At 47.9% G+C, this 57671-nt stretch carries 44 protein-coding genes and 1 pseudogene (2 of these 45 cut by a window edge); 22 read left to right on the top strand and 23 right to left on the bottom strand.

Annotated features, from left to right (window positions below; all coding sequences use genetic code 11):
- The 5 genes in view from IPL17_RS17890 to IPL17_RS17870 are tightly spaced (at most 2 nt apart) and all read left to right on the top strand, a layout consistent with a single transcriptional unit that may run on beyond the window.
- Window positions 1-1818 carry the 3' portion of an acetate--CoA ligase family protein gene (locus IPL17_RS17890; RefSeq protein ID WP_345308451.1) on the top strand. It extends 300 nt beyond the left edge of the window, so 1818 of the gene's 2118 nt are visible here — the last part of the coding sequence; the start codon falls outside the window, past its left edge; it ends in the stop codon at window positions 1816-1818.
- Window positions 1819-2109: a DUF1330 domain-containing protein gene (locus IPL17_RS17885; protein WP_345308450.1), complete on the top strand. Its 291-nt coding sequence runs from the start codon at window positions 1819-1821 to the stop codon at window positions 2107-2109.
- Window positions 2106-2651, top strand: coding sequence for an MOSC N-terminal beta barrel domain-containing protein (locus IPL17_RS17880; protein ID WP_345308449.1), 546 nt, complete (start codon window positions 2106-2108; stop codon window positions 2649-2651). Before IPL17_RS17885 ends, IPL17_RS17880 begins: the two co-directional genes overlap by 4 nt.
- On the top strand, window positions 2620-2904 hold the full coding sequence (locus IPL17_RS17875) for an MOSC domain-containing protein (protein WP_345308448.1): 285 nt from the start codon (window positions 2620-2622) through the stop codon (window positions 2902-2904). The genes IPL17_RS17880 and IPL17_RS17875 overlap by 32 nt, the downstream gene beginning before the upstream one ends.
- Before the next feature lie 2 nt (window positions 2905-2906).
- Complete coding sequence (locus tag IPL17_RS17870) at window positions 2907-3152, top strand: hypothetical protein (RefSeq protein WP_345308447.1); 246 nt, start codon at window positions 2907-2909, stop codon at window positions 3150-3152.
- Between the two features lie 154 nt (window positions 3153-3306).
- Here IPL17_RS17870 and IPL17_RS17865 read toward each other — a convergent pair whose 3' ends face one another.
- Window positions 3307-4272 (bottom strand): D-cysteine desulfhydrase family protein, encoded by a 966-nt coding sequence (locus tag IPL17_RS17865; protein ID WP_345308446.1) that lies wholly within the window; start codon window positions 4270-4272, stop codon window positions 3307-3309.
- A gap of 163 nt (window positions 4273-4435) precedes the next feature.
- Here IPL17_RS17865 and IPL17_RS17860 point away from each other — a divergent pair, with 163 nt between their 5' ends.
- The 4 genes from IPL17_RS17860 to IPL17_RS17845 are packed head-to-tail and all read left to right on the top strand — an operon-like array spanning window position 4436 to window position 12598.
- Window positions 4436-5821 carry a C39 family peptidase gene (locus IPL17_RS17860; RefSeq protein WP_345308445.1) on the top strand — a complete coding sequence of 462 codons (1386 nt, stop codon included), beginning with the start codon at window positions 4436-4438 and terminating at the stop codon, window positions 5819-5821.
- A gap of 7 nt (window positions 5822-5828) precedes the next feature.
- Complete coding sequence (locus IPL17_RS17855) at window positions 5829-8855, top strand: TIR domain-containing protein (RefSeq protein ID WP_345308444.1); 3027 nt, start codon at window positions 5829-5831, stop codon at window positions 8853-8855.
- Between the two features lie 21 nt (window positions 8856-8876).
- Window positions 8877-10208 (top strand): SLATT domain-containing protein, encoded by a 1332-nt coding sequence (locus IPL17_RS17850; RefSeq protein WP_345308443.1) that lies wholly within the window; start codon window positions 8877-8879, stop codon window positions 10206-10208.
- A 2-nt stretch (window positions 10209-10210) separates the two neighbouring features.
- A complete protein-coding gene (locus IPL17_RS17845) occupies window positions 10211-12598 on the top strand; it encodes a TRAFs-binding domain-containing protein (RefSeq protein WP_345308442.1) in 2388 nt (795 codons plus the stop codon).
- Window positions 12599-12735: 137 nt separating this feature from the next.
- Here the strand turns inward: IPL17_RS17845 and IPL17_RS17840 are convergent, their stop codons facing one another.
- Entirely contained in the window at window positions 12736-14184 is a 1449-nt protein-coding gene (locus IPL17_RS17840) for an acyltransferase family protein (protein ID WP_345308441.1), read from the bottom strand.
- A gap of 156 nt (window positions 14185-14340) precedes the next feature.
- A complete protein-coding gene (gene htpG / locus IPL17_RS17835) occupies window positions 14341-16215 on the bottom strand; it encodes a molecular chaperone HtpG (protein WP_345308440.1) in 1875 nt (624 codons plus the stop codon).
- Window positions 16216-16347: 132 nt separating this feature from the next.
- Between htpG and IPL17_RS17830 the strand changes: the two genes are divergently transcribed.
- From IPL17_RS17830 to IPL17_RS17820, 3 genes are all read left to right on the top strand, one after another.
- Window positions 16348-18225: an alpha-amylase family glycosyl hydrolase gene (locus tag IPL17_RS17830; RefSeq protein WP_345308439.1), complete on the top strand. Its 1878-nt coding sequence runs from the start codon at window positions 16348-16350 to the stop codon at window positions 18223-18225.
- 30 nt (window positions 18226-18255) lie between these two features.
- Window positions 18256-20961 carry a phosphoenolpyruvate carboxylase gene (gene ppc, locus IPL17_RS17825; protein ID WP_345308438.1) on the top strand — a complete coding sequence of 902 codons (2706 nt, stop codon included), beginning with the start codon at window positions 18256-18258 and terminating at the stop codon, window positions 20959-20961.
- A 150-nt stretch (window positions 20962-21111) separates the two neighbouring features.
- Window positions 21112-21603 (top strand): CoA-binding protein, encoded by a 492-nt coding sequence (locus IPL17_RS17820; RefSeq protein WP_345308437.1) that lies wholly within the window; start codon window positions 21112-21114, stop codon window positions 21601-21603.
- A 41-nt stretch (window positions 21604-21644) separates the two neighbouring features.
- Here IPL17_RS17820 and IPL17_RS17815 read toward each other — a convergent pair whose 3' ends face one another.
- The 5 genes from IPL17_RS17815 to IPL17_RS17795 form a co-directional block, all read right to left on the bottom strand.
- Window positions 21645-22211, bottom strand: a complete 567-nt coding sequence (locus tag IPL17_RS17815) for an NBR1-Ig-like domain-containing protein (RefSeq protein ID WP_345308436.1) — start codon at window positions 22209-22211, stop codon at window positions 21645-21647.
- Window positions 22212-22250: 39 nt separating this feature from the next.
- A complete protein-coding gene (gene recA / locus IPL17_RS17810) occupies window positions 22251-23369 on the bottom strand; it encodes a recombinase RecA (protein WP_345308435.1) in 1119 nt (372 codons plus the stop codon).
- A gap of 76 nt (window positions 23370-23445) precedes the next feature.
- Entirely contained in the window at window positions 23446-24522 is a 1077-nt protein-coding gene (locus IPL17_RS17805) for a M23 family metallopeptidase (RefSeq protein WP_345308434.1), read from the bottom strand.
- Window positions 24522-26348, bottom strand: coding sequence for a hypothetical protein (locus IPL17_RS17800; protein ID WP_345308433.1), 1827 nt, complete (start codon window positions 26346-26348; stop codon window positions 24522-24524). The genes IPL17_RS17805 and IPL17_RS17800 overlap by 1 nt, the downstream gene beginning before the upstream one ends.
- A 186-nt stretch (window positions 26349-26534) precedes the next feature.
- Entirely contained in the window at window positions 26535-26912 is a 378-nt protein-coding gene (locus IPL17_RS17795; protein ID WP_345308432.1) for a hypothetical protein, read from the bottom strand.
- Between the two features lie 170 nt (window positions 26913-27082).
- On the opposite strand from IPL17_RS17795, the gene IPL17_RS17790 reads away from it, so the two are divergent.
- The 7 genes from IPL17_RS17790 to IPL17_RS17760 all read left to right on the top strand — a co-directional run bounded on the left by IPL17_RS17790 (window position 27083) and on the right by IPL17_RS17760 (window position 34094).
- Window positions 27083-27496, top strand: coding sequence for a PilZ domain-containing protein (locus IPL17_RS17790; RefSeq protein ID WP_345308431.1), 414 nt, complete (start codon window positions 27083-27085; stop codon window positions 27494-27496).
- A 79-nt stretch (window positions 27497-27575) separates the two neighbouring features.
- A complete protein-coding gene (locus IPL17_RS17785; RefSeq protein ID WP_345308430.1) occupies window positions 27576-27935 on the top strand; it encodes a pentapeptide repeat-containing protein in 360 nt (119 codons plus the stop codon).
- Between the two features lie 73 nt (window positions 27936-28008).
- On the top strand, window positions 28009-28623 hold the full coding sequence (locus IPL17_RS17780; RefSeq protein ID WP_345308429.1) for an alpha/beta hydrolase: 615 nt from the start codon (window positions 28009-28011) through the stop codon (window positions 28621-28623).
- A gap of 244 nt (window positions 28624-28867) precedes the next feature.
- Window positions 28868-29716, top strand: a complete 849-nt coding sequence (locus tag IPL17_RS17775) for a site-specific integrase (RefSeq protein WP_345308428.1) — start codon at window positions 28868-28870, stop codon at window positions 29714-29716.
- The gene (locus tag IPL17_RS17770) at window positions 29707-30825 is read left to right on the top strand and encodes an IS91 family transposase (protein WP_345308427.1); all 1119 of its coding nucleotides are present in this window, start codon (window positions 29707-29709) and stop codon (window positions 30823-30825) included. Before IPL17_RS17775 ends, IPL17_RS17770 begins: the two co-directional genes overlap by 10 nt.
- A 425-nt stretch (window positions 30826-31250) precedes the next feature.
- Window positions 31251-32084 carry a hypothetical protein gene (locus IPL17_RS17765; protein WP_345308426.1) on the top strand — a complete coding sequence of 278 codons (834 nt, stop codon included), beginning with the start codon at window positions 31251-31253 and terminating at the stop codon, window positions 32082-32084.
- Between the two features lie 501 nt (window positions 32085-32585).
- A complete protein-coding gene (locus IPL17_RS17760) occupies window positions 32586-34094 on the top strand; it encodes a zinc ribbon domain-containing protein (protein ID WP_345308425.1) in 1509 nt (502 codons plus the stop codon).
- A 238-nt stretch (window positions 34095-34332) separates the two neighbouring features.
- Here the strand turns inward: IPL17_RS17760 and serC are convergent, their stop codons facing one another.
- The gene (gene serC / locus IPL17_RS17755) at window positions 34333-35424 is read right to left on the bottom strand and encodes a 3-phosphoserine/phosphohydroxythreonine transaminase (protein ID WP_345308424.1); all 1092 of its coding nucleotides are present in this window, start codon (window positions 35422-35424) and stop codon (window positions 34333-34335) included.
- A 268-nt stretch (window positions 35425-35692) separates the two neighbouring features.
- On the opposite strand from serC, the gene IPL17_RS17750 reads away from it, so the two are divergent.
- A complete protein-coding gene (locus IPL17_RS17750; protein WP_345308423.1) occupies window positions 35693-36592 on the top strand; it encodes a hydroxyacid dehydrogenase in 900 nt (299 codons plus the stop codon).
- A gap of 73 nt (window positions 36593-36665) precedes the next feature.
- Window positions 36666-37981, top strand: a pseudogene (locus tag IPL17_RS17745) (DUF1015 domain-containing protein).
- A gap of 47 nt (window positions 37982-38028) precedes the next feature.
- On the opposite strand, the gene IPL17_RS17740 reads toward IPL17_RS17745, so the two are convergent.
- On the bottom strand, window positions 38029-38715 hold the full coding sequence (locus tag IPL17_RS17740) for an RluA family pseudouridine synthase (RefSeq protein WP_345308422.1): 687 nt from the start codon (window positions 38713-38715) through the stop codon (window positions 38029-38031).
- Window positions 38716-38821: 106 nt separating this feature from the next.
- Here IPL17_RS17740 and IPL17_RS17735 point away from each other — a divergent pair, with 106 nt between their 5' ends.
- Window positions 38822-39568 (top strand): MerR family transcriptional regulator, encoded by a 747-nt coding sequence (locus tag IPL17_RS17735; RefSeq protein ID WP_345308421.1) that lies wholly within the window; start codon window positions 38822-38824, stop codon window positions 39566-39568.
- 119 nt (window positions 39569-39687) lie between these two features.
- Here IPL17_RS17735 and IPL17_RS17730 read toward each other — a convergent pair whose 3' ends face one another.
- From IPL17_RS17730 to IPL17_RS17670, 13 genes are all read right to left on the bottom strand, one after another.
- On the bottom strand, window positions 39688-40530 hold the full coding sequence (locus IPL17_RS17730; RefSeq protein WP_345308420.1) for a CheR family methyltransferase: 843 nt from the start codon (window positions 40528-40530) through the stop codon (window positions 39688-39690).
- Entirely contained in the window at window positions 40527-41627 is a 1101-nt protein-coding gene (locus IPL17_RS17725) for a chemotaxis response regulator protein-glutamate methylesterase (protein ID WP_345308419.1), read from the bottom strand. The genes IPL17_RS17730 and IPL17_RS17725 overlap by 4 nt, the downstream gene beginning before the upstream one ends.
- Window positions 41599-42066, bottom strand: a complete 468-nt coding sequence (locus IPL17_RS17720; protein ID WP_345308418.1) for a chemotaxis protein CheW — start codon at window positions 42064-42066, stop codon at window positions 41599-41601. Before IPL17_RS17720 ends, IPL17_RS17725 begins: the two co-directional genes overlap by 29 nt.
- A gap of 47 nt (window positions 42067-42113) precedes the next feature.
- Entirely contained in the window at window positions 42114-43790 is a 1677-nt protein-coding gene (locus IPL17_RS17715; protein ID WP_345308417.1) for a methyl-accepting chemotaxis protein, read from the bottom strand.
- Between the two features lie 70 nt (window positions 43791-43860).
- On the bottom strand, window positions 43861-46338 hold the full coding sequence (locus IPL17_RS17710) for a methyl-accepting chemotaxis protein (RefSeq protein ID WP_345308416.1): 2478 nt from the start codon (window positions 46336-46338) through the stop codon (window positions 43861-43863).
- A gap of 67 nt (window positions 46339-46405) precedes the next feature.
- Complete coding sequence (locus IPL17_RS17705; protein WP_345308415.1) at window positions 46406-47905, bottom strand: globin-coupled sensor protein; 1500 nt, start codon at window positions 47903-47905, stop codon at window positions 46406-46408.
- Between the two features lie 39 nt (window positions 47906-47944).
- Complete coding sequence (locus IPL17_RS17700) at window positions 47945-51109, bottom strand: chemotaxis protein CheW (protein ID WP_345308414.1); 3165 nt, start codon at window positions 51107-51109, stop codon at window positions 47945-47947.
- Window positions 51110-51131: 22 nt separating this feature from the next.
- Entirely contained in the window at window positions 51132-51449 is a 318-nt protein-coding gene (locus IPL17_RS17695) for an STAS domain-containing protein (protein WP_345308413.1), read from the bottom strand.
- 43 nt (window positions 51450-51492) lie between these two features.
- A complete protein-coding gene (locus tag IPL17_RS17690) occupies window positions 51493-51900 on the bottom strand; it encodes an ATP-binding protein (protein WP_345308412.1) in 408 nt (135 codons plus the stop codon).
- Between the two features lie 2 nt (window positions 51901-51902).
- A complete protein-coding gene (locus IPL17_RS17685) occupies window positions 51903-53024 on the bottom strand; it encodes a fused response regulator/phosphatase (RefSeq protein ID WP_345308411.1) in 1122 nt (373 codons plus the stop codon).
- Between the two features lie 3 nt (window positions 53025-53027).
- Window positions 53028-53423 carry a response regulator gene (locus IPL17_RS17680; protein WP_345308410.1) on the bottom strand — a complete coding sequence of 132 codons (396 nt, stop codon included), beginning with the start codon at window positions 53421-53423 and terminating at the stop codon, window positions 53028-53030.
- A gap of 12 nt (window positions 53424-53435) precedes the next feature.
- Window positions 53436-56651, bottom strand: a complete 3216-nt coding sequence (locus IPL17_RS17675; protein WP_345308409.1) for an ATP-binding protein — start codon at window positions 56649-56651, stop codon at window positions 53436-53438.
- A 474-nt stretch (window positions 56652-57125) separates the two neighbouring features.
- Window positions 57126-57671, bottom strand: partial view of an ABC-2 family transporter protein gene (locus IPL17_RS17670; RefSeq protein WP_345308408.1) — the 3' portion only. The gene runs 240 nt beyond the window's last position; 546 of the gene's 786 nt are visible here — the last part of the coding sequence; the start codon falls outside the window, past its right edge; it ends in the stop codon at window positions 57126-57128.

The raw sequence follows: 57671 nt of genomic DNA, 5'->3' as shown, positions 1-57671 counted from the left end.
TCAGGTTTTCGCGAAGTAGGCGCGGAGGGCGCTGCGCTTGAACAACAATGCGTGGATATTGCGCGCAAACACGGCGTGCGCTTGCTGGGTCCCAATTGCATCGGCACGCTCGATACGCATCTTCCGCTTGATACAACTTTTCTCCAGCCGCCCATGCCTCTGCAGGGCGGCATTGGTTTCATTTCACACTCTGGCGCATTTGCCGCCGCCATCATTGATTGGGCCCGCGAACAGGGCTTCGGCTTTTCGCAGATCGTCAGCCTCGGCAATCAGGCCGATGTCAACGAGACGGATGTGCTGCCCGAAGTTGCAAAGGATGAACACACGCGCGTCATCGTGCTTTACATGGAAAGCGTTTCAGATGGACAAAAATTTGTTCAAGCCGCCAGTGAAGTCACAAAACATAAACCTGTCATTGCGCTGAAAGTCGGAAGATTTGAAGCGGGACAAAAAGCCGCGGCGTCGCATACGGGTGCGCTGGCTGGCTCCGAAGCGGCATTCGACGCGGCGTTTGCGAAGGCTGGCGTTCTGCGCGCCGACACCGCCGAGCAAATGTTTGACTGGGCGCGGGCGTTGGAGAATTGTCCATTGCCGCGCGGAAAGCGCATGGCGATATTAACCAACGCAGGCGGACCTGGCGTGATCGCCGCCGATTCACTCGAAACGAACGGCCTGCTTCTGTCTCAATTGACAGAAGCAACGCTGGAGGCTTTGTCTTCCTATCTCCCCTCCTCGGCCAGTGTCCACAACCCCGTGGACATGCTCGCCTCCGCATCGCCTGATGCATACGCAACTTGTTTGAAACTTTTATTGCAGGATGAAAATGTGGATGGCGTGCTGGTGATCCTCCCTCCGCCACCGATGTTCAAGACAGAAGATGTGGCGGAAAAAATTATCCAAACTCTGGAGTCATACACTCTGGAGTCGGCCAGCTTGCTGTCCGAAAAGCCCGAAGCAAGCTTCAGGACTCCAGAGTCAAAACCTGTTGTGATCGCGTTGATGGGTTCCAACTTGGTTGAAGAAGCTAGAAAAAAATTCCAACATTCAAACGTCCCTACCTATCCATTCCCCGAACGTGCGGCATCGGCATTGGGAGCGCTTGCCAAACAAAAAGAATTTCTTGACCGTAGACCGCAGGCCTGGGACAAGAATGAACGCCTCAGCGTCCCACTGTCCCTGTCCACCGATGATCTTGGCTCACAGCCTTACGGCATTACAACAACTCCCATCAAACTTGCGCGCAACGAAAACGAAGCAGTCATAATCGCAACTGAACTTGGCTTTCCTGTTGTGATGAAGATCGCGTCACCTGATATTTTGCATAAGTCAGATATTGGCGGCGTGTTGCTGAATATCAACTCTGAGGAAGAGGCACAGAGTGGCTACACGCTTCTGCTTGAGCGAGCGAGAAAATCCATGCCCAATGCAAGGATTGAAGGCGTGCATGTCCAGAAACAAATCCCTGAGGGACAGGAAGTCATCATCGGCGCGGTGCGAGATCCGCTGTTTGGGGCGTTGATGATGTTTGGTTCAGGCGGCATCGAGGTGGAAGGACTCAAGGATGTGGCATTTGCCCTAGCACCGCTGAATCAAGCCGAGGCGCGGGAAATGATCCGCAAGACCTGGGCTGGGAGAAAGTTAAAAGGCTTCCGCAGCATCCCGCCCGTTGACGAGGAATCTGTCATCGATGTTTTAATCAAATTATCTTTGCTGGCTTATGAACATCCCGAAGTGGAAGAGATCGAGATCAACCCGCTGCGCGTTTTGCAAAAAGGCGCGGTGGCGGTGGATGTGAGAATGAAAATCAAAGGAGAATAAATGAGCGCTTATGTGATCGTTGATATTGATGTACACGACCCTGTTGGTTATGAAGAATACAAAAAACTTGCGCCTGCCGCAGTGGCTTTATACGGCGGCAAATATGTCGCGCGCGGCGGACATACCGAAGCGCTTGAAGGCGATTGGTCACCGAGCCGTTTGGTGATCTTGCAATTTGAAAGCGTGGAGCAGGCCAAGAAATGGTTGAACTCTGACGAGTACAGCGAAGCCAGAAAAATGCGTCACGCGACCGCGAAGTCGAACATGGTTGTGATCGAAGGGACGGTATGACCACAATATCAAACCTCACCTATTATCCGATCAAAGCCTGCCGTGGGTTTGATTTGTTCGAAGCATGCGTTGAACGCATGGGGCTTGCAGATGACCGCCGCATGATGGTGGTTACACCCGCAGGCGAATTTCTGACTCAGCGTGAATACCCAAGGCTTGCGCTCGTCACACCCGCGTTGAAAAATGATTCAGTCACACTCTCCGCGCCGAATTTTGATTCGATCCAATTCGCGGTTCAAAAATCAGGCACGCCAACGCCCGTTGACATTTGGGGAAGCAAAGGAGTTCACGCCATCGATCAAGGCGAAGAAAGCGCGCAGTGGTTTTCCGATTGGCTCGGTGTCTCCGTTCGCCTTGTACATGTAGCTGATGGATATAAAAGAAAATTGAATCCAGATTACGCCGTCAGCGCAGAAGACCACACTGGATTTGCTGATGGCTACCCGATCCTGATCATCTCTGAGGAATCGCTTCTGGACCTAAACTCGAAGCTTGGTTCCTACTTTGCCGATGAATCGCTTCCGCCCGAACATTGTCGTTAAAGGCTGTGAGCCTTTCGCAGAAGACACATGGAAGCGCATCCGCATCGGCGACGTGGAAATGGCGCTCGTCAAGCCCTGTCCGCGCTGTGTGGTGACAACCATTGACAAGGAAACTCTGGAGAAAAGCAAGGAGCCGCTCAAGACATTGGCAGCTTATCGCAACCAGGAAGACGGCGCGATGTTCGGCATGAATGTCATTCCGTTGAATGAAGGGGATATAAAAGTTGGGATGAGTGTGGAGATTTTGGAATAACAATGGAACGAACCATCATCGATATTCTCGGCTGGGCAGGCACGATTTTATATCTCATTGCATACGGATTGATCTCCGCTAAAAAAGTGGAAGGCGACTCATGGTGGTATCAAGGCTTGAACATCGTCGCAGGAACGTTTTTGATCATCAACACTTTTTATCTGCGCGCGTATCCGTCCGCAGGGTTGAATATCGCCTGGGTTGGAATTGCATTTCTAACTTTGGGCCGTAAAGTTTGGAAGAAATAATCATGTCGTTGCGAGGGCGCTCTTGTTCTTAGCCCGAAGCAATCTTCAGTTTATGATGAGATTGCTCACCGCACTGGCGTACGGCGCAAGTGTCGTCGGGAAGAGCACCCTCCTCGCAACGACATGACTTTTATAATTGGCATTTATTTTTTTGCTAAACAATGTCCTGCGAATACTTATCCGCAAACAACGCGGGCTGACCGCCCGTATGCCAGAATAAAACAGTTTCATCCTTCTTGAAGAATCCCTTGCGGATCAAGTCGATCATTCCAGCGGCGGCGCGGCCTGTGTAGACGGGGTCAAGCAGAAGTCCTTCGTTGCTGGCGAATAACTTAATCGCTTCGCGCTCCCCTGCTCCAAAGACTCCATAACCTGCCTGACAATAATTTTCAGTCGCAAGCACATCATTGGGAGCGAAGTTGATTCTCTCTCCAAGTTTTTCACTGGCTTGTGAAGCCAATTCAGAGACATGCGCCTTGAGTTCTATCTCTGGCTCATCAATGCTGATGCCCAACACTCTACCTTTGAAATTAAACAAACGCTGTCCCAACACAAGTCCCGCGTGTGTGCCGCCTGAGGATGTTCCGAAGACGATCCAATCCACGTTTATATTTTGCGTCATAAATTCTTCCATCGCAAAGGCGTATCCCATTGCGCCCGTTGGACTTGATCCGCCATAGGGAACGAGATAAGGTTTCTTGCCAGCAGCGACGGCATTATCAAAAGTCTCCTGCAAGATACGGTCACGGTCTTTGCGGTCAGACACTGTGATTATTTCCGCGCCGAAGAGTTGGTCAAGCAGAAAATTGGCGGAAGGTTGTGCGGGTCTGTCACCAGTCAACACGAGCGTACAGTCAAAGCCAAAGCGAGCCGCAGCGGCAACCGTTTGACGGCAGTGATTCGATTGGATCGCGCCCGCAGAGATCAACATCTTCGCGCCTTGCTCCTGCGCTTCCGCAACGAGGAATTCCAGCTTGCGGGTTTTGTTCCCGCCGAAAGCAAGTCCTGTTTGATCGTCACGCTTTACGAGTAAGCGCGGTCCACCCAAAGCGGCGGTCAGACGCGGCAGTTCTTCGATCGGGGTTGGCAGGTGTGCAAAATTAAGGCGTGGAATGTTCATACTTTTCTCCGCAATTATTTTTGACATTATTTTATCGCTTTTGCATCCCGCGTAACGATCGAAAACAGGTTGTTTTGGAAAGACCATTTTCTTGTAGAATATTAATGGAGTAAAATTGTCGCCAATTAGATATTCTTAATGTGGCAACTGCAGGAGGCATGCTATGTTCGTTACTAAGAATCTTTACCAGAACGACGAAATGTGGAAGAAAACCCCTCTTGGAAATTCAGGCGAAACAATCGGCGGGTGGGGCTGTCTGCTAACGTCTGTAACAATGATGCTTAACGGGATCGGTTATAACGAAACTCCTGTAACGGTCAACGAAAAAATGAAAAAAGCGGGCGGTTTCCAGGGAGCGTTCTTTATTCCAAGCGTCCTTCCTTATATCTGGCCAAATTGCGCCTATCGCGACATGCAGCCGTGCGAAACATCACCCGCCCCCATCGCTCAAATTGACGCGGCGCTAGCTGCAGGGAAACCTGTCATCCTGCAAGTGGATTGGAATAAGCAGGTCGGCATTCAAACCCATTTTGTGTTGGTAAAAGAAAAGAAGGGGAATGATTATATTATCTACGATCCATACAAATATGGCGGCGACGGTCCCGATAAGGATGTTTTACTGACCTCACGTTATAAATTTAATGGTGCGAAACTGGAGTCTGAGATCAGCGCGGTATTGTGGTTCGACTGCTACAGCAATACACTGCCCGAGCCGCCCAAAGTAACAAAGGTGGATGTTCCAGCAGAAAAATTCATTATCTATTCAACTGTGGACGATGTAGCTTTGCGCGCAGAACCATCGGTCACCGGGTATTTATGGAAGCGCATGTTACTTGGAACAGAACTGGTCAGCCTCGAAGAAAAATCCCAAGCCAGATCCAAAGTCGGTGTGCAGGGACAATGGCTGCAGGTTCAAGATCCGAGCGGCGTGCAGGGTTATATCGCTGCATGGTTTGTTTCTGAGAATAAGGAAAAGCCTGCTCCGGCCACAGCCTCGACTTCAACACCCGCTCCTGCGCCTGCACCCAGGCCTGGTACGGCTCCCACCGCGCCCAAGCCTGCGCCTGTCCCCCCCGGCGCGATCGCCCTCATTCCCACCGAAGAAATATCCTTCCGTTCCAAACCTGTCGTCTCCCCCGATACTTTAATTCGACGTATTCCTGTGACTGAGCAACTGATCAGCATCGAACCCTCCAAGCAGGTCATCGCAAAGGTGGGCGTGAAGAATCAATGGGTCAAAGTCCGAGATGCTAAAAAGAAAGAAGGCTATGTCGCCGCATGGTATGTCAAGTATGCGGGCGGCTCAACCGCAAGCACCGCACCAGTTAGCGCCGGAACAGGGAAAGTAAAGACCACTGTCGAAGCTGTCTCCCTGAGAAAAGAGCCGATCGTAAGCGATGCAACCCTCATTAAGCGAGTTCCGCTCAATTATGAATTCATCATCACGGAACCCGGCGGCGAATCCAAGATCGGCGCGAACGACAAGTGGATCAAAGTCAAGGATGCAACGCATGAAGGATATGTTGCCGCCTGGTTCGTCGCGCGCTAAAAATATAATGACAGAAGAAATCAGCAAGCAACGTAAGACCAGAATATTTATTTCGTATTCTCGCAAAGACAAGCTCTTTGTGCGCAAGTTGAATGACGCGATAGATGCGGTTGGTATTGACGCGTGGGTGGATTGGGAGGGAATTCCTCTCAGCTCCGACTGGATGAAAGAGATCACCGCCGCCATTGAAGCAGGAGACGCTTTCGTTTTCGTCATCAGCCCGGATTCCCTTCGATCCAAAATATGTATGCAGGAATTGGAACTGGGAATAACGAGTAATAAAAAGATCATCCCCGTTGTGTACCGCGAACCTGAAAAGAAACAAAAGATACACCCAAAATTGGCATCCACCAACTGGGTATATCTGCGCGCCAGAAAAGATGATTTCAGCGCGACCATCCCAAAACTGGTCGAAAGCATACAAACAGATCTGGGCTGGGTGCAGCAGCATACCCGCATCCTGCAACGCGCTTCAGAATGGGTGCAAAAGAATCGCAACAAAAGTTATCTTCTACAAGGTTCAGACCTGGAAGACGGCGAACGCTGGATGACAGAATCAACAAAAAGCGAGACGCGCGTGGTTGTTCCTTTGCAGGCGGAATATATCAGCACGAGCCGCAAGGTCGCGACGCAACGCCAGAGAAACCTCACCAGCGGCATCGGATTCGTTCTGGTACTCAGCATGATCCTTGGGATGTTCGCGATCCGCCAATGGTATCAGGCGGAAGTAAATGCTGATCTCGCGGAGGCAAATGCCGGCCTTGCCAGAAACAGCGCGGCAACAGCGATCGCCAATGGGCATATTGCGGCAACCCAACAAGCCATTGCTGAACGTAACGCAGAAGTCATTCTCGAAAAAGACAACGAAACCAAAGCGCAGCGCAGTGCAGCCCAGGCGGCTATTTACCAGGAACGCGCATCCGAATTGGACACAAGCACTTTGCTGGCGCTGGAATCATGGACACGCGCAAAAACCAATGATGCTGAAAACGTTCTGCGCCACAACATAGCGGCCATGCCGCAGCCTGTGGCACGCATCAAGCAAGGTGGAAGGATCGGGAATCTTTTCCCCAGCGTAGACGGAAAATATTTCGTCACCGCCAGCGATGATCAAACCGCCTGCCTATGGAGCATGGAAGGGGATCAAATATATTGTGTAAAACATCAAGGAGCCATCACCGATGCCCTCCTGAGTCCAAACAGCGAGCTGCTTGTTACGGCAGGAGAAGACGGTTTTGTGAGTCTCTGGAAGGCAAATGATGGGACTCCAATTAAATCCTTTGATTTCAAATCGACTGTATGGGATATCGATATCAGCGCGGATGGAAAATTCCTGGCTGCCGGGCGTGCGGATGAAAAAATATCACTGATCGATCTAAAAACTTTAAGAGAGCAATTAAATTTCAACTTAAGCGCCGGTGAAATCTACGCGGTAGCTTTTAGCCCGGACGGCAAATATCTGGCGATGGGAACCCAAAAGGGACTGGTGACAGTCTGGCGCGTGCTGACTGAACTTTCCTATCCGGCTGCGTTGCATGAATCAGATATATTTGCCCTGGAATTTAGCGCGGACGGAAATTGGCTGGTCTCTGTCGGAGCAGACAGCACTGCGCGCGTATCGCGGACAGCGTTTGGGAACACAAAATATGTTTTATCCCACAATGACTGGGTTGAAGATGTTGCCTTCGGCCCGGATAATTCCTGGTTCGTGACTGCCTCAGACGACAACCAGGCACGGGTCTGGGATACAGCCACCGGCCGCGAAAAGTTCCGCATGAGTCATGCTGATTATGTACTTCGGGTTGACGTCAGCCCGAACGGTCAGTGGATCGCCACAACAAGCTTCGATAAAACAGCGCGTATTTGGGAAGCGACCACCGGGGCTTTAATGCAGGAAATTGCCCTGGATGCGGCGGGTACAGCCGTATCTTTTTCATACGATAATGCACGTGTGATCGTTGGCGACCGTGATGGAAACGTCGGCGTTTGGGATATTTCAAGTTTGAATGCGCGCAATGGTTATATTGAATTCCCTGAAATTATTCACAAAGCAAAGTTCAGCTATACAGGTGAATGGGTAATTTTCAATACCGATGATAAAAATATCTGGCTCATCCCCACCGACCAGCTCACGACACTCCACGATGGTACGCAGGGAACAAAGATCCTTTCGTTTAATAATCTCACGAATCAAACCAAGGTAAGCCCCAATTCAAAATGGATCGCCATCACAGAAACCTATGCCAGCAGGGCTGTTCTATACAACATTGAAACAAAGGTGCTTCATACGCTGCCGCACCCAGCGGATATCAGCGGGATAGGCTTCAGCGCGGACAGCAAGCGCTTTGCAACCACCAGCGAAAAAGGTAAAAGCGTATTTGTCTGGGATGTCGACAGCGGAGAATTAGTCAAGGAAATTCAGTTCGATAAAGTGGCATTCACGATCGCATTCAACCCGCAGGATGCCACACTGGCGATCGGCTTTGCAGACAAGATCATGATCTGGGATATTGACGGCGGAAAAGAAATCGCCACCCTCCTACAGATCGGCGATATCAAATCTCTAAACTTTAGCAAGGAAGGCCGCTGGCTGGCGACCACAAGCTCGGCAGGCGGAATTTCCATGTGGAATATGAGCAATGGTATTCCCAGCGTCCCCACCTACAATTTTCTACAGGACGGAAGCATTACTTCACTTGATTTCAACCATACCCAGCAGTACCTCGCCTCGGGCGGCTCGAACGGATACGCCTACATCTGGGATCTATCCAATGGACAGGAAGTTGCGAGGTTACCGCACAATAGTTCAGTCAAAGGCGTTTCATTTTCTCCAGTCAGCGATCAACTTCTAACCGTATCAAAAAAGACAGTAAATGTCTGGGATCTCGCGCAAATCGAATTCACCAATAGGGAAAATATTTCCGAACTGGCGTGTTCAAAACTGACAGAAAATTTCTCTCCCAGCACCTGGATATTCTTCTTCCATGAGGAAAAGTATCAACTGATCTGCCCAAATTTACCGCAAGGCCAATAAGAATAAAGAGGAATCATAACCATGGAAACTACACCTCAACAAGTTCCCCCCATCCTGGAAGTAGCGTGGAAAGAATACGGGCAGCTCGACACCGTCGCCGGATCACGCTCATTAGCGCATACAAACCTGAGGAAATGGATCGCAATATTTGGCGTATTGGCGGTCTTGTTTGCAATTCTTTCTGAAAAATACCCCGCCAATTTCCCGGCCATCGGCGCACTGATCTTAAAATTTTTCTTGATCTCTGCGCCTATTACGGCATCTGCGCTGGCAGCCTATGCCAATAAATTCTTCGCCGCCGGAGATTGGCTGATCACCCGCGCAGGCTCTGAGGAAATATTAAAAGAAATTTACCTCTACCGTACCATCCTTAAGAACTCAAACACACGCCGCGCATATCTGGAAAAAAGATTGAATGAAATTCAACGGACCGTTTTCCGCGGAATGAACGGCGAATTGATCATGGAAAACTATACCGGGATCATTCCTCCGCCTCCCCGCTTTAACCCCGAGAATCCCAACTGCGACCCGGGCTTTAATGACCTGAGCGGGGATGAATATTTCAAATTTCGTCTTCTAGATCAGTTAAACTGGCATGTAAGAAAGGTAAACCAAAGACAGAAAGATCGAATCCGTCTGCAGGTACTGATTCTCAGCTCCGGGGTCGCTGGCGCGATATTGGCGGCGCTCGGCGGAGAGTTGACTTTATGGGTGGCTTTGACAGCCTCTTTAACCACAACATTTATCGGCTGGCAGGAATTACGAAACCTTGATCTGATTGTACGGAATTACAGCCATGTGATCGTGGAATTAAGAATTATCTCGGATCATTGGCAAACCCTGGAAGAAAGCGAACGCACACAATCAGAGTTTTATAAAATGGTGCGTTCCACAGAAGATATGCTTTGGAGCCGCAATGTTGAATATATCAAAGCCATGCAGGAAGCTCTTAAAGAGTCCAACCTTGAGGAGGAAGCCGGCTTGATCAACCGCGTAATACAGGAACAACGCGACTCGGATCAACGCCTCAAGGCTGAAATGGTGGAAGCAATTGTTGAACAAACAAAAGTATCGCTTGAAGAATCTGAAGAAACCATTACCGAGGCTTTCAAGGAAGCATTAGGCACTCTCGCCGAAGAAGCCTCCTCAGAACTGGTGCAGTCAGAACTCGCATCCATGCAAACGGCGATCCACGAAGCAATGGAAACTATTACAGAACGGATGGGTTTGTCCTCCTCGCTAAAGACAATCGAAACAGAATTCGAAGGAGTAGAAATCGGGGGCAATACTCCCATGAGTGTACTTAATGACCTCATTTCCCGTTATCCGAAAACACCAGATGTAAAGGGATAATCATGACTGAAACAAATGCGATTCCCCCAAAAGACGGTTCAATAGATACGAGTAAACCCGCTGAAACAGCACAGGCTCCTGTCGAAACCGCAAAATTTGCTGAAAAGGTAAGCGCCGCCGTCCCTGTGGTTTCCGTGAGGCAGCAAACTATAGCCGCAGTTGAAGCAGCAGTCGAAGCCGTAGTTAATGAAAAAATAGATGAGGTGTACCGCTCATCGCGGATCGAAACCCGTCCACATGCCTTCGTCATCATGCCGTTTGGGAAAAAGAAAGGACCGGATGATCTGGTTTTCGATTTCAACGCCATTTATAAAACTTTGATCAAGCCCGCGCTGGAAATGGCAGGCTTTGAGCCGTTCCGCGCAGATGAAGAAACCGCATCAGGCGATATCCTGACAGATATGTTCCAGGAACTCCTGCTTGCCGACCTATGTTTATGCGACCTGAGTATTGACAATGCCAATGTTTTTTATGAATTAGGGATTCGCCACGCATTTCGTAAAAGAGGCGTAGTACATATTCAAGCTGGTCGCGCGTATATGCCTTTTGATATTTTCAATGTCCGCACACTGCCTTATCATGTAACCAAGGAGGGTGTACCGGATCCTAATTATAAAAAAGCTGACATTCAAGCGATCGCCCGCCTGGCAAAAGATACCTGGACATCTGACCGTGACGCAATCCATAGCCCTATCTTCAATTTATTAACTGGCTTAAAAGAACCAGAACGAAAAATGCTCAGAACAGCCTCAGCGACAGGCTTTTGGCGGGAATTCAAAGAATGGATGGAAAAGGTCACAATAGCGCGCCGCCAGAAACGGATCGGAGATATCCTTTTACTGACAGAGGAGATTGGGAATCCGCTCATTAAAGAGGATGCGATTGGTGAGGCCGGCAAGGCGCTCGCGGATATGGGAAGATATGAACTTGCGCTCGTTCAATACCGAAAAGGATTGGAAGTGAATGCGGAAAACATAGCTTTCCGCCGCGAAGAGGCGTTCCATTTAAACCGAATTGGCAAGATCGATGAAGCCATCGTTAAGTTGGAAAAATTCCTGTCAGATTTCCCAAAAGACAGCGAAGCCACATCATATCTCGGACGCATTTACAAGGAAATGTGGGTCGAATCCTGGGAGAAGATCAGCGATAAGACCAAGCGTATAAAAACCGCTTTTGATTCTTATCATTGGCTGATCAAGGCAGTCAATATCTATATGAAAGGCTTCCAAATCGATCTTGACAACTTCTATCCCGGGGTTAATGCATACACCCTTTCATACCTCGCGATCTACCTCGCAGATAAATTTGATAATAAAAAAGATCCAGATCCTGCCATCGAACAGATCCGCGAATACATGCCTGAACTGCGCGGCGCTCTCCTTTTTGGACTCGAAGCCAAAATTCAACGCGAATCAGTCGATTACTGGACTCTCATCTCACTGGCGGAATTAAGAGTGCTCACCGCAGACAACCCATCCAGTGTCACGCGTGCCTGCCGCACTGCACTCACTGCTTCAGCGCGAAATATCAATTACCTAACAAGGACCTTAAACCAATTAAACATTCTTAAAGCGATCGGGGTGCGTGAAGAATTTGTGCAGGCAGCCATGTCCACGCTTCAAGAAGAGATCGATCGTATGAACGACGATGATAACGCGTTATCAATGAGAAAAGCCTCAGCCACTGGAGAAGATAATGACGGACAAGTGTTCCTCTTCACCGGTTATATGATCGATTTTCCAAGCAAGGAACAAAAGACCTTCCCTGCCGACAAGGAGGCTGAACTTCGCACTGAGATCCGTAAGAAGCTGGAAAAATATAATGCTAGTCCAAACGACCTGGCCTTTGTTGGCGGGCTTTCCGCAGGCAGCGAGATCATCTTTGCGGAAGTCTGTGCTGAAAAGGGAATCCACGTCGAAGCCCACCTGCCCCTGCCGGAATCTGCTTATATACGGGAATTCGTCTCGCCTGGCGGCGAAGCCTGGGTGGAGCGATTCTATAAGATCCGCAGCGACCCGCATGTGGATGAAATGTACCAGATGGAAAATGTCGGCGTTCATAAGGATGGGGATGATCCTTATGAACGCAACAATCGCTGGACGTTATACTCGTCTCTGCTGCGCGGCATAGACAAGGTCCGTTTGATCGCAGTCTGGAACGGACAAGGCGGCACCAGATCCAAAGATCGGGATGCCCGTCTGGTGCGCCACATGATCGACTTGATGCGCAACACAGGCGGTTCCATTGAGCAGATCAACCCTGCAAAATATGCCCATAAATTTATTGACGGAGCATTTGACGGGTTGCCAGACCTAAGCAAACCAGCGCCAGCGCCCTTACCTAAAACGCCAAAAGCGCGCCAGTCAGACAAAAGCAGGAAGAAGACGTAAGCTTGCTGCTGATCTTTCAGTTGAAAATCCCAAAGGTATGCAAAACCTTTGGGATTTTCTTTTTGTCTGCATACATTTTGAAACTGGACACTGATATTTGTTCTCTTTTTCAGCCTTAATCCATGTTCGCCCATATCTTATATGAATTTTGTACGAGATATTAAACGTGCATTAATATATTGGATCAACGGACGGGATAAATAAATGGAAACAAATACGAGTATGCTGATCAATAGCAGGATCGACCTCGGAAAACTCTCCACCCAGCCTGATATCCATGCAAAGTAGATAAACATCGTGAGTGATACGCCGCCCGCTAGAATCGCCAGACTGAGCGAACGCCAGGAATGATTTGTGTAAAAATGAAAAACGATCATAAAAACAAAAAACAATACAATTCCAACACGGAGGGTTAAATTCTGAGTGCGAATGTAGCCATCAATTTCATTACCGACTCGAATTAGAAAACTTAACTTTACCATGATGAAGATCAGAGAAATATCCACCATCATAAAAAGGAGCGCAAGCGGGTAGGTTCGCAGCCAATCTCTTGAAGGACGCTCAATATACTTATAAACTAGAATACATAAAATGATTGAAGCAGGCACGTAAATAATGACCATAACACCATTCGCCAATGCACTTCCCGTCAGTTCAAGATAACGCTCAAATAACCAGCGGAAAGGGACATGTAAAATGTACAGGGCATAACTCGACTCTCCCAACAAAACAAGCCAGGGATGCCTCAAGCCATGCGAAAGATAAGTTGCATCCATCGCGAGTGCCAATACGATGATCAGGAAGAACGGGGCCAACAGACCTTCATCCAAAGAAAAACTTTGTGGAAATGACGGCAGGAATCCGCGCAAAGAAAGGATAAGCAGAATAAAAACCAACGAACTCCAAAAAAGAATTTGATTCTTGAATTGATTTATTTTTTGTTCAGAATTCACAACGTACCAGATCCCGCCAGCCACGCCTAATAAAAATGCGTTCAGATGGAAGATTGGAAAATATGCCAATAAGTATTTTTTCTCTGGCATGAAGCCGATCATCAAAGTCGAATGGATCACCTGACTGACTCCCCAAAAGACCAGCGAAATCCAAATCACCCGCTTTACAGGTTGGCGCGCCAAAAAAATTATTAAGAAAGGAAAGAGCATATAAAAGAAAGTTTCGACTGACAACGACCAAGCTGCAATATTAAAGGTTTGAGCATACCTGGGAAACCAGGCTTGGTATAAAAAAATATTTGCCAATACCTTGTCAGGTTTAATTTTTGACAGGATCTCAATATAGTAAAGACATGTCAAAATGAAAGAGAATATGTACACTGGGTAGATTCGAGAAAATCGGGCCAGCCAATATTTTGAGAAAATAAAAGGCTTGCCGGGTCGATAATAAACAAGAGCCATCACAAACCCCGACAATACATAAAAATAGCTTACTGCGGCTGGCCCTGCAGTAAGCATCGGTAAAAACTTAAAAATATCCAAATTTCGCGCACTATGAAATAAAACCACTGAAAGCGCGGCAATGAAACGGGTGGTGGTTAATTGATCAAGTTTTTTTGTTTCTTGAAGCATCCCCCGATTTTACCTTATCCATTAAAAATCCCTCTCAACTGCAATTCGTACCAGGCGTTATGAAGAATCAATGCGCCCCCAAATCTGAGAGCGCATTGATCACCAGGCGTATTTCATACCGCCAATGAAGATATCGATTTACTTAAGAATTAAACACTACTTCGTATTCTTTACAAGCGCCGCCTCGATGATCTGCTGCACCCGTGAAGCGATGCTCGATGGGTCTGGATGCAAGCCTTCCACCAGCAGAGCGCTGTCAAATATCTGCTCAATGATAATGTTTTGCAGATCTGAACCTGCATCCAACTTAAGCAGGTTCTTTAGAACAGCATGCGATGGATTCAACTCAAGCACCTTCTTGGGAACCTCAAATTCCTTGCCAAGATATCGATACACACGCTGCAGATCCGCATTGACCGTATTATCAGCATCTGCCAAACGAGCCACTGATTGATAAAGGCGGTTACTTGCACGGACATCGGTTACACGATCACCCAGAATCTGCTTGAAATAGTCTACAAGCGTATTAAAATCCGTATCAGGGATTTTTTCTTCTTCGGCTTGTTCCTTCGGCTTTTGGGTCGTATCCACATCCGCCTGGGATACGTTCTTCAATTCAAATTCTTTATATTTGTGAAGACCCATCAGCATAAATGAGTCCATCGGATCGGTCAACAACAAGACTTCCGTCCCCTGTGAATGGAAGTAATCCAAATGCGGACTGCGTAAAACAGATTTTGGATCCTCGCCTACGATATAGTAGATCACCTTTTGCCCATCCTTCATGCGCGCAACATACTCTTCGAGTGAAGACCATGCTTCGGGAGCCAAATTCGTCTTGAAACGCAATAATGGATTAATCATGTCGGCATCCATTGGAGTGGCCGCAATCCCTTGTTTCAAATACGCGCCAAATTCCTGCCAGAAAGTGTGATATTTTTCGACATTATTTTTCGCAAGACCTTCCAATTCCTTGATCACCTGATTTGTCAGAACCTTCTTCAGCTTCGGCATCAACCCACTCGACTGAACAGTTTCACGCGATACGTTGAGCGGCAGGTCTTCCGAATCAACCACGCCTTGTACAAAGCGCAAATATTCGGGCAACAGATCCTTGTTGTATTCATCTATCAATATATTACGTGAATACAACTTCAAGCCGTCTTCTTTTCGCAGAGAAAACATTCCTCGTTCTGCCTTGCTAGGAATATACAATAACGCATACAACTGCACTGGCGCGTCTGTGGAAACATGTATATGGCTCAACGCGTCTTCAAAGTCCAATGTGGTCTGGCGATAAAATTCCTTATATTGCTCTTCGGTCACCTCCTGCTTGGATGTCCGCCAAAGCGAAGTCTGTTTATTGACCGCATCCTTGCTATCGCCCACATAAATCGGAAAGCCAATGTAATCCGAATGTTTGTGGATTGTATTCTTCAAGCGGAATTCTTCTGCGAATTCAAGAGCATCCTCTTTGAGCTTGATCTCGATGCGCGTCCCCCTCTCACTCATATCTGCTCCACCGATCTGATAGCTGTCGTCACCCGTGGCATACCAGGTGACAGCCTCTGCCTGCGGATCAAATGAATGCGATGTGACCCGCACCCACTCAGCCACCATGAACACGGAATAAAAACCTACGCCAAATTGACCAATGACTTGGGTAAGATCAACCTTCTGGTCCTTGGTCGCGTCCAGGAATTTCCTCGCGCCTGACTGGGCGATCGTGCCAAGGTTCTCGATGACTTCATTTTTTGTCATACCAATACCCGTGTCTTGAATGGTGATCGTGCGGGCATCTTTATCAACATGTATGTGAATCTTTAACTCGGCAGTTGGATCCAGAACATTTTTGTTAGTAACCATCTCAAAACGCAACCTATTTAACGCATCTGAAGCATTCGAGAGCAGCTCGCGTAAAAATACTTCACGATCCTTGTACAACGAATGGATCAGGATGTTTAGCAACTGCTTTGTCTCTGCCTTAAATGTAAATTCCTGCATATTTGAGGTCGAAGTTCCGTCGGTCATGAATTAACTCCTGTATGGAAAATATTGGTCAAGCATAACAGCATTTTTCGAAATTTTATATCGCCTATGTCAATATGCCAGTAAGAGTTTTGTTAGAAAAATATCAGCAGGTTCATTGGTAGAATAGGCCACATGAACTCCTTCTACCTTTCGTCAATCCACCACGATGGATCTAAACGATATGTGATCTCCCCATCAGGCATCAATTTGCAGTTGGGCGATGAAGTCACAATACGTCTGCGCGCCGCAAAGGGTGCGCCCATTGAACGCATTCTGCTCCGCACCTGCCCAGACGGTGAGCAGTTTTTTTCTGAAATGCAGATCGACGATACGCAGGAATCACCCGTATGCAACTGGTGGCAGGCAAAACTGCGCTCGACCATGCCAGTGACTGCCTATCGTTTTTTGCTATTCACCACGGATGGGATCTGGTGGTACAACGGCTCAGGTCTCCATCGACATGTGCCTACTGATGCGGAAGACTTCCGCTTATTGGCTGATTACGCCGCACCTGCCTGGGTGCAGGACAGTGTCTTTTACCAGATATTCCCTGACCGGTTTTCAGATGGGGACCCGTCCAATAATGTCAAAGAAGGTGAGTTTGAATATCAGGGCGTAAAATCACAAGCACGGAAATGGGGCGAATCTCAAAGCAGCTGGCCCGAAGCCATGGTTGAGTTTTACGGAGGTGATCTGACAGGCGTGGAACAACGTCTCGACTATCTAACAGACCTCGGCGTAAATGCCATTTATTTCAACCCGATCTTCACCGCATTAAGCAATCACCGTTACGATGTCGTGGATTATTTCAATGTGGATCCGCACTTGGGCGGTGATTCTGCTTTAATCTCGTTACGGCAGCGGATGAAAGAACGCGGGATGCGCTTTATTTTGGATATTGTCCCCAACCACAGCGGAGTAGAGCATCCATGGTTTAAGTCTGCTATTGAAGACTCCAACTCCCCCACAGCCGAATACTTCAATTTTCATTCACATCCTGATGAATATGAATCCTGGCTTGGCGTACGTAGTCTGCCAAAACTTAATTATCGCAGTCAAAATTTACGCGAGCTGGTCTACGCTGGTGCAAATTCAATTTTCCGTTATTGGTTAAAAGAACCATTTGCGGCGGACGGTTGGCGCGTGGATGTTGCCAATATGCTTGCCCGCCACGGAAAAGATCAATTGGAATCTGAAGTTTGGACAGGTATTCGGCGGGCAGTGAAGGAAGAAAATCCAAGCGCTTATTTGCTCGGTGAAAATTTCTTCGACAGCAGTTCACAACTACAAGGAGACCATCTCGACGCAAGCATGAATTATTTCGGTTTTTCAAACCCGATCGGATTCTGGCTCAATCGCTTCGAGGTCAATCAACATGCCACGCCTCACAATGTAAGATCATCAGTTCCTTGGCCCACGCAGGCATTGGTAGATTCATGGCAGGCAAGCCGCGCAGCGATCCCATGGCAGATCGCACGCCAGCAGTTTAACCTGCTAGGCTCGCACGATACTCCGCGCATCTTGAACATTCTTGATCAAGACCCGGCCCGCAATCGTCTGGCGGTTGCCTTCCTGTTAACTTATGTCGGCGTGCCATGTATTTATTATGGTGACGAAATCGGTATGAGCGGAAAAGACGGTCTCGAAGCTCGTAACTGCATGATTTGGGACTCAACTCAATGGAATATCGATTTGCGGATCTTTTATCAAACCTTGATCAAACTACGTAGAACATCACCCGCGTTAATTGACGGCGGTTTCCAGACCTTGCTCATTGAAAAAAATGTATTAGCATACATGCGCGATTCAGACGATGAGCAGATCATTGTGATCGGCAATCGTGGTCCCGAAGAATATCCTGCTGGAGTATTACCTGTTGATCTGGGTGCGATCCCAGACGGCAGGGTATTTCAGGAATTATTCAGCAAACAAACCAGCATAGTAGTAAACGGAAACTTACCACTCCCGTCATTACCCGCTGGTGTTCAAATTTGGCGATCTGCCGCGTAACCCGCAGTTTTTTCGATATACTTCCCACTCATGGAACTTTCCGCATCCATTCACTTACTCGGCGACATCCTTGGCAATATCATCAGCGAACTCGAATCGCCAGAGTTGTTTGGCATTGAAGAACGCATCCGCGCAGCCGCGAAAGATCGTCGGGGCGGAAATGCAGATGCGCGCCATCAGCTCACGGTTGAGGTTGAAGCGCTTGACACCGATTCGGCACGCGCTGTTTCAGCCGCATTCACCACTTACTTCGACCTGATCAATCTTGCAGAAGAAAATCACCGTGTACATCAACTACGTGAAAAAGAAACTTCACTTCACCCAAAGCCGCAAGATGAATCAGTTGGCGCTGCCATCGAAACTTTAAAGAATAATTCCGTATCTACCGAACAAATGCAAAGGCTGCTTAATGATCTCTCCATTGAACTAGTACTCACCGCTCATCCGACCGAAGCTCGCCGCCGAACTGTCGTATCAAAACTTCAGAGAATCGGGCATTTGCTGGATAGACTTTCAGGTAATCGCATTTCAACACGCGAATACAAAAAAATCCGCGAAGGCATGTACGCCGAGGTTGTCTCCTTATGGTTGACAGACCGCCACCGCAGCACACGTCCCGCAGCAACCGATGAAGTCCGCACTGGATTGTATTTTGTTGAGTCTGTTTTTTGGGATACTCTCCCGGAGATCTATGCTGACCTTAATCAGGCCCTCGCCTCACACTACCCCAATGTTGTCCCGCCTTCGAGTTGGCTTCATCTTGCCTCCTGGATGGGCGGAGATCGTGACGGCAACCCAAATGTGACTCACAAAATCACTGCCGAAACATTACGCCTGCACCGCGGACTCGCAGTGGAGAATCATCGACGGATCCTGCAAGACCTTGCACGCCGCCTTAGCTTAAGTAATCGCCGCCTGCCGCCATCTCCAGAAATCAGCGCCTGGATCGAATCCCGCCGCCCGCTGCCCCCGCATGTCAAATTCATTGAAGAACGCTACGCCGCGGAACCTTACCGTTTGGTTCTCTCTCTGCTTTCCGCCGACCTGGCCGATGCCTCACAGGATGAAATGACTACGCGCCTGCTGGAGCGGACTCCGCATCAGGCGCGAATTAACTTACAACATTTGCTGAACCCGGTTGAGTTAATTTCCAACAATCTGCCTGAAGCGCTTGCGCTTGATAAAATACAAAAGGTTCTTAACCAACTGCACATCTTTGGCTTGCATACAATGCGTCTGGACATCCGCGAAGAGTCAACCCGTTTTAACTCCACGGTTGATGAAATTCTGCGCGCGCTAAAGATCACCACCGACTTTATGGGTATGACCGAAGAGGCAAGGCTTAAACTTCTGGCACAACTCTTATCTTCACCTGCGCCTGAGCTTTCATCAAACCCCGGAGCGACCCCTGCCTCAGCTGAAACATGGGCATTGTTCCAATTGATCAAAAGAGTGCGCGACGTCTATGGCAGAGAACTCCTAGGTCCCGTGGTTATCTCCATGTGCCGTTATGGATCGGATGTATTATGTGTTCTGCTTCTGGCGCGCTGGACGGGCTGCGACAATAATTTACAAATCGTGCCACTCTTTGAGACCATCGAGGATCTAAAGACAGCCCCCTCCATACTCGAGGAGCTTTTCACCCTCCCCCTTTATCGCGAACACCTTGTTTCATGCATGAACGCGCAGATGGTCATGATCGGTTATTCAGACAGCAACAAAGACGGCGGATACGTCATGGCAAATTGGGCGCTGTATCAAGGACAGGAAAATATCACACAAGTCGCACAAAAGCACAATATATCCTTGACCATTTTTCACGGACGCGGCGGAACGATCGCACGCGGAGGCGGACCCGCGAATCGCGCCATCCGCGCCCAGCCGCCAGGCAGTATCAATGGGCGCTTCCGATTGACCGAGCAAGGGGAAACGATCGCGGCTCGTTACTCTAATCCAGAGCTCGCCCATCGTCACCTTGAACAGATCGTTAATGCGGTTTTACTGGCTTCCTCTCCAGCAAAACTAGAAGTTGCGATTCCGCCATCGTGGCGCAAAGTAATGGATCAAATGGCGGAAATTTCACGTTCCAATTATCGCCAGCTGGTATACGGAACGCCGGGTTTTATTGATTTTTGGCGTTACGCAACCCCCCTGGATGAGATCAAAAGAATGCACATCGGCTCACGTCCAGCCGCGCGGACTCAGAGCGGCGAAGTCTCTAAGATCCGCGCCATTCCGTGGGTATTTTCATGGATGCAAAGCCGGTTCAATTTGCCAGGCTGGTTTGGTTTGGGGACAGCCCTACATTCCATAAAAGATAATGGTCTTCTGCGCGATATGTATCAGAATTGGGCGTTTTTCAAAACCATGCTGGACAACACTGAAATGTCCCTGATCAAAGCCGATATGGAGATCGCATCACTGTATGTTGAGCTTGTTCCAGACAAGGATTTAGCTGGCACAATTTTCAACTCCATCCAAAACGAATATGCTCTGACCAAGACCGCCGTCCTTTCGATCAGCGGTCACACAAATCTGTTGGACGCGGAACCGATCACACAAAACGCGGTCCAATTGCGCAACCCTTATATTGATCCATTGAATTACATTCAAGTGGAAATGCTAAGAAGGGTGCGCGCTTTGACAGATCCTGAAAGTGCCGAGGCCGATGCTTTGCGAGAGGTTATAGGCTTAACAATCAATGGCATCGCTGCGGGGCTGCGGAATACAGGTTAAATGCAGCCATATGCAAAAAGTGATTTTCATCATCTATGGTTCAAAAAGGTTTATATGTATAATCACTGAACACTGGTGGGTTTGACCAAACTTCAGTTCAATTTGATCGAAGCCACATGGCTTCGATTTTATTTTTTTAGGAGAAATCTCATGGCAAAAATCGATAACCTTGTACAAAACTTTCTCGCGCAAAAGAAGATCGCCGTGGTTGGTGTTTCAGATAAACGCGATACAGGCTGTAATTTGGCGTATACCAAATTCAAGGATAGTGGATATCAGGTCTTCGCGGTCAACCCGCGTATTTCCACGTTTAACGAGGCACCTTGCTACGCAGATCTGAAATCCATTCCCGAACCACCCGATGCCGTCTTCATCCTTGCCAACCCAAAGGTCACGGAAGAGATCGTGCAGCAATGTGTGGATTTGGGGATCAAGCATGTCTGGATGCATTGTATGATGGGAACAAAACCTGGTCTCGCTGCTGGAATGACGAGCGTTTCGCAGTCGGCAGTTGAGATGTGCGCAATCAATGGCATCGAGGTCATCCCCGGATCCTGCCCGAACCAATTCTTGAATCCGGACGGCGGTCACAAATTTATGCTGGGGATGTGGAAGTTGTTTGGATTTATGAAAGTTAAGTGAATTATTCAGGAATATTAATTTTGGTCGTGCCTATCAAACCTCTAGGGAGAAATATTGATCCGAAGAAATACCGGGTCTCCAAAGGCGATTCCATCCGGGCCGTAAGCCTGCCACGCGCTTTCAAAAGTTCCTGCAACTGTGGGCGCTGTGAAAACGATCTGCAACATGGCCTGAGTCCCAGCCCGTGCCGGGAACAGGGGCAATTCACTTGAAACGCCAAATGTCTCCCCGCCGATCCATTTGAGGCGATAGGATGAATCCCAATTGCAGGTTCCACTGTTGGAGACAAGCCATTGTTTGTCCATGGCAGCACCAGCTACAACGGTTGTATCATCCGGGATCGTAATGTCTTCAATAAATGTCAGGTTACTTGTGCAAGGTCCTGTCAATGTGGGTGTCAATGTTGCCGTTGGTATTGCTGTAAATATCACTGGTATGGCTGTATCTGTTGGGATTATCTGAGTGGGAAGAACCTGCGTCGGCGGGCGGAAAGATGTCGGAGTGGCCTGAGGCGAACATGCCTGGGCTAAGATCAAACTCAATGAAACCAAAAGCAGGTAAGGGCGAGGCAGGAAGCGAAGCATGTCCTGATTAAACCATAAAGTCACAGATTTCTCTGTGACTTTATTATTCTTTAAATGTCAGGCTTACAATTCTTCTTCCGCAGCGCCAACGCTCATATCATTACTGCCTTCGCCGCCAATATCGAGCGGAAGAGCAATCTCGCCGCTAAGAGCTTTCTGACGGATAATACCCTCAATCTCATTCATCATATCGAGGTTATTGCGCAAATAATCCTTTGCATTCTCGCGTCCCTGTCCAATGCGGATGTCGCCATAGGAGAAGAAAGCACCGCGTTTCGTGAGTACCTCGAATTTGGTTGCGAGATCAAGCACATCGCCGGCTTTTGAGATACCTTCGTTGAACATAATGTCAAACTCGGCAGTGCGGAACGGCGGCGCAACCTTGTTCTTGACCACTTTAACACGTGTACGATTACCGATCACTTCCTCACCAACTTTGATGGATTGAATGCGGCGCACATCGAGACGCACCGAAGCATAGAACTTAAGCGCCTGTCCACCCGTTGTGGTTTCAGGGTTACCAAACATCACACCGATCTTCTGGCGCAATTGGTTGGTAAAGATAACCGAGGTTTTTGTTTGATTGATCGCGCCTGAAAGTTTGCGCAAAGCCTGTGACATCAAACGAGCCTGCACACCCATTGTCGCATCGCCCATATCGCCTTCGATTTCAGAGCGTGGAACGAGTGCGGCGACCGAGTCGACCACGACCACATCCACAGCACCGGAACGCACAAGGGTTTCTGCGATCTCAAGCGCTTGTTCACCGGTATCAGGCTGTGAGACAAGCAGGTTGTCAATATCTACGCCAAGTTTTGCGGCATAGGAAGGATCGAGCGCGTGTTCCATGTCAATAAAAGCCGCTGTACCGCCGAGTCTCTGGGCTTCGGCAACAATATGCTGACAAAGCGTGGTCTTACCTGATGACTCAGGTCCATAGATCTCGATCACGCGTCCACGCGGAATACCACCGACACCAAGAGCTATATCAAGCGAGAGCGAGCCGGTAGGGATAATTTCTGTAACCATGCCATGCGCTTCGCCAAGGCGCATAATGGAACCGTCACCATATCTTTTTAAGATATCGCCAACAGCTTTGTCCAGTACGGCGCGTTTGGCTGTATCTACATTTTGAGTTTGTGCTGGTGTTTCTGTTGCGCGAGTGGATGATTTACGTGCCATGTTTAGTTCTCCAATAATTTTTGATTGTGTCTTTACGGTTATGTGTTGCGAGAGTATAGCACATATGTTCAGTCCGTCAAGGGACAAGCGAAGGCGTGGCTGATATGTCTATCGGTAAAAAACCAGGTTCAGGGGCGGGAGGACGGGTGAGATCAAATCCATTCTCTCCCTGAAAAGTGAAGTAGCTCACCTGTCCCGGAAAGATCTCGATCCATGTCTGCATCGCCTCATCATTGTATTCGAGAGTTATTTTATAAACGCCGGCAGGCAGGTCACTTAGAACCAGGTTCTCCTGATAATACGGGTCGGAATTAACCGCGCCAACGCCATAGGTCCGCACAGTGCGAACGGGCAATTCATAAGGCATTGGACTGACCTCAACTTTCAAACGGGTCAATAATTTCTGCTTTTCATCCATCAACCGCCCGACCAGCACCCCCCAACCCTGCGGAGGAGCAGTCCACAATTCCGGGTTGAACGTATTGTAAAAGGTGTTCTTCCCTACACGAACCTCAAAATGTAAGTGCGGCCCCGTAGTAATGCCGGTCTCCCCCACCAACCCGATCACATCTCCAGACTCTACATGTTGACCTGGCACCGCGATAATCTCGCTCATATGTGCATAGATCGTATACAGGGTTTTGTCGTTATATCCAAAATCATGTTTAATGACCACTGCCTGACCATACGGGTCATCCTGATCGCCTGGTGCTTCAGTATACAAACCCCAATCTGCCGAGACAACCACTCCGGAGCCAACCGCCAGAATGGGGGTATTCAATTCCGCGTCAATATCCACGCCAGTGTGCACAATATCCGGCGAGAAGAAAATACCGCCATAACGATAATCCGCAAGCGGCCAGTTGACATTATCCGCGGCGATGGGACGCGAAAAATAAAAGTGGTCGTACGGCGACAACGCCCAAGGAATCGGATAAAGCGGAGGCCGCCACCCCGAGACTGGCTCCGCGCCCGGTGTTGGCAAATTGAACTGGAACGGGACCGGCGAAGGAGTCAGCGCCGCGTCAAACATGACCTGAGGTATGCCTGCCGCACCGTTAACAACCGGCGTTGGGGTCGCCTGATCTACTCTCGGAGCGCAAGCAGAGAGTAGAAAAATTAATATAACAATAAATGAAAATTTGAATTTCATTACGGAATAACTGTGGGCGGAGTGGGTGAAAGTGTTGGTGTGCCAGTGGGTATTTTCGTACTGGTCGGAGTAGGTGATAGCGAAGGTGTCAATGTAATGCGTGGAGTGCGCGTGGGGCGCTTTGTTGGAGTCAGTGTAGCGGTATTGGTCGGCGTCAGGGATGGTGGCAGAACACGGGTTGGGGTAATTAGAGCTTCGACAGGATACAGTTCCTGCATTGCGGAGTACCAGGTCAGGCCATGGGTCAAAGCAAATTCAGAGAAGCGCGCGCCGCCATAATAAGTACGCCAATTGGGAAGCGCGGACAGACGTTCCCAGCCATATGTGGCAGCCAAAGCTGTGATATCCACCCAATACCCGGTCGGTACAGGCGCGTACTCACCGCCTTGCTCATATGTACGTGGATCCAATTCATAGCGCGCGCTCAAGTTCCAAGGGGCATTGTGGATCGGCTCACCGAGCGAGCCGTCCTGTACTGTAGTCCTGATATAAATACGCCAATAAGTTTGCGCGCCAACATCTTCACGCAAAGCAACCATCCAGCCCGCATTCGCCATCAGGGAATTGATCGTAAAGGCACGGCCGGTGTACAGCCAATCTTCCTCGAGACCGGGGTCAAGATCTGTCGTCAGCGGAACAAATGCATTTTCAAGACTGGCAAGAGCATCCCAGCCAGTATCAAGGATGACGCGGCTGCGTAACATATTGAAAGATTCATCGACAAGATCATGTAGCTGTGGATAGGGCGCTTGTACATCTGAAATGGGAACAACATACCAGCGCTGATTCGGAACCTCAGTCCCTGTGCTGACAACTGGCTGCCATAAGGCTACAGTAGTAACTACCGCGGCTTTTTCAAATGAGGCTGGCAGTGATTTAGGAAAATCAGCGAAGCCCCAGGCAAGTCCGCGCACACGTCCGATCAAAGGCGTGGGGGAAAGCAATAATTTCCCTTGAATATCATACGAGGTCAGGTATTGCTGGTTGGCTGAACTTATAACGGCGATGATCTGATCAGCGGTTTCATTCCACGCACCCCAGATACCGTCGCCTACCCAATGCGCAGTGCGGGCCGGGTCATTGGCATTCCAGATATACAGTCCGCTAAAACCAACATTTTGGGAAATAGACGCCCACAGTAGTTGTGAGCCGTCAAAATTCCAGATGGGATAATTTTCAGAAGCGAAAGGCGTATTGCTTAAGTTTTGGTAACGATCCTCTCCTGCAAGATCGAGATTCGCCAGCCAGACATCACTGTCACCGCCGCGCGAAGAGATGAACGCGATATGCCTGCCATCAGGCGCCCAAACCGGCGAATGGTCTGAAGCCGGGTCTTGTGTGACCGAAATGACCGCTTGTGTGCGGTCATTGACTGACACAACTGAGACCTCAAGATTTTCATTGCTATAGGTTTCAAAAACAAGCCACTGCCCATCCGGTGACCATGACGGCGCAGAGTCGTATTCATGCGAATCAGTGATTTGCTTTACTTCGCCGTTTTGCAGCTCCATCACATACAGATCCCAAAAACCGTTGCGGTCGGATGCAAAGGCGATCTGTTTTCGATCCGGGCTGAGGGCGGGAGCAACGTCATTCCACTCGCCTGTGGTGATACGAGTGAGCGGCAATTCCTGCGGCGGATTGCTTTGGACAAATAGATGAGAATAGCCATTCTCTTCAATCGAGAGAAATACAAGATTACCTTCGCCGCTATATTTAATTATGGATGGTGTGGAAGTGAAAATCGGTTCAAGCGTAACCGTTGAGTCTTTTAGTATTTCAGAGGTTCCGCGCGGCGCGCAGCCAAAAAGCAGGAGGCTGACCACCAGAATAATTATGTCTTTTCGAAGAAAGCTTTTGCTCTTAGCGGCAGCGCTTTCTCCGCACCCAAGGGCAGGTGAGCAATCCCTGGTTATTTGGAGACCGCCCAGGCAGAGAACAAGAGCGCCTCGCAGTGACATTTTCAAATGAAGGATCGAGGAATCAAAATTAAAACGCATGGAAAATATCAATTAACCTGAATCAACTTCGAGGTCAGGTGAAGACCTCGGCGCTTCCACATCAAATGAATATTGAAGTGGATCGGTGGATGGGCCGTCAGGATAATACAACCGCGCATTAAGTGTATATGGATTTTTTAGTTCGCCGCGAATATGCATGGTAAATTCAAGTTTCCAGCTCATTGGTTCGACTATGCTTGTAGATGCCGCTTCATCGCCATTTGAATCATTGAGAAGGACTTCGATATAAGGGCGTTTTTGAAAGGGTGTAATCTCAATATTAACGCGCAAACGGCGTCCATCGGGATATGCCTGTGCTAAAAGTGAATTGATCTTTGTCTCTTCGGGCACAGCTCGAGTGAGGTTATCTTCAGGGAAGAAAAATTCCATCTGGTTATTATAACCATAAATGAGGACGCCAACCTTTGTGCCAGATTAGCATTAATTACAAATTCATTGGGTTTTACAGGCTGTCCAAATTAACTTGCGATGCCTGGTGTTGTTGTATTGAAGTCAATGCAGGCGTATAATTTATTCATCATCGTCAAAAGGAGCGTTCCATGGATGAACAAAGAAAAGAAACGCGTAAAAAATTAATGGCATTCACTCCCGTTTACGATTCAAACCAGAACACTTTGCTTGGATATGTTGAAGATCTTACTCTATCGGGAATTTTAGTGATCGGCGAAAATCAGGTGGAAGCCAATAATGAGCGGAACTTGAGAATTGATTTTCCCATCGTTCTGCCTGATGCGATGTCTGCTCAAATTACGCTCCCTGCCCGCGTAGTATGGTGCCGGCCGGATAAGAGCCCGCAATATTTCAATATCGGTTTTGAGTTTATAGAAGTTAAGCCTGAACATGAAAAGATCTTTCGTGCGATCTTAAAAAAGTACCAGTTTCGGCATGATTTTTCAGGGGCGCTTACTTTTTGGGATTCACAACCAGGCAAACCTGACTCTTCGGCACACTAAGACAAAAGACAAACCGTCGCGTATGCTAAAATATTGAGACAATCCACCAACAAGTTAACTATAAGCAACAGGAGACAAAATGCCCGATCTTTCTCGTAAAGAAGTGATTCAAATCCTGGCAACCACCCATCAAGCCCGGCTGGCAGGCGTTGACCTATCCGGGTTGGACTTGAGCGGTTTGAACTTTGCAGGCGCAGATCTGATCCGCGCGAATCTATCCGGGGCTGACCTGACAAATGCATACATGCGCCATGCTCAATTGGAAGCCGCCAATTTGGAAGGCACGGTCCTGATCAACGCGAATCTAAAGGAAGCGAACCTAAAAGAGTGCAAGATCAAGGGAGCCAACTTGAGTGGAACCAACCTGACAGATGCCAATCTGTATGGGGTCGAACTTGACCCAAAACAAAAAAGCCAAGCCAAAGGGTTGATGGCGTAATTCGAGTTACTCCAATCTCTGATCGTAATGAGCCTGAATTCAAAGATAAGGAATGCGGCTGAGTCGAGTTTAAATGGATGCAATCCTTATTCATGGAATGGGGCGTACACCAGCCGCAATGTCCATTTTGGCGGTGCGGCTGGCGGCATCCAATATTCGGCCTCATCTTTTTGGATATTCAGTTACTTTTGAAAAGTGGGAACAATGCATTCAACGCTATAAAGAATTTATAGAAAAGCGCGTTAAAACAAATAACTTTATTATTGTGGGGCATTCGCTTGGGACCGTTTTGACGCGGGCCGTTTTACCCAAATTAACGCACAAACCATCCTACTGTTTTTTTCTGGCTCCCCCAACCCAGGTCTGCAAGGCTGCGCGCAATTTTTATCGTTATCGCCCGATCCGACTCTTTATGAGTGAAATTGGGCAAGTCCTTACGGATGAACAATTCATGCAAACATTACCTTTGCCAAATGTGCCGACGAAAATTTATGCAGGAATCGCAGGTCCACGCGGACGCTACTCTCCTTTCGGCGAAGAACTCAACGATGGGCTGTTAACTGTTCAGGAAACTTTTTTACCGAACGTTCCCATGCAAACAGTCCCAGCACTTCATACCTTTATTATGAATTCAAATGTGGTCACTCAGGATATTGTGAAGATTGCGAGAGCAGGTTCAAGCTCTTAAGACCTTTGAGTTCTTAACAGTTTTATCGACTTGTTTGCGTTGAGACGGGCGTATAATTTGCAAATGATCTGTTATACGGAATCAGTCCGCATAACACCCGCACGGGGTAAATTAAGGAAAACCTTCGTATAAATACTAGTTGAACTAAGCGCTTCGCGCAGACTCCCATAGATCATCTAACTGAATAAAGATATTCACGCTATATTTTCTTTTTGAAATCAAAATCAAAAAAGGAGATGTAGCCATGAGTGCGTTAAGACAAAAGATGATCGAGGATATGCAGTTGAGGGGGTTGGCACTACGAACGCAGGAGGCTTATATAAACGCTGTGTTTCAATTGAGCAAGCGTTTGAAAAAGTCGCCCGATCAAATTAATGAAGAGGAACTTCGGGATTACTTTCTATACCTGAAGAATGAGAAACGAGTGGCGGATAGTACTTTCTCAATCGCATTATGCGCGATCAAGTTCTTCTATGAACGCACACTGGGAAAAGAATGGCATATCCTACAGCTCACTCGTCCTGATAGAAAAAAGAAACTGCCTGTTGTTTTCAGCATGGATGAAGTAAAGCGGGTACTCGATTGCGTCCATCGTTTTCAATATCAAGTTTGCCTGAAGACGATCTATGCCTGCGGATTACGCTTGCTGGAAGGGACCTGCTTGCGTGTGAAAGATATTGACAGCGATCGCAAGATGCTGCATGTGGTTCAGGGGAAAGGCAGCAAAGATCGCTACGTGCCATTGCCCGACCATACCCTCAGACTATTACGTCATCTTTGGGCTACCCACCGTAATCCCGAATGGATGTTTCCTGCCCGAAACGGGCTGGCTGCTTTTGATGAGAGCGTGATCCAAAAAGCGTTTCAGGCTGCACTGCACGAAAGCGGCATAAACAAAGCTGCTTCAGTCCATACCTTGCGTCATTCGTATGCTACACATTTATTGGAAGCGGGTGTTGACCTGCGGATCATTCAGGTCTATCTCGGTCACGCCTCTCCTGCCACCACCGCCATTTACACTCACCTCACTTCTGTGACCGAAACACAGATCAATCAACGTATCAATCAGATCCATGCTGATCTATGGGGTTAGAACTCGCTGATCTCTTTCGAGAATATGGTGCTGCTTATCGAAACAAATATGCTGACAAGATCCTGCCCTCTCATCGTCAGGCGATGGCAGCGATCGAGCATTGCCGCACCGACCGTTTGGGCGGACAGGTCTATGGCTGTCCGAACTGTCAGGAGTTTCAATACAGTTATCACTCCTGCCGCAACCGCCATTGTCCCAAATGTCAGCATGAGCTCACTCAGAATTGGCTGGAGGTGCAACAGGATTTGCTCCTACCCGTCCCCTATTTCTTTCTGACCTTCACGCTGCCTTCTGAGTTGCGTACTCTGGTGCGTTCGCATCAGAAGAACTTGTACTCCCTGCTCTTTCAGGCTTCGGCTGATGCCACACAAAAGCTCGCGCGTGATCCGCGTTATATCGGCGGGCAGATCGGTTTGGTCGGTGTCCTGCACACCTGGACCCGCAACTTGATCTTTCATCCGCATGTGCACTATCTCGCTCCCGCTGGTGGCTTGCATTCTGATGGACAAACCTGGCTGCCTGCGCGTCAGGGATTCTTCCTGCCTGTCCGCGCTCTCTCCAAATTGTTTCGAGCTGCCTTCAGACGCGGTCTGCAGAAATTGAAACTCTTTGAGCTTGTTCCCTCCAAGGTCTGGACGCAGGAGTGGGTCGTGAATTGCAAGCCTGTTGCAGATGGTCAGGCGGCCCTCAAGTATCTTGCTCCTTATATTCATCGCGTCGCCATCAGCAATCGCCGTTTGCTGGCTTTTGACAACCGCGGTTCCATGGAAACTTCCCAGGTCACCTTTCAGTACCGCGCTTCCGATACTGGTCAACTCAAAAAATGTTCGCTTTCGATTGAGCAGTTTTTCCAGCGTTTCCTTCAGCATGTTCTCCCGCATGCTTTTGTGAAGGTCCGCTATTATGGTTTCTTCGGCGCTGCGGTCCGACGCAAATTGGCTGACTTGCAGAAGCGGCTTGGCAAGCCTGTTCCTGATCTGGTTGTTGAGTCAGCATCCGCTGCTTCTCATGCAGAGCCTGACCCTCCTTCTAAAATCCTCTGTCCTGCCTGCGGGCTGCCCATGACTTTCCAGAGAAATTTATCTCCACAACAATGCCGTTCGCCCTAGGTTCTTTTTTTGCTTCCTTACTTCCACTTCAGGCAGTTGCCGTTTTTTGCATCTGTCCGTTTTCTGTTCCCATTAATCTCTTTTGTGATCAATTTTCCTTTTCATTTTTCTTTTACAGGGTTCCGTTTCTCATGTAAAATACTTTCCAGATCATTCTTTATTGGTGGGATTTAGGTCTTTTGCCAGTTCCACTTGGCTTCTTTTTCCAAATACGGCTTAGTTCAACTAGGACAGATGCGGCGGCGCACGCTCTCTTCCTTTTAGCTTCGCCCCCCTTCCGCCGCATCAATCCTTAATTCGTTGGGCGTTTCCTTGCAAAAGATTGAAATCATAATTTCAAGGTAAGATTTTTTATTCCCTGCGAAAACGACAATCTACTCTGCAATACCATTTACATCTCTGGCACAATAAAAGGAAACAGGTTCATGGGTGAGCAAATTCAAAAATATATCCCTTGTGACAGTTGTCATGGTACGGGGAAAAAATATCTTAATCTTTTTGGACAATGCAATATATGTGAGGGAACGGGAAAAAGAATAAATTACCCCTACATAACTTCCTTGTGCCATGAAATTTACTTGGATAACCTTGTGAATTTGTCTCGCTGTTTGACACTTGCCCAAGAAGCGGAACGGTTATTACCTAACGAGAATGAAGCACAACCCGATTCTTATCAATTCAAACAGGCTTGGGCTGAAGTTTATTATTGGAAAGGTTGTGTGTTGATGGAGTTGCAGCAGTACGCAGAAGCTTTATCTTCTATAAAAATATCAGATACGTATTTTGACAAAAGTGATATCAGGTATTCGTTTCTTCAACAATCTTTGAATAAACTTGCTGCGCAAACAGTTAAGCCCGCTGCCGTAAAAGATAACGACTCTATATTGGATAAAGTAAAAAAAACATCCACTCATATTGGGCAAACTCTCCGAGAGACAGATTGGGCAGGTAAAGGTACTTCTGCTTTAGACCAAGCGGGAAAAGCTGTTAAAAAAGTTGCATCCTCTGCGGCTAGTCAAGCAGGTCAGTTTTTGGTTGAAAATAAAGATACAGTTCGTAAGGCAGGTCAGGCAGTTATTGAAAAAACATTAGCAACAGGTAAATCTGTAGAGGCAGTCGGTCAAATGGCTCTGCAAACAAAGGCTAAAGCAGATAGTGCTACAAAAACTTTGAAAATTTCTATGGTAATCATTTCGGTATCGGTTGTAGTATGTTCCATTAGTGTAATAGCATGGGTAATTTATCAATTTATCAGGTAATTTTTCTGGAACATTTTAAGAAAATGCTGTGTTATTTTTTCTCAATAAACGAGTCTTACACAACAAAAAAAACGCCCAACAAAGCATGCGCCCAACATTTTGGAGAAAAGGAGAGAAAAGGAGAAAAAATGGAAATATGCCTCGGAGTTATAGGCACAGCCTCGCTGGTTGGATTGTTTAAATTGTTTAATTATCGTTTTAAATCCTCGCGATGGAGAGGATCGAGAAAATGGTTATGGATAAATATAATAACTAAATCGCAGAAATGATTTTCGTCCGTAGGCATAGGATAAGACATTTGAGTTCTTGGCAGTTTTATCGACTCGTTTGTGTTGAGACGAGCGTATAATTTGCAAATAATCTGTTAAACGGAATCAGTCCGCATAACACCCGCACGGGGGTAAATTAAGGAAAATCTCCGTATAAACACTAGTCAGGTGCCGTCTTAGTTCACAACGGCTGTTATTGTACAAATCATTTAAAAATCAACGGGAAAAAATTATGGAAAAACCAAAAACCACTACCCCAGAAGATGAAGTTCTCAAGGATCAAGTTTCTTCCGAACTTGAGGCAGCCAAACAACTGGCGAAATCGTTAAATTTTGATGAAGTCAAGAGCGGTGAATGGTTTATTGGCCTTTTGCGGAAGGTGATTCAATCCTATGACCGCAACGCCAGAGCAACATATTTTCAGAAAAAGTATCCGGGGCTACCACCTGATGATATTGCCGATATTTTAACTACGGTAACTGTTCGATATGCGACTATCGCCGGAGCCGTTGCCGGCGCAGCATCAACGGCGAATCAGATTGCAGCGTTAAGTTCTGCGGGTATGACAGCGGCTTTATTTGTTGGTACCATTGGAGCAGAGATGCTTTATCTGTCTCAAATCCAAATGCGCCTTGTTCTGGACCTTTCCGTTGTCTATGACCTCCAACTTGACCCGGAAGACCCTGAAGATGTTTTAATGATTTTTGGCTATGCACTGGGAGTAGCCCCGACCGAAATGCTTGGTAAGGGACTGCAAATAGCAGCGGGAGCAGGGGCTAAAGAAACTGTAAAAAAATACATTAGCAAAGGAACTCTTAAAGCTATTCAAGATTTTGCGCGCCGGCTTGGTTTCAATATTTTACAGCGTACTATTCTTAAGTATGCCATTCCTATCGCTTCGGCGGCAATAGGAAGCAGTTATAACTACGCCACGACGAAATCGGTGGGCAGAATTGCCAAAGTGCATCTCAAGAACAGAGGTAAAGTAACGGATGAATTACGTGTTTTGGTATCACGTCAACACACTTACGATTTAGCTTTTCCCGCCGCAGTGATGTATGTTGCCCAAGTTGATGGTCAATTTTCCGAAAAGGAAAAAGAATTGTACAAAGCGATGCTGTCTCGCATGTCCTTTGATGAACATACTCAGGCGGAATTTCAAAAGCTGACTGCCAATGAGGACAATATTCTTGAGGCTATTGCTAAAATTGAAGATAAAGAAGTACGGCGCAGTTTGATGGAAACATTGGTCTTGATGAGTATTTATGATGGTGAATTGGCTGAAAAAGAACGTGAGTTTTTAGGGACTGTAGCGGAACTGTTAAATGTGCCTTTGGATATTGCTGAGGTTGAACAACGAACTCAAGATTATCAGATCGTTGTACAAAAGAATATTTTTGAAAAAACAGCGGGGGTTGCCGGTGGGGCAGCGGTTAAAGCCGCCGGTGTCGCTGGACAGGTGGCCAGTAGTGTCAAAGATACCGCTGCCGGAGCAAGCGAGAAAGTTAAAGGCGTATTTGGCAAAGTCTTCAGCCACAAGAAAGAGGATGAAAGAAAAACCGTCATTTCAGAAAAGTCAACCATAACTTGCTCAAAGTGTGGCAAAGAGGCTCCGTCTGAGTATCAATTTTGTCCTAGCTGCGGGCAACCAACGGCTACCGAAAAAAGCTGTATATCTTGCAGTAAACTAATCCCGATTGATTTTAATTTTTGCCCACATTGCGGCACAACGCAGGCTTGACCAGAATACCTGATTGCATCGTTTGTAGGTTTTGCATTCGTAAAACGCGCCCAAACAAAACGTGCAACCGAAGTGTACGAATCACCAAAGAGTCGGTATCTCATTTAAAGAGATTGATACGTCCATAGTCAAATGGCCGATGGAATAAAAAAAAAAGACCTCCGAGTTCTCAAGAACTCGGAGGTCTTCTGATTACTACCCACTACTCACTACACCCACTACCCACTGTTCACTTCCCCTACCCGTTCTTCTTCTGAAACTCCTGCATGAACTTGACCAATTCCTGCGCGCCTTCAACGGTCATCGCATTATAGATCGAAGCGCGCATGCCGCCGACAGAACGATGTCCCTTAAGACCGATCAGGTTATTCTTCTTGGCTTCCTTGGCAAAGGTATCTTCCAATTCTTCACTCGGCAGGCGGAAAGGAATGTTCATCAGGGAGCGGGCTTCGGGCTTGGCGTGTCCGCGATAGAAACCGCCGCTTTGATCAATGGCATTGTAGATCAAACCTGCTTTGGTGCGATTGGTCTTTTCAATGGCGGCGAGTCCGCCCTGTTTCTTGGCCCACTGGAAGACAAGCCCCACCATGTAAATCGCCCAGCTCGGAGGTGTATTGTGCAATGATCCGCTGTTCGCCAGGATCTTGTAATCCAGCATGACAGGTAAATTGGCGGGCGTGCGTTCGATCATGTCATCGCGTTCAATCACGATCGTCACGCCGGATGGACCGGCATTCTTCTGCGCGCCGGCATAGATCAAAGCGTACTTCGACACATCGATCGGGCGGCTGATGAAATCAGAGGAAGCATCGCAAACCAACGGCACACCGGCGGGCGGAGTCGGCTCGTCAAAAAATTCCACGCCGTGAATGGTCTCATTGGAGGTGTAATGCAGATACGCAGCATTAGGATCGAGGTCAAGTGTTGCGGGGATACCCTTGAATCCATCGGCTTCGGTGTTGGCGGCAGTACGGGTCGCACCGAGTTTCTGCGCTTCCTTAATGGCGGTCTTGCTCCATGTGCCTGTCACGATATAGTCGGCAGATGCGCCGGCTGCACGCAGGTTCATGGGGATCATCGTAAATTGCAAATGCGCGCCGCCCTGCAGGAACATCACCTTATAGTTGGCTGGGATGGCGAGCAGTTCACGCAAGTCCGCTTCGGCGGTTTGGATCACGGATTCAAATTCCTTTGAGCGGTGGCTGATTTCCATCACGGACATGCCCGTGCCTTTGAAATCCAGCATTTCTGCCTGCGCCTGCTGCAAAACTTCGAGAGGCAGAGCGCCAGGACCGGGATTAAAATTGTACGCACGTTTGAGATCAGACATTTTTGGATTCTCCTATTAGAATGATTTACGGTTCATTCTGACCATTGAACTGGTTCGGTTTCAAGTCGATTTCCTTTTCATTATATCTGGTTGTCTGACAAATTATCAAGAACAATTGACATGATTCTGCCCTGATAGATGTCGTTGACAAAGCATTTCCTCATTGTTAGAATGATTTTGTGATCAGATCAGCCCCTTCAAACAGGAATCAGCCGGAACACCGGTTCGGTTCCTGTTATTAATTTCCACCCCAACAAGGAGAATTCCCATGAAAGTTTTGATTTGCGATAAGACCGAAAAAGAATATATCGAACAGATGCGCGCCGCAGGCTTGACCGTGGACGTGCGTGATGACATCACCCCTGAAGAACTCCCGAATGTTCTGCCCGCCTATGACGGCATGGTGGTCCGCTCGCGTACCAAGGTGCGTCAGGCGCTGATTGATGTCTGCCCCAACTTGAAAGTCATCGTGCGCGGCGGCGCTGGTCTCGATACCATTGACCATGAGTATGCCAAGTCCAAGGGCATCGCGGTCATGAACACGCCGCTGGCAAACTCCGCTTCGGTGGCTGAACTGGCGATCGGATACATGCTGATGATGGCTCGTTCCCTCTATCGGGCGACCGCTTCTGTCAAAGCTGAAAAATGGGACAAGAAGAGTTTCGACGGCGACGAGATCGGCGGCAAGACACTCGGTCTGATCGGCGTGGGAAACATCGGCAAGGAAGTTGCCAAGCGCGCAACCGTGATGGGCATGACCGTCGTCGCGTATGATCCCTATGTAAAAGAGATCGCAGGCATCAAATTAGTCACACTGGATGAATTGCTTGCCCAGGCAGATTACATCAGCCTGCACCTGCCAAAGACCAAAGAATCCTCCGGCATGATCGGCGCGGAACAATTCGCGAAGATGAAAAAAGGCGTGCGTATTGTCAACTGCGCGCGCGGTGGTATTATTGACGAAAATGCGTTATATGAAGCATTGACCAATGGCACAGTCGCCGGCGCGGCATTGGACGTCTTCTCTGAAGAACCACCGACCGATTGGAAACTGCTCAAGCTGGATAATGTCATTGGCTCGCCGCACATCGGGGCTGCCACCAAGGAAGCGCAAGCGCGGGTCGGGGCGGAAGTTGCCGACAAATTGATCGCATTCTCGAAGAATTAAAACCATCACACATCATAAGATTGCTTCGGGAAAACCACCCCTTGCAACGATATTTAATTTATTTGGAGGCGACATGAAAATTTTCAGCGACATTGGCATTCAAATCCCACAGATTTTTATGCCCAGAGGCGGAGTGGATCTAAAAAAGTGGGCAGTGATCGCCTGTGACCAGTTCACCTCCGAACCGGAATATTGGCAAGAGGTTGAACGTATTGTCGGAGACGCGCCCTCCTCCCTTAATTTGGTTTTTCCCGAAGTATATCTTGACAAGCCCGGCGAGGAAGAACGGATCAAAAATATCCAGGCCAATATGCGCAAGTACATGGAAAAAGGCATTCTCCAAACCCAGGAAGGCTTCATTTATGTTGAACGGAAAATTGGAAGCAAAGTCCGCAAAGGGCTAATCCTCTGCCTTGACCTCGAACGCTACAATTACAACAAAGGCTCACAGAGTCTCATCCGCGCAACCGAGGGAACCATCGTGGAACGTCTTCCTCCGCGCATCAAGATCCGTCAGGGAGCTTCCATGGAACTCCCGCACATCCTTGTATTGATCGACGACCCGAAACGCACGGTCATAGAACCGATCAGCGCGATCAAGAACAAGCAAGATAAGATCTATGATTTTGATCTCATGCTCGACAGCGGTCATCTTACCGGGTATAAGATCCTTCCCGAATATGAAGAACAGATCATTGAAGCCTTGCGCGGACTGATCGAGCCTAGAACCTTTGCAGCAAAATATGGAGTCAAACCTGACCTGCCTCCCTTGTTGTTTGCCATGGGCGACGGCAATCACTCCCTGGCAACTGCGAAAGCGATATGGGAAAAGATGAAACCCCAAGTTGGCATCGCCCACCCTTCACGCTATGCGCTGGTCGAAATTGAAAATGTCCACGATGAAGGGCTGGAATTTGAACCTATCCACCGGGTACTATTCAACATCAAGAAAGATCTGTTTGCGGAACTTAAGAATGTATTCGGGGAGAACCTCACTTATACTGAGGTTGCGAATGGCGAGGAAATGACCAAAAGGTAGATTCCGCTTCAGGACCAAATCAATTAATCGGTCTGGTAGGCGGCGGAAAACAATTCGGCGTGATCGAGATCGCCCACCCAACCTCCAATCTGGCGGTTGGGACCATTCAACCCTTCCTCGACGCGTTCTTGAAAGATGAAGGCGCAGAAAAAATTGATTATGTTCACGGGGAAGATGTGGTTGAACGCCTGGCATTACAGCCCGGGAACGCGGGTATCTACCTGGCTGGCATGCATAAATCTGAGTTATTCAAAACGGTAATTCTGGACGGCGCACTGCCGAGAAAAACTTTCTCAATGGGCGAAGCCCGTGAAAAACGCTTCTACATGGAAGCCAGAAAAATTTCATAAACGATGGAAACGAAAAGTCCCGCAGATCAAAGCGGGACTTTTTTAATTTAAAGATTTAAACGCGCGATTGCTTTCTTAAAATCAGCGGGATAAGGTGCTGTAAATGAAACGCGTTCATTGGAAACTGGATGCGTAAAGGTTAAAGAGTGCGCGTGCAAAGCCGGACGCGCGATAATATCTGTATCAGGCGCGCTATAAAGCGTATCACCCAATAGTGGGTACCCCAACGCATACGCATGGACTCTGATCTGATGCGTGCGCCCAGTCATCGGGCGCGCTTCAACCAGCGCCATTCCTTTAATATCATCCAGCAATGAAAGATCATCCGAGATGGCATTATTCCAATTAAGCACTCTGAATTTGGTCTCAGCGCGGACTCCCTTTTTGTTGTCCACCATGGTCCGATGCTTATGCCCCACGTTGACCCGCAGCGGAAATTTTGTGATGCGTTCCTTCCAAGGCGGAGCGCCAACTGTAATAGCGCGATAGACCTTTTCAACTTCATGCTTTTCAAATTGGATGTTCAACGCACGATGAGCTTCTGCATTGAGCGCAAAGAGCAACACGCCGCTGGTGTATTTATCAAGGCGGTGCACCACCCAGATCTTTCCATGCTCCTCTTCAAGTAATTTTACAATATAGGGCGCGTCGGGTTCCCAGCCTTCAGGCAAGACGGAAAGCCCGGCAGGTTTATTGATGATGAGTATGTGTTCGTCTTTGTAGATAATATCCATAACAAGGATTATAAACCCCAGACTTCGGAAATATTAAAGATCTCCAAAGTCTCACTTAACCTTAAACCCTTGACATTAACGTTACGTAAGGGTTTATATTAATGCCATGTTCACAGTAAAGCAGCTTTCCAAAATGGCAGGCGTCACGCCACGGACTTTGCATCATTACGATGACATCGGCCTCCTCAAGCCATCCCGCGTTGGTGATAATGGCTATCGCTACTACGGGGAGGAGTCGCTGTTGAAGTTACAGCAGATCCTGTTCTATCGTGAGTTGGATTTTCCACTCGATGACATAAAAAAGATCATGGGACGCCATGATTTTGATGTGTTGAACGCGTTACAAAATCACAAGGATGCGCTGCTAAAGCAGGTCGCGCGGATGAACCACCTGCTTACGACTGTAGACAATACCATTCAACATCTAAAAGGAGAAAAAAATATGGACCCAAAAGGTTTATTCGAAGGCTTTAGCGAAGAAGAGCAGCAGAAATATGCCCTGGAAGCAGAAAAAATATATGATCCCGAGACTGTGCGCGAATCAAACCGCAAGTGGAAGGGATATTCCGCGGGTAAGAAAGAAGCCATCATGGCGGAAGGCAGGCAGGTCTACGAAGATATGATTGCCGCCATGCCAAAAGGCATATCCAGTGCTGAAGTTCAAGCAATCGTCGAACGTTGGCGCAAACACATGGACTACTTCTGGACACCGGATCTCGACCAACTGCTCGGTCTCGCCAATGGCTACAACGATGATCCGCGATTCAAAGCCAACTTCGACAAGATGCACCCACAATTAGCAGAGTTCATGCGAGAAGCAGTAAAGGTGTATGTTGAAAAAAGGAAAAATTAAAAAACCGAAGCCAGTAACCCAATCGCTGGCTTCTGTTTTTTCTCGCCCAAATGATCTGCTCCCCATCCATATAATTCAGTTTTACTTGCTCTCCAAACTTTCGCGAGAGTCCAGATAATTCATTTCCTCAAACGATAATACACGCTCCTTTGATAGCGCATGGGTTCGAATTGCGGGCATAACCCGGTCAGCGATTCTGTACTGCCAATGATCAAAGCGCCATCTGGATCCAAAGCATTCCCAAGTTTTGAAAACAATTTCACCTTATCCGCTTCTGTAAAGTAGATCGCTACGTTGCGGCAGAAAATAATATCAAAACGACCCAGCGAAGAAAAGTCCTCCATCAAATTCAATTTCTTAAAGGAAGCGATTCCTCGAAGTTCGTCCCTGATCTTCCAGCCTTTTTCCACGGGAACAAAATTTCGTTGAAGCTTTTCAGCCGCCAATCCGCGTTCAACTTCCATTCGCGAAAAAACACCGTAGGAGGCGCGTGCCACGGCCTGATCCGATATATCAGTACCCAAAAGTTGAATATTGTAATTGAGGAGGTTTCCAAGGGTTTCCTGCAGCACAATGGCGGTTGTGTAAACCTCCTGCCCGGATGAACAAGCCGCGCTCCAGATACGCAGCGAGATCGGCCCCCTGGAGGAGCTGTTTTTTCTCCGCCGGTCAATCAGTTCGGGCAATAGTTTAAATTGGAGCAAGTCAAAAGGCGCACTATCCCGGAAAAACGAAGTCTCCCCGGTAGTGACCGCATCCACAATTTTTCTGGGAATGGTCTTGGTTGAATCAGATCGCGCTTTCAAATAGAATTCTGAAAAACTTCCACAGGAATTCTCCTGTAACAGGGGTGCCAAACGGTTCTCCAAAAGATAACCCTTGGTCTCATCAAGATGTACCCCGCACAGGGAATAAATATATAGTGATAGCGTGCGCGCTTCTTCAGGCAGAATTTTGATCACAAGATTGCACTCTTTACTGAACGGCTGATCTCTTCAGCGATATGATCCAACGGAGTAATTACATCCACAACACCCGCCTTCACGGCTTCTCCGGGCATGCCAAAGACAACACAGGAGGCTTCATCCTGGGCAATGATATGGCAGTTCTTGCGTTTTAATAGACGAAGCCCCAGCACGCCGTCACTCCCCATGCCGGTCATGATAACAGCTGTGGTATTGCCATTAAATGTATTCGCAACAGAGCGGAACAAATAGTCAACAGATGGACGGCAATTATTTTCAAGGGGATCATCCGTGATGCTTAAACTAATTTCTCCCTTTGAGCCCGGTACAATTTTCATATGGCGCCCGCCCGGAGCGATATAAACTGTCGCCGGACGAATGATTTCCCTGTCTTCGGCTTCCTTGACCGCCATCTTGCATTTTTCCGATAGACTGGCAGCCATTGATTTTGTAAATAACGGCGGCATGTGCTGAACAATCAATATAGGAACAGGAAAATTGAGGGGCAGCGCCGGCAGCATTTTTGCCAGCGCATTAGGGCCGCCAGTCGAAACACCGATCAACACCAGATCCGCTTTTTTTAAGATGGGCTGACGTTCAGCACGCGTCGGCTGCGGAGAAGAGACAGTTGCGGACCTAGCGGCCGGAGCACCGGTTGTAGAGGTTTGTTTTAGAATGGAGCGAATTTCCCAGCGGCGGCGATAAGCGTTCACGATCGGGGCAAGGTGTTTGCTGATTGCAATCAGATTGGACTGCGGGTCTCCGCCGCTTGGTTTTGTGATGAAATCAAACGCGCCCCGCTCCAACGCCCGAATGGTTAGATCGCCGCCTTTGAGGGTTAACGCGCTGACAACCACCACGCCGCATTCAATGCCGCGACTCTTCAAGGCGTTCAGCACCTCCAAGCCGTCCATCTCAGGCATTTCGATATCCAGTGTAATCAGGTCAGGTGAAAGAGTCGCTATCCTTTCGAGAGCGATTTTTCCATTTGGAGCAGTACCCACCACTTCCACGTCAGGAAGAAGCGCGAGAGCGTCCGTGATTACCCGTCGGAACAGGGAAGTATCATCTACGACCAGAACTCGCAGTTTCATCTTCCTCCACGCTCAACAGTGAATTGACATCCAGGATGGCGATCGGGCGAATTTCGCTTTGGCAAATTCCTTTGAGAAATTTTTGCTGGGTAAGACTCATGTTTGCAGGCAACGGAGCCAGATTATCCATATCAGCGGGAATCACATCTGAGGCTTCGTCGACCAGCAAACCGATATTTTCACCATGGGACGAAACGATAAAAATATCCCGGGCTGACCGGGCATCCAATTGGTCAATCTCGAGCCTGCGCTGCAGGTCCACCACAGTGACAATCTGACCGCGCAGGTTGATGATGCCGGCAATATAATCACTGGCATGATGCACCGGTGTGAGGTTGTGCAATTGAACGACTTCCTGAACATTCATCGCGTTGACACCCATGAGCGTACCTCCGATATAAAAGGTGGATACGAGGGTGGGTTCTTCTTGAAGCGGCATTTCAGCCTCCTACGCTGGCATAATAAATAATCATGATCAACTCAAGGTCAGACCTTGAAGGCCTGAACCATATTGCGCAGTTGTTCAGCCAGTTTTGACAATTCACTGGCGCTTTCCTGTACCTGATGGCTTCCGCGGGCAATATCATTTCCAGCTACATTAACCGCTGCAATATCCTGCGCTACAGATTGGGCTACGGTTGAAGTTTGGGATACACGATCATTGGCCTCATCCACCCCCCTGGTCGCCTGCGAGATATTCCCGGCGATATCCTTGGTTACAACAGACTGCTCCTCAATGGCTGTGGCAATGGTGGTGACAATATCGCTTATATCATGAATGACCTTCATAACTTTTTCAATATCATCAACAGTGTTCGCGGTTGAATTTTGAATTCCGGAAATCTTGACTTTAATATCCTCGGTGGCCGCCGCGGTCTGTTTTGCAAGTTCCTTGATCTCCGTCGCGACCACTGCAAAACCTTTGCCCGCAGCACCGGCACGGGCGGCTTCGATGGTTGCGTTCAACGCAAGCAGATTGGTCTGGTTCGAAATGGATGTGATCGTCTCGGTCACCTTGCCAATATCCTGGGCAGATTGACCAAGCGAGCGCACCGCGGCTGAAATTTGGTCGGCCTGAGATACAGCCTCACCCGTAATGCGGCGAGCCTTTTCTGAATTTCCCGCGATCTCACCGATCGTGGCGGTCATTTCTTCCGTGGCAGTGGCAACGCTGCGCAAATTCGTAACAGCCTGCTCGATTCCAGCGGCCACTGAAAATGTATTTGCGCTCATTTCTTCAGCAGCGGAGGCGACACCATTCGACCTGGCCGATGCTTCGGATGCAGAGGAGGTCATTTGCGAAGAAACAGCAGACAGCTCCGTGGAAGCGGAAGCGATCGTGCCAACGCCGTCACGAACCTGACCGATGGAATTCTTTAAGCTGCCAAGCAGAACTGAAATTGACTTTCCAATATCTCCCATTTCATCTGCTCGATCAATGAGCTCCCGCGCGGGAAGAATGGAAAAATCACCCATGGACATATCCTTTAGATAAGATAAAGATACCTGAATGGGTTTGGTAATGCTGGCTGTGATCGTTGCCACCATGAAAATCGCCACGAATAGTGCTGCTACAGCGAAAATGATCAAGACCACACCCATCCTACTTGTAAGGTCCTGGGCAGATTTTTCTACAACAACCATTTCACCGTCCACAGAATTGATCAGGTCATCAAGCGCCTGCTCCATGACAGGCAGGCGTTCCAAACCTTCACGCAGATAGAGCTGTCTGGCATCTTCAGCCTGTCCTGAGTTAAGCAGGTCAAGCACTCTATTATTAATCTCACCATTGACTGCTAATACATCATCGAGCGCCTTTATGAGGACCACCTCTTCCTCCGTATCTGAATTAGCTTTAAACCAATCCAAAGCTTCGAGATAAGCGGCACGGTGTTCTGCGAGGTCCGCCAGCATGGCGGCCTGTCCGGAAGGAGTATTTTCAAGAAGCGCCAGAGACAAGTGCAAGTACACACCATCCAAATTCTCGTCAACGGTATGAACATGGTCAATTTGCTCGATCTGAAAAAGGACATTTTCCAATCCAGCATTGATCGAATTAATACTCCAAACTCCGATCACAGTTGCCGCGATCATCATTAAAATCACAACTCCAAAACCAACCAAAAGCCTTCTACCGATCTTCATGTTATTTAGGATTTTCATTTTCTTTCTCCTTTGAGGCCAATTCACGAGCAACTAATTTCAACGACCCTTGCTGGAAATTGCCAGGCTATTAAACGATCCTTTTTAATTGTTCAAAACTATTGACGATATTCAACGAGAGTGATTTCAATTGATCGAGGCTGCCTTGCGCCCGGCCTGCTCCGTGACTCTTGAAAACCTCGACATACTCCCTCAACAACTCATGAAATTTCATGTGCGGGGTCTCGATCTCAATGAATTCACGTTGATGAGCAAATCTTCCCCTGCCAACCCCGTAATACCAGCGCCCGAGCGAGCAGCTCGTATGAGTGGGGATATCTTTGACATTAATAGCCATTCCGCCCTGCTGCATATCCTCCGCCTTCTTGACCCAGTTCAAGTGGGCTTGTTTGAAAGTATCGATCTCAGCGATCAAGTCATCCTTGCCGGTTTCATAAAGCCTAAACTGCTTGCAGATCTCCTGAAGCGACTGGGACATATTCACCAGTGTAGTGACCGAAGCGGCAAGTTCATTTGCCGATCTTGGGCCGGTATTTACCTCGGCCACGCCGCTCAATTCAGCGATCTCTTGCGCAATGCTGCTCGTTACAATCGCAGTCTCAGCTACTCTTGTACTGGCGTCCCGAACCCCATTGGATGCTTGAGCAATATTTCCAGCGATATCCTGTGTGACCGTTGTCTGTTCGCGGATCGCCGCGGCAATACTCATGACGATCTCATTGACATCACGTATGACCTGCACGATCTTATCAATATCGGCAACCGCCCCGGCAGTTGATCCTTGAATGGTATTGATCTTTTCCTTGATCACGTTGGTCGCTTCTGAAGTTTGCTTGGCAAGTTCCTTGATCTCACTGGCGACAACCGCGAATCCCTTGCCGGCTGCGCCCGCGCGGGCGGCTTCGATAGTGGCATTGAGCGCCAGCAAATTTGTCTGGGAAGAGATGCGGGTGATCGTTTCCGTTACCTTCCCAATTTCCTGGGCAGACTGACCAAGGTCACGCATGACCAGGGAAAACTGATCCACCTGCTCGGCAGCCCGTTCTGTGGTCGCATGCGCTTTTTCAGAATTTTTTGCAATTTCACCCGCTGTGGCGGTCATTTCTTCCACTGCCACGGCAACGGCGTGTAAATTGGTATTTGCCTGCTCCACACCTGCCGCTACAGAGGTTGTATTGGCGCTCAATTCTTCGGCTGCGGCAGCAACAATGTTTGTCTTTGAGCCAAGCTGCCCGGAAATATTACTCAAGGAAGCGCCGTTCTGCGCCACCTGTCCGATGGAATCGCGCAGGTTGACGATCATTTTAGAGAAAAATCTGCCCATCGCATCTCTTTCAGAGATGGGTGTCACATCCTCCCGCAGATCATTTTGCGCCATATTCTCAAATACTCTGGCCATATTTTGCAGGTATGCGATCATGGCTCGGAAAGATTCTGCCATTTGCCCCATCTCATCTTGTGAGTGATATTCAAGATTGTGGCTGACATCGCCCTGAGAAATACTCGTGGCAACTTCCTTCACATCCCCCATCGCCTTAATGACTGAGAAATAAAAGCCAGCGAACAACCACAATGCCAGCAGTACAGGGATACCCGCCAGAACAAACGCCAGAATTCTTCCATTGGTCAGTTTACCAAGATGGGCGGCAAGCAGATCATCGGTTGCTTTATCCAGCTCAACCGCAACCAAAAGTTGAGCGTCAATAGCTTTTGTAGCAGTGTCAAAATATTCCTTCGATGTGATGGTGACAGTTTCCGCACTAATGACCTGAGTGTCTACCAATTCTTGAAAGGCTTCCTCTTGAGTTTGGGCATCCTTGGTGTACTTTGCAAGCCGCGCATTAAGTGCAGGGTTGTAATCAAAAGCTTGCTGTACATCTTGACTCGCCTGGGCAGAATTTGAATCAGCGAGTCGAGTTAACACTTGAAGATTAACCCGCTCCTTATCGGTGATGACCCCATCCACAAGACTGCCCGATCCGATCGCCCGAATTTGCCCCAAAATTTCAGCGGTTTGCGGGTAGGATTTTACGGTCGATATCATAAGAAAATAAATATCTGTATTTGAATCCAAAGACAAGTTGGATTTATCCGCTATGTAAACGCGGAACGCAAGGATCTTGGCAATCAGCGTAGTGTGGCGGTCAAAGCTTTCAGCAGCAGTAAGATTTTCCACTTCATTTTGCAGGGTTTGCCATTCACTTTTAAGCGCTTGCCAGCGTTCAGCGGTTTTAAATTCGGATCCATAAAATTGATTCACCGCGTCGACAGCCGCAAAGTCTTCTTTAATGGAAGCCTGCTTTTGCGCCATGATATCTTTGAACGACTTATCCCCAGACAAAAAGGTATTTGCGGCACCACGATGCTGCTGTACGTGCTGGAGCAAACTCAGCGTGGGACGCAGGTACTCAACACCCTTACGCTCCTGACGAGTAAAGTCAATGCCTGTCCCCAACTGAGACGCCAGCTGGTAGGTAAGAATGGCAATCGGAATAAGGAAAACCGCCGTCAGCAACAGCATCTTTCCTGAATAAGTAAGCCGATTCATTATCGTGATTGCGGATTGAAATATCCTTTTTTGCATAAATATTTTCCTTAATTCCTAATTTTGATAACTAATTATTTTTGCTGATTTCATCCAATCTAAACTGACTGCAGACCTCTTGAAGCGATCGAGCCATGTTCTTCAATGTCGTAACGGATATTGCAATTTCATTCAATGAGCCTGCATCCACTTCAGCCGTCCCGCTTAATTCGGCGATCTCTTTGGCGATGCTTCTGGTGACGATGGATGTTTCCGACACTCGGGTATTCACATCGCGGACCTCGAAGGATGCCTGTCCGATATTACTGGCGATATCCTGTGTGACCGTTGTCTGTTCGCGAATCGCGGCAGCAATGCCCATGACGATCTCATTGACATCCCGGATGATCTGCACAATCCTTTCGATATCCGCAACCGCTCCGGCTGTTGAGCCTTGAATAGTATTGATCTTTTCCTTGATAATATTCGTGGCTTCTGCGGTTTGTTTGGCTAATTCCTTGATCTCACTGGCGACAACCGCGAACCCCTTACCGGCCACACCCGCCCGGGCTGCCTCGATCGTTGCATTAAGTGCCAGCAGATTGGTCTGGGATGAGATACTCGTGATCGTCTCTGTCACCTTTCCAATTTCCTGCGCAGACTGACCCAGCCTGTTCATCACCACTGAAAATTGATCCACCTGAACAGCAGCCTGTTCTGTGGTGGTATGTGCTTTTTCTGAATTTTTAGCAATTTCGCCGGTGGTGGCGGTCATTTCTTCGACAGCTACAGCCACAGCATGCAAACTGCTATTGGCTTTTTCCATCCCATCCGCAACAGAGGCTGTGTTCGCGCTCAGTTCTTCCGCGGCAGCGGCAACAATATTCGTCTTTGACGAAAGCTGCTCGGAAAACGAAGTAATGGAATTGGAGCTGTCTGACACTGTGCTTAGGACTCCGCGCAGAGTGTCTTTTAGCGGCTGATAATATTCAGACAGATCGTGAGAAGCAACGGTCACAGGGATGGAGGCCAGATCCATGCTGACCGATTGCAAGTAATCATAGAAGAAAGCATCAGCCACCGCCTGCATATCGTAGTTGAATACGGCAAAAATTGCCCGTTCAGCCTTGGTACGGAAACCCGGTCGGAAGAAGAAATATCTAACAAGATACTTGTGAGTCAGATCTTTGTAGAGGCTGTAACTCCCCAGGTACCATTTGAGTGGAAGGTTGATCTTGTTGTGCACCTTTCCCACTTGCAGGCGTTTTTCAAAGTAATCAACTCCATATTGCCCAGCGGCGGCTTCCTGAAAGATCTGCAGAAAATACCCTGCTTGCGCTTTTTCCAGCCGCTGGCGTAATTGAGGCATCGGAATGTTCTTTCCCTTGGCGTAGGATTCAAAGAACTCCAAAGAGGGCGCAAACGCAAACTGATGGTCGTAGAATTCCTTGGCGATGACATCCGCCACGCGCGCCGCCCAACCGGCAAGCTTCCGTAAAACTTGGACATCTTCCGGGCCGAAGCTCATGAATTCTTTCCTGAGATTTAAGTTCGTGTCATTGATACGGTATTCTTTGGCAAGCTGCTGCATGGGTATTTTTCCTTATATCTTTAGTTAAGCACGGCGAAATTAATCCCGGCTTGCATTTGTATGAAGTAAATTTCTAATGCCTTCCAAAAGCAGATCGTGATCAAGTTTGACTTGATACTCATTGACCCCAGCTTCCATTCCACGTGCGATATTTTCCTCGCTGGCGAGTGAGGTCAGGGCAATGATGGGCAGTTTATTAAAGCGCGGGTCGGCGCGGATCGCACGTGCCAATCCCAGCCCGTCCATGCGCGGCATTTCCACATCGGTAAGCACCAGATTTACCTTGTCGGCATTGGCCTCAAGAAATTCATAGGCCTCCTGACCGTCCACTGCTGTGATGACAACAAATCCATCTGCCTCAAGATAACGCCTTACCCGCCCGCGGAAGAAATCAGAATCCTCCGCCAACAGAATGACGCTACCGCCGCCTGTCGTCGTAGTACGCTGTTCTTCGATCTTTTCAGTTTCCTGAACCCATTCCGGATGAATGGTCTTAACAATTTCAAGAATATCCAGAATAAGAGTGGTCTGATTTTCAATGATCGCCGACCCGAAAATCCCTTGCTGACGCAGGGTCTTCTGATCTATCGTCGCAGTCGTTTCCATTACATCAACGGGCATGGCGGCAAGCAGCCCTACTTCATGACCCATTACATTAAAGATCACCACAACCTTCTCTTGTTCCAGTTGCAGCTCGGCGACCTGCGCGGTATCTTTAAGGGTTACCAAAGGCAGTGAGGCGTTGCGGTATTGCATCGTTCTTCGTCCGCCGGCCCATTCAATTTGTTTGTTCTCAACCTGAAGTACACGCACGACCAGTTCCATGGGTATCGCGCAATGCTCATCAGGCGCGTTCAGGAAAGTAAGCAAGGAATGTCTATCTTTAGACTCCTCGCGAATGGTCTCCGCATTCAAATCCATGGCGCGGCGGCTGCCTGCCATGGAAACAAGACCCGTTTTCACAGCAATTCCTGAAGCATCCAGGATCAGCGCCACGTTGCCATCTCCCAAAATTGTGGCTCCTGCATATTCGCGCAATCCCTTAAAGTGGCGTCCAAGCGGTTTAACCACAATTTCAACGGTATCGTGAAGCTCATCGACAACCAGACCATATTGCATGGCCCCGGTTGTGATGACCACAATATTAAGACTGCTGGACGCATGGAATCGACGATCTGTGCCTGTTCGCTTATATAAGTTACTTGCGAGCACAGCTCTTTCCAGAATTGGCTCGGAACTATCAATTGTGTAACGCGGAGAGCGGCGATCTGCCAATCTGGCGCGCTGGTCAGGTGTAAGAACGCGCGCCTCCGGATCTTCGAGTCTTTTTTCGATGCCCAACACATCACTCAAACGCACCAGGGGAATCAGCGCGCCTCTCAACATTAACACTTCTGAATTTCCAACCACCTCAATCCGTTTCTGGATCTGTTCAGCAGATATATGGATCAGCTCACTGACATGCACCTGCGGAATGGCAAAACGTTCTTCATTCACAGAAAGTAATAAGGAAGGAATGATCGCCAACGTCAAAGGCAAACGGATAATAATATTGGTCCCCTTACCCGGGACAGAATCGATCTCCACCTTGCCGCCCAGCTTATCCAAATTGGTTTTGACCACATCCATCCCCACTCCGCGGCCAGATACATCACTTATCTTGTCAGCTGTCGACAAGCCCGGCAGAAATATGAGCGCGGTCATTTCCTTGGCAGACATGCCCTTCAACTGATCCTGTGAAATCAATCCCTTGGCCAGCGCTGAAGCAGCTACTTTTGCAGGATCAATCCCCTTGCCATCATCATGGATCTCGACCACAACCTGCCCGGCTTCGTGATAGGCTCTCAAATTGATCGTGCCAAACGCCGGCTTGCCCGCACGTATGCGCACTTCAGCGTTCTCGATGCCATGATCAACAGCATTGCGGACCATGTGAGTCATCGGCTCGCTTAAGCCTTCGATGATGGTTTTATCCATCTCCACTTCGCGACCCGAAATATCAAGCCGGATTTCCTTGCCAAGATCTTTTGAAAGATCACGGACCACACGCGGAAATTTATTAAAAATATTACTGACCGGCTGCATCCTCGTCAGCATAATATTTTCCTGAAGCTCAGAGGTCACCAGGTTAATACGCTGGGCACCAATTTGCATGGTGTGCTGATCGCCGCTTGCCATGGCATCCAATAATTGATTACGGCTGAGGACAAGCTCACCGGCTAAATTCATTAAAGATTCGAGAACGCTCACTTCCACCCGTAAAGTAGATTCCATCCCAGCGGAAGAGACTCCAGTATCAGAGACTGCATTCAACACTACTGGCTGGGATACGGACTGTGCTGAATTCACGGCAGATTCAGGAATGCCCGGTTCTGAATGAATAATTTCGGGCGGTCTTTCAAAGCTGACAACCGGCGCGGCAACTGGAAGCGGGTCAACCTGTGGAGAGTAGATCACATGCACCTGGTTGGCCGGCAGATCAAAGATCACATCGGCCATCTGCGGCGGAAGTTCAGTGGAAAACAACACCACGAACGGCAGGCGATCGGACGGTTCGTCATCAAGAGTACCCGCCACTTCCAATTCAAATACAGCTTCAAGGATCGAGCCTGAATTGCTCAATAGATACAATACATCCGATGAACGCTTGCCCTTCCTTTGAATATCATCAATCAAGTCATATTCCAGCAGGTACAAATAATGACGACCATCTTTTGCACGATTGAAATCAAATTCCGGGATATTAATGACAGTCTTCACCCCAGGCGCGGTCACCTTCACAGTTCGTATAAGCGATTCTTTTTCAGCAGGCGCAAGGTTGGCCGACACCATTCCCGCCAATGCGACCAAAATCTCGGTGGTGTCAGCCTGTTCGCTGGTTTGATAATTATTAAGCAGGTCGCGCAGGCGATCAAAAGCCATTAACAAAACATTGATCACATCCGGTGCAGGCGCCATCTCTCCTGAGCGAATCATGTCCAATGCATTTTCTGTGCGATGAGCCAGTTCCTGTATTCTATGTAAATTAAAGAATCCCGCACCGCCCTTAATCGAATGAGCCGCACGAAAGACCTTATTGACCAGGTTATCATCAACATTGTTTCCCGCAGATTCGATCTGCAACAGATCGTTCTCAATATCTGCAAGGTGTTCCCGCGACTCAGCGAGGTATTCCTTTATGAAAGAATCATCCAAATCAAGCATAAGTGTCACATCCTTACCGGTGCTACCCTAATCGAGGGTCACCGGACACGCTAAAGTGTTTATCCAGTCTGAATGCTTTTAATAGTTCGAACAAATCCTGAGATACGTTTTTGATGGCAAGTTTGCCATTCAGGCGCACGAGAGAGTTATGGGTGGCAACCAGCAAACCAATGCCGGTCGAATCGATCACCCGTGTATTGGTCATATCAATGACCAGGTCTCGGACTCCCTCCGCAATCAAATTCTTTAGATCGACGCGGATCAAAGGTGCGCTGGACGCCGTTATATCCCCTTCGGGCTTATAGAATCGGATAATTGGGTCTTGTTGTTCTGGCTGCATCTTTACCTTCCTTTATATTTTCCTGAAATGATTCAAACTCTGATCAGTCATTTATTGAACGGGTTAGGATTACCTGATTACCGATCTCATTGAACTCAACCTGGTCTGCATAAAGCTGGTAAAGTTTCAACCCGCGCCCATCCTCTTTATTATCGGCTACCATATCCTTTTGAAGAGTGCCCCGCCAATTAAAACCAGTTCCTTCATCCCTGACCTTCAACTGCAAAATATTCTCATCGCAAAGTAGTTCAGCATATATTTTTTTGGCAGGATCCATCTGGCTGCCATGAATAATGGCATTATTTAATGCCTCCCGCGCAAGAAGCTCGAGTGAAAAAATATGCCTGGATAAGTTCAACTCCGTCATCCATGCAGAAATGTCCGTGCAAATATGGTCTGCATTTTCCAGGCTGGCATACATGGCCCACGTTTTTATTTGACCTTGGGACATATCTATACTTCCACTCCCAAAAGCAAAAGGTCGTCACCAGGATCTTCATTGGATGTACAAATATCCTGAACAGCCTCTTCCACCATTTCAGCCAAAGGCAGCTTATGTCGGGAAACGAGCGCTTCTACCAGATGACTCATCCCTTCCTTACGTGAAACGACGTTCCCATGATAATTTTCGATCAAACCGTCGCTAAAGAAAAACAAGCGATCTCCTTTAGCCACTTTAACTTCCACGCTTTCAAAGTAAGGGGCCTCGAATGCACCAAGCAGGTCGCCCTTGGCAGAAATTAAATTAGCAGCCCCATTTACGTCCAGATGCAATAAAGGCGGATGCCCTGCGTCAACCACGGTAAGCCGTTCAGAACGACGATTCAATCTCACACAACAAGCGCTTATCAACACACCTTCATTCAAGACCGGCTGGAGAACGCTATTGAGTAATGTCATAATTTCCGAAGGTGTATAAAGAGAATTAAAGTTTTGGCGCAATAACACTTTCAGGGCAGATGTAACAAAGGCAGCCCCTAGATCATGTCCGCAAATGTCTGCACTAAAGAATCCATCAATGCCGTCTCCCAATGGAACGACATCATAAAAATCCCCACCGGCCGCATGCAGCGGCCGGTAATACACTGCAAAATGCGCGTCCGGTATTTCTTCAGGTTGGACCAAAATCGCCTGTTGCGCGCTCGTTAATTGAGATAGTTGGTACTTTTGCTGTTCGATCAAGGCCTTGAAAGCCTGGCGAATACGTAGATGAATTCGCAGCCGCGCAAGTACTTCCTCGGTTTCGAAAGGTTTGGTAATGTAATCCACGCCGCCACCATTCAACCCCGAAATACGGCTGCTCTTATCATTCGCACTTGACAGGAAAATAACCGGGATCGAAGTCGTGAGCGAATCCATCTTTATCTTCGCGCAGGTTTCAAAACCATTTTCGCCCGGCATTAATACATCCAATAGAATGATATCCGGCTGGAACTCCCTTGCCCGCTGAATCCCTTCCGAACCATCAGAGGCGGCAATCGTATGATAGCCTTCCTTTTTAAGGATGGATGACAACATCAGCCGGTCAATCGGCGAGTCATCAATTACCAGGACTTGATATGTTTCTCTATCCATTTTTTAGCTGATCAGGCCAAACGAGCGGATCAGTTCCAGGAGTTTGCTTCGATCGATCGGCTTGACAAGATACCCATCGCAAAATTCATTGACGGCTTTGATCTTATTATCAATATCACTCAATGCCGTGGTCATGATGATCTTGACACCATCTCCAAGCATAATTCCCCTATTTTCTTCAATGGTTCTGATTTCTTTTAGTGCGGTCTGCCCATCCATTTCCGGCATCATAATATCGAGACAAACCAATTGATAAGGTTCGCTGGAGTTGATTGCAATCGAAAAGGCGGTAATCGCTTCCTTTCCATTGATCGCCACATGGCTCTCTCCATGAGGCAGCAAAAAGTTTTGCATCAATAATCTACTGGCGAAGTCATCTTCCACGATTAAACTTTTCATTGTATTTCTCCTTTATTTATAGTCGATCAAAAGTCCTGTCTTTTTGATCGCTTCTTCAAACAATACGAATTCTGATACGATAGACGGCAACAAGGCAGTCACCCCATCCAGATTCCCTTTCTCTGCCATCACCTCGACTCCATGAGCGGCCTGCCGCAAAGATTCCGCTGCAAGATTGGCAGAGGCTCCGCGAATACTGTGTGCTTTTATCCTTGCGCCAGCCAAATTATTATCAGCAATTTCAAATTTCAATCCATCTATTTGCTTCGGTATATCTTCAAGAAAAGCACTGACAATCATCTTTTCAAGATCCTTGTCATCCATTAAACGTCTTAAAAGTTCAGATTCGTTAAAAATCTTTTTATTGCCATCCAACTCAGCGCTCTTATCTTGTTTACCTGGTACCTGTAATTGGGCTGGCGTGTTTTCGTTTTGTTGGCCGATGGCCTCAAATTGTGGTTTGTTTTTCTCAAAAGAGGATTTAAACCAATACTCGAGTTTCTCAGCCAGTTCCACAGGTTTTACTGGTTTGGTCAAATAGTCATCCATGCTGGCAGCCAGACAGCGCTCGCGGTCTCCTTTCATGGCATGGGCAGTCATCGCAATAATTGGGATTTTTGGATTGAGCACAGATGAACCAGCAGCCCGGATCTCCGCAGTTGCGGTAAGGCCATCCATTTCAGGCATCTGACAATCCATCAATACCAGGTCATATGGAACGTTTTTTAACGCTCGCAAGGCTTCAATGCCATTTGCAGCAACATCAATGGGGTATCCCAGTTTTTTTATTATAGAGAGTGCAACTTTCTGGTTGATCAGATTATCCTCAACAAGCAGAATGTGAAAGTGGCATTTCTCTGCACCAGCTTGAGGCTGTGAAAATCCCTTTTGATCAACCAAGATTGGCATTTCAGCGGTCGGTCTTTGCTGTGGTTTTCCAATCCTCTGCTCAATTTCATTTGTAGAACTTTGTTGATCCAATTTTTCAAATACAACCGTGAACCAAAAGGTAGATCCTTCTCCATCCATGCTATCAACACCGATCTGACCGCCCATCAATTCAACCAATTGTTTTGATATTGCCAACCCCAATCCGGTCCCACCATACTTGCGCGTTGTAGAGTTGTCTACCTGGGTAAAGGGAGTAAATAAACTTTTGATCCTTTCCGAATTAATCCCGATGCCATTATCTTTGATCGAAAAGTGCAGGGTGACGTTATTCTCAGCTTCCCCGGCCTGACAGACATGAATTGATATGATCCCCCGGGTTGTGAATTTGACCGCATTCCCAGTGAGGTTAATTAATATCTGACGCAGCCGTCCCGGATCACCCCGTAGGCGCATCGCTGTTTCAGAGTCGATCACTAGATCGAGATTCAATCCTTTTGCCCGCGCCTGCGTCGAAAGGATGGCGATCGTATCTTCCACAATTTCCTTGAGATCGAAATCAAGCTTTTCCAATTCAAGTTTACGTGATTCAATTTTTGAAAAATCAAGAATATCGTTAATGATCCCCAACAAAGACTCTGCACTTGAGCGAACTAAACTTGCATATTGCAACTGTTCTGACGACAGGTTCGTCTCCAGCAATAATCCCATCATCCCCAGAACGCCATTCATGGGCGTACGGATCTCGTGACTCATATTGGCAAGAAAATTACTTTTAGCGATGTTTGCCGTTTCCGCCTGTTCCGCCAATGCATTGGCGCGAATGATCAAACCTTCCAGCCGGCGATTGGTTTGCAGGAGTTCAGCTTCGGCCCGCTTTTGCTCTGTGATATTTATGATCGAGACAATGACTTTGGATAGGTCACTTTCATATCCAGATATGACCGCCCAATTCAAATTGACAGTGATCAGTCGGCCATCGAGAGTACGGGCGACCATTTCGATTTCAAAACGCAGCGCGCCTGAAGCAATCTGAACCAATTCGTAACGGAAAAACTCATTTCCTGCTTCCGGCAGACTGGATGCCAGGCTCTTTACAAGGGCTTCCTTGCTATCAGCTCCGTATAATGACAGTGTAGCCTTATTGACATCCAACACTCGAACCAGACCAATACACTCAGCCACAATTTCGGGATGTTCGCCAAGATACGCATTGAAGTCGGCGACTCCTTCAGCATGGAGGTCGTCCAACCGTAGTTTGACCGCCGAGAAATCCTCCTCCCATAGGGATATGGGGGAATCATCGAACAAACTTCGGAAACGGGTTTCACTCTCACGCAATTCTTTCTCTGCGAGTTTGTGTTCGGTCAGGTCAGTAATGACCATGATTGAGCCATCGAATAACCCATCTATTTCAGATTTCCGCGGCACGCTGCTGATCAAAACCTGAGCGATACTACCATCAGCGCGTACCAAACGAGATTCGAATGTTGAGAATCTACCGGACTGAAGTTGTTTTCCCTGTTCATTCAAAATCTCGTGGTCTTCAGGCAGGCTAACATCAAGCGGGGATTTTCCAAGCAGTTCAGACGGTTCATAACCAGACAAGCGCGCATAGGCCGGATTAACAAATTCAAATCTTCCATCCGCATCTGTGACAGTAAGCCCCTGTCCCATGATATTAAGAATCTGAGTGGCATAATCATGCTCTGCCTTTAATTCACCGGCTATTTTTTTTCTTTCAGAGCTCGCGACTTGCGATCGAAAACGAAAAAAAATAAAACCCAGATAGAAAAGAGATAAGAAGAGCGTGATCAGAATTGGTTCGCGTTGAGCAGTTGAAATTTTTTCACGCCAAATGGCCGCCGGAATATCAACACCGAATACTCCCAAAACATCGCCATGAATCGGTTCTTTTATCGGCACAAACGCAGATATCCAGATACCCCGCCCGTCTTGAGAAGGGCCTTCTGTGATCGGAATTCCATCCATAAATATTTGATGCATTTGCGGACTCGCCTCACTGTAAACCTGCCCCGGCGGCGAATAATCACTGTCAGCATCTGAAGTAGAATCGGCAAAAAAGACAATTTGATCTTCAGATTTCCCCAACAGATAAAAGTAAACCGCCTCCAGATCAATATTTCCAAAATCCATCAGGTGTCTTTTGACATCCTGATAGCTGGGATTACGCAGGTCTTCGAGCGTCCCGCTTAGTTGTTTTATCTCCTCTTCCGCAATACCCGCCGCCGCAATTTCAGCAATTTCGATGTATTTATTTCGTTCAATGAGATCTGCCTGCCTGCCGATCGAGATTGTGGAATACCACCCTAGCAACAAAATTACTGCCAAACCCGCCAATGCGAGCCGGATGTGAGAAATGACTATTTTTCGCTCAGTTAGCTTCTTTAAGCCACGCCCCGAATCCTGGTTGAACTGCATCAAAAGTTTATTCCTCTGTCAATGGTTCAGAAGGGATACATGCAAAAAACGATCAAACTACTTACAGAATGATCCATTTGACACCCTACGGACAGAACTCAAGCACGAATCTCTCTGAAATTGGATCTATTCGTGTGATTTCCTCGACAATTTATTCAATTTTGCGTAAGCCTTAAATTACTGATTTGAAACGGGTCTAATTTACAGAGATGGTATCAGAACAATAGAGTGAACTGGATAAATACAGAGTTAATAAAAAATAAATATTATGTGAATTATTTAAGCGAAAAAAGCCAATGACGACAGTCACTGGCTTTTTTCGCTTCTATGGGAACCTTGCCAAGCTAAGATTTCTTCGAAATCAGACGCGGATTAACTGCTTGCCCCGCTATAGCGTTTGAGTCCCATTTTCCATATGTTGGTTGCGGTCCAAAAACCAACAACACTGATCGCAATAAACAAAAGGATCTGCCCCGAAGCCAGGTCTCCCCTTAATGCCTGAAGAGGAATGGTCGTTGCCACAGCAATGGGAATGATAAATGTCACGATAATTCGCAGCCATGCGGGGTAAACTGTGGCCGGATAACGTCCTGAATCGAGCAGAGCTTGCAAGATGGTAACGTTATTATCAAATTTTGTGAACCAGAATGTCATCGCGATCAATATGATCCACAAGCTGTAGATGATGATCATGCCCGTAACAGTCAAAAGGATAAAGGTCAACAGGCTGAATGGAGTGATGATATCTCCAGCCATGTTAATCCCGACCACGATCAAGATCACAGCCAACACCAGATCCCAGATGCGCCAGACGGTGATGCGAGAAAAGGTCACGAGGAACATACTATTAACAGGCTGCAGGATGGTGTAATCCATCGAGCCGTCACGGATACTCTGGTTAAATTTTTCAGTATTAGG

The organism is Candidatus Villigracilis saccharophilus (assembly GCF_016711665.1).
Note: the sequence above shows the minus strand (reverse complement) of the source record. Positions and strands in the feature narration are given on the sequence as shown.

What these genes read in the sequence shown, in the direction of transcription:
- IPL17_RS17885 (WP_345308450.1), top strand. Translation starts at nt 1,819, where the DNA reads ATGAGCGCTTATGTGATCGTTGATATTGATGTACACGACCCTGTTGGT.
- IPL17_RS17880 (WP_345308449.1), top strand. Translation starts at nt 2,106, where the DNA reads ATGACCACAATATCAAACCTCACCTATTATCCGATCAAAGCCTGCCGT.
- IPL17_RS17875 (WP_345308448.1), top strand. Translation starts at nt 2,620, where the DNA reads ATGAATCGCTTCCGCCCGAACATTGTCGTTAAAGGCTGTGAGCCTTTC.
- IPL17_RS17870 (WP_345308447.1), top strand. Translation starts at nt 2,907, where the DNA reads ATGGAACGAACCATCATCGATATTCTCGGCTGGGCAGGCACGATTTTA.
- IPL17_RS17865 (WP_345308446.1), bottom strand. Translation starts at nt 4,272, where the DNA reads ATGAACATTCCACGCCTTAATTTTGCACACCTGCCAACCCCGATCGAA.
- IPL17_RS17860 (WP_345308445.1), top strand. Translation starts at nt 4,436, where the DNA reads ATGTTCGTTACTAAGAATCTTTACCAGAACGACGAAATGTGGAAGAAA.
- IPL17_RS17855 (WP_345308444.1), top strand. Translation starts at nt 5,829, where the DNA reads ATGACAGAAGAAATCAGCAAGCAACGTAAGACCAGAATATTTATTTCG.
- IPL17_RS17850 (WP_345308443.1), top strand. Translation starts at nt 8,877, where the DNA reads ATGGAAACTACACCTCAACAAGTTCCCCCCATCCTGGAAGTAGCGTGG.
- IPL17_RS17845 (WP_345308442.1), top strand. Translation starts at nt 10,211, where the DNA reads ATGACTGAAACAAATGCGATTCCCCCAAAAGACGGTTCAATAGATACG.
- IPL17_RS17840 (WP_345308441.1), bottom strand. Translation starts at nt 14,184, where the DNA reads ATGCTTCAAGAAACAAAAAAACTTGATCAATTAACCACCACCCGTTTC.
- htpG (WP_345308440.1), bottom strand. Translation starts at nt 16,215, where the DNA reads ATGACCGACGGAACTTCGACCTCAAATATGCAGGAATTTACATTTAAG.
- IPL17_RS17830 (WP_345308439.1), top strand. Translation starts at nt 16,348, where the DNA reads ATGAACTCCTTCTACCTTTCGTCAATCCACCACGATGGATCTAAACGA.
- ppc (WP_345308438.1), top strand. Translation starts at nt 18,256, where the DNA reads ATGGAACTTTCCGCATCCATTCACTTACTCGGCGACATCCTTGGCAAT.
- IPL17_RS17820 (WP_345308437.1), top strand. Translation starts at nt 21,112, where the DNA reads ATGGCAAAAATCGATAACCTTGTACAAAACTTTCTCGCGCAAAAGAAG.
- recA (WP_345308435.1), bottom strand. Translation starts at nt 23,369, where the DNA reads ATGGCACGTAAATCATCCACTCGCGCAACAGAAACACCAGCACAAACT.
- IPL17_RS17805 (WP_345308434.1), bottom strand. Translation starts at nt 24,522, where the DNA reads ATGAAATTCAAATTTTCATTTATTGTTATATTAATTTTTCTACTCTCT.
- IPL17_RS17795 (WP_345308432.1), bottom strand. Translation starts at nt 26,912, where the DNA reads ATGGAATTTTTCTTCCCTGAAGATAACCTCACTCGAGCTGTGCCCGAA.
- IPL17_RS17790 (WP_345308431.1), top strand. Translation starts at nt 27,083, where the DNA reads ATGGATGAACAAAGAAAAGAAACGCGTAAAAAATTAATGGCATTCACT.
- IPL17_RS17785 (WP_345308430.1), top strand. Translation starts at nt 27,576, where the DNA reads ATGCCCGATCTTTCTCGTAAAGAAGTGATTCAAATCCTGGCAACCACC.
- IPL17_RS17780 (WP_345308429.1), top strand. Translation starts at nt 28,009, where the DNA reads ATGGATGCAATCCTTATTCATGGAATGGGGCGTACACCAGCCGCAATG.
- IPL17_RS17775 (WP_345308428.1), top strand. Translation starts at nt 28,868, where the DNA reads ATGAGTGCGTTAAGACAAAAGATGATCGAGGATATGCAGTTGAGGGGG.
- IPL17_RS17770 (WP_345308427.1), top strand. Translation starts at nt 29,707, where the DNA reads ATGGGGTTAGAACTCGCTGATCTCTTTCGAGAATATGGTGCTGCTTAT.
- IPL17_RS17765 (WP_345308426.1), top strand. Translation starts at nt 31,251, where the DNA reads ATGGGTGAGCAAATTCAAAAATATATCCCTTGTGACAGTTGTCATGGT.
- IPL17_RS17760 (WP_345308425.1), top strand. Translation starts at nt 32,586, where the DNA reads ATGGAAAAACCAAAAACCACTACCCCAGAAGATGAAGTTCTCAAGGAT.
- serC (WP_345308424.1), bottom strand. Translation starts at nt 35,424, where the DNA reads ATGTCTGATCTCAAACGTGCGTACAATTTTAATCCCGGTCCTGGCGCT.
- IPL17_RS17750 (WP_345308423.1), top strand. Translation starts at nt 35,693, where the DNA reads ATGAAAGTTTTGATTTGCGATAAGACCGAAAAAGAATATATCGAACAG.
- IPL17_RS17740 (WP_345308422.1), bottom strand. Translation starts at nt 38,715, where the DNA reads ATGGATATTATCTACAAAGACGAACACATACTCATCATCAATAAACCT.
- IPL17_RS17735 (WP_345308421.1), top strand. Translation starts at nt 38,822, where the DNA reads ATGTTCACAGTAAAGCAGCTTTCCAAAATGGCAGGCGTCACGCCACGG.
- IPL17_RS17725 (WP_345308419.1), bottom strand. Translation starts at nt 41,627, where the DNA reads ATGAAACTGCGAGTTCTGGTCGTAGATGATACTTCCCTGTTCCGACGG.
- IPL17_RS17720 (WP_345308418.1), bottom strand. Translation starts at nt 42,066, where the DNA reads ATGCCGCTTCAAGAAGAACCCACCCTCGTATCCACCTTTTATATCGGA.
- IPL17_RS17715 (WP_345308417.1), bottom strand. Translation starts at nt 43,790, where the DNA reads ATGAAAATCCTAAATAACATGAAGATCGGTAGAAGGCTTTTGGTTGGT.
- IPL17_RS17710 (WP_345308416.1), bottom strand. Translation starts at nt 46,338, where the DNA reads ATGAATCGGCTTACTTATTCAGGAAAGATGCTGTTGCTGACGGCGGTT.
- IPL17_RS17705 (WP_345308415.1), bottom strand. Translation starts at nt 47,905, where the DNA reads ATGCAGCAGCTTGCCAAAGAATACCGTATCAATGACACGAACTTAAAT.
- IPL17_RS17700 (WP_345308414.1), bottom strand. Translation starts at nt 51,109, where the DNA reads ATGCTTGATTTGGATGATTCTTTCATAAAGGAATACCTCGCTGAGTCG.
- IPL17_RS17695 (WP_345308413.1), bottom strand. Translation starts at nt 51,449, where the DNA reads ATGCAGCCAGAACAACAAGACCCAATTATCCGATTCTATAAGCCCGAA.
- IPL17_RS17690 (WP_345308412.1), bottom strand. Translation starts at nt 51,900, where the DNA reads ATGTCCCAAGGTCAAATAAAAACGTGGGCCATGTATGCCAGCCTGGAA.
- IPL17_RS17685 (WP_345308411.1), bottom strand. Translation starts at nt 53,024, where the DNA reads ATGGATAGAGAAACATATCAAGTCCTGGTAATTGATGACTCGCCGATT.
- IPL17_RS17680 (WP_345308410.1), bottom strand. Translation starts at nt 53,423, where the DNA reads ATGAAAAGTTTAATCGTGGAAGATGACTTCGCCAGTAGATTATTGATG.